The organism is Paenibacillus sp. H1-7, from assembly GCF_022354825.1.
Classification (GTDB): Bacteria; Bacillota; Bacilli; order Paenibacillales; family NBRC-103111; genus Paenibacillus_S.
Map to the genome: position 1 here is coordinate 3111880 of NZ_CP031168.1, position 57671 is coordinate 3169550.

The following is a 57671-nucleotide window of genomic DNA, read 5'->3' on the forward strand; positions in this document are numbered from 1 at the left end:
TGTGCGATCCGTTCGCGGACGCAGACCCGTTGACGAACGCGCAAATCGATTGGGACGGAACGCTTGCTTACCGCCGTCACTTGTGGTCGCTAGGCCTAGCCGTGGCGGAGGCCATGGATACGGCGCAGCGCGGTATGGGGCTGGATTGGATCCGGGCCCAGGAGCTGATCCGCCGTTCCATCGCCGAAGCGAAATCGGTCGGCGGAAAAATCGCATCCGGTGCAGGAACGGATCATCTGGCTCCCGGACCTCATGTGACACTGGAGCAAGTGGAGCAGGCCTACGAGGAGCAAGTATCCTTCGTGGAAGGCCATGGCGGCCAGGTCATCTTGATGGCGAGCCGCGCACTGGCTGCATGCGCCAAGGGACCCGAGGACTACGAACGGGTATACGGACGCATCTTGAGTCAAGTGTCGCAGCCGGTCATTCTGCATTGGCTCGGCGATATGTTCGATCCCGCTCTTGCCGGTTACTGGGGAGAAAAGGATTTGGATGCGGCAATGGATGTATGCCTCCGCGTAATCCGTAACCATGCGGACAAAGTGGACGGCATCAAAATATCGCTGCTCGATGACGAGAAGGAAATCAGGATGCGCCGTCTGCTGCCGGAATCGGTGAAAATGTACACCGGGGACGATTTCAACTATCCGTCCTTGATCCGAGGCGACGAGCAAGGATACAGCCACGCTCTGCTCGGTATTTTCGACGCTATCGCACCTGCGGCTGCTGCTGCGATTCATGCGTTGGATGCCGGAGACGAGGCTCGCTACAACGAGCTGCTGGAGCCGACCGTAGCCCTTTCGCGTCATATTTTCCAAAAGCCTACGTACGCCTATAAAACAGGGATCGTCTTCATGGCTTATTTGAACGGTCACCAAAATCATTTCCGCATGATCGGCGGGGCGGAAGGCTCCAGATCGATTGTCCACTTGTCCGAGCTGTTTGTGCTGGCGGACAAGGCGGGCTTGCTCGTCAATCCGGATTTGGCGGTACAACGGATGCGGCATGTTTTGACATTAGCCGGAGTTCAATAAAATGCAGCATGTTCTAAGAGCCTGACAGGCAACTGTTGGGCTTCTCTTTCAACTTGCAATATGAAAGTTTCCCAAAGCAAACTTTTAGGAGGATACGAATGGAAGCGCTGAAAAATATAGACCGGTTAAGCTTAAACCAAATTACTACGGACCGTTGGAGTCTGCGCGAAGCGGTGGAAGGCTGCGTGCGCGCGGAAATCCCTTGGATCGCACTATGGCGCCACAAAATCGCCGAAACGGGATTGGCGGAGAGCAAACGATTGGTTAAAGACGCCGGATTGCAAGTATCCAGCGTTTGCCGTGGCGGCATGTTTCCGGCGGCTACCGCAGCGGAGCGTCAAGTCCGAATCGACGATAACCGACGTGCCATCGAGGAAGCGGCGGAGCTTGGAGCCGATACGCTGGTGCTCGTATGCGGCCCGGCACCGGATAAGGATATTGCGGCAGCAAGACAAATGGTCGAAGACGGGATCGAGCAGCTGGTTCCTTATGCGCAGTCCTGCGGAGTGAAGCTTGGCATCGAGCCTCTGCACCCGATGTACGCTGCCGAGCGCTCGGTCATTAACACATTGGCGCAAGCGAATACGATCGCCGAGAAGTATACACCGGAGCAGGTAGGCGTCGTTGTCGATGTGTTCCACGTCTGGTGGGACCCGCAATTGTACGAACAAATTTCCCGCGCCAGCGGACGCATCCTGGGCTTCCACGTGTCGGACTGGATTGTTCCTACGCCTGACCTGCTGATGGGCCGGGGAATGATGGGGGACGGCGTCATCGATATGCGCCGCATTCGTTATGCGGTAGAAGCCGCCGGCTACAACGGGCCGATCGAAGTGGAAATTTTCAACCGGGCTATTTGGGATATGCAGGGTGACGATGCGCTCGCCTTAACGAAGGAGCGTTACTTGCAGCACGTATAATTTTCATTTGTTCCGCAAGGCAACCGGATTCTCATTTTTCCCTATCGAAGGCGGTGTCCTGACTGATGGATACGGATTTTGTATGCCAATATTATTGGCCCCATGATAGTGTGAAAGACGAAGGCGGCGACCGGAAGAAGCGGGAGCGTCCACCCCGCAGCTGGTTGTCCAAGCTGTTCAAGAGAAATGCACGGCCAAGCTTGAGAAGAGTGAAATAATAGAGTCGGATTGAGCCCTCTGCCGTTTCTTCGGTTAGGGGGATTTTTCTATGGGATCGTACGAGATGGAAAATTACCGGCTCGGCTTGTTGATGTTGGCCAAAAACGGTAAAATAGGAAGAACAAACGGCCGGGCCTGCGGGTTGCCGGTTGGTTGAATACGCTCTCAAGGCGGGCAGGACAATGAGTGGAATTCATTTATACGAAAGCAAACATCAAGAAAGCTATGAAGTGAAAATCCATCATCACTCCAATGTGCAAATTTTGTATGCGATTGAAGGGCACGGCACCGTGCTGCTGGAGGGGCAACAGTATGATTTCGAGCAGGATAACGCAGCCTTCATCGTGCCTTATTCCGAGCATGCGGTCTCGTCGGATTCGAACTTGACCTTGCTGGTGCTCGCTTTTGACGAATTTGCCGGGAGCAGGGATGTGCATCCGGACTGGAAGCCGTACTTGTTCACTAGCTCCGAGCTGTTGAAGCTGAATGCTTTCCAAGCGAGTGAAATGAGGCTGCTGCTCCGGAAGCTGCTCTTCGAGCAAAAGCAGTCCGATCCGCTAAGCGGATGGGCGATGCACAATTTGCTGCAGGATATTTATTTGCTCATGGTTAGGGCGCGGGAGACGAAGCCGGTTCAGGATGCCAATGGCCTGAGAGCCGAGCGGATACGCAATTATATAGATTTGCACTACTACGAGTCGATAACCTCGGAGGAGTTGTCGTCCAAGCTAGGCATCAGCATCCGGCAGATGAATAAAATTTTCAAAAAAGAATATCAAATGACTCCGATGCAATATTTGACGGAGGTACGGATGGGGCTCGCCCAGAAGCTGCTTGCCGAATCGGATAAAGATATCGTGTCGATCTGCTTTGAGGTCGGATATGAATCGCTGCCGACGTTTTACCGGACCTTCAAGCTGGTCTTGAATATGTCGCCGAACAAGTACAGGCAGCAGCATCAGGCAGTGGATCAGCCCTATTCCGGATAGGATCAAAAAAAAGACTTTACCGTTACCGCAGCATATGGTTATAATAATATCAGGAATGGAATCGCTTACAAAAAACACTTTTGGTACAAAATGGTTTTTCCCAGTCTTAAACAAAGTGTTGACGACATGTTAGAAGCGATGCTATAGTGTAAACAACAATTGAAAACTTTCATCACATAACGTGTTACCTTAAGAGGGCATTAGTTATGGGGAACGAGCATTTTCCCTGTAACTATGCCCTTTTTTGCTTGTCCGATGGAAGGTTTCGTTGCACATTTACCAAGAAAAAGGGAGCGAAGACGTCCATGAAATGGAAAAAATGGTTGAACATCGCACTGGTTAGTACATTTGCTTTATCTGCCGCAGGCTGTGGAGCACCCGCATCACAACAGGGGGGCACGGATGCCAAATCGGGAGCGGATTCCAAGCCGGCACCAGCAGCAGCGACCGGAACAACCTCATCAACGGGCGGCAAATTGACCGGCGAGCTGGAGGTGCAATACTTCGTAGGCGGTTACGGCGATGCCTGGTGGAAAGAGATGATCGGCGAGTTTCAGAAAAAGTACCCCGATTTGAAAATCAAAGAGTCGGCCGGCGCCAAAATCAACGACCAGATGAAGCCGCGATGGATTCAGGGCAATCCTCCTGACTTTGTATACATTGACGGAGCCGGGGCTAACGCCAGGCAGATGGTCAAGGACGACCAATTGATGGACATCACGGACTGGGTGAAGGATGCCAAGAACGCCGACGGGGAAAAAATTCTCGATCTGCTGATTTCCAAGCCGGAAGAATACGTTGCAGGTAAAAATCATACGCTTCCGCTCGTATTCGGTTCGTGGGGCACGTTCTACGACAAAGCCATGTTCACGAAAAATAATTGGGAGGAGCCTAAGGATTTCGCCGGGTTCCTTGCGGTCGCAGACAAAATCAAGGCTTCCGGCACCAGCCCTTATATTCACACGGGAGTATATCCTTACTACATCGCAGGAGGACTTCTGGACTCTGCAACGGTGTCCGCCAACAAGGACGACGCTTCAATTCTGAAAAAGGTAGCGGCTCTGGAGCCGGGTATTTTCAAAAGCGAGCCGGTTATGAAAGCGTTGGATAAAATCGTCCAGCTGAGAGATAAAGGATTCATCGATGCGGGCTCGGTATCCCTCAACCACACAGACTCCCAGTCGCTATGGCTGCAGCATAAGGCGGCGTTTATCCCGAACGGGCTGTGGCTGGAAAACGAAATGAAGAAGGACATTCCTCAAGGCTTCGATTTTGGTTTTGTTCCTTCCATCGCGCAGGATAAAGGCGGCAAATACGTAGCTATTCCTTACACAAGCACCATTGCCGTAGCCAAAAAGGCGAAAAACCCGGAAGCGGCCAAAGCGTTCATCCAATTCCTGTTCACCAAGCAGCACGCCGTTCGCTGGGCTGAACTCACTGGGGCATTGATGAATGTCAAAGCGGATCTGGAATCGTCCAAAGCAAGCAACGTCGTTAAATCGGCGATGAAATATTACAATTCGTCTAACACGGTAGTGGCTCCTGAGGTCGTACTGCCGGCAGATGTGGAGAAAGCGCGCAACGACGCCATCGTTGCACTGACGACAGGCAAGATCACTCCTGCGGAATGGGCGGATCGTATGGAGAAGGCGGCTGAAAAAGCCCGCGGCAGCAAGTAATCATTATTGCCCCACAACATGGTGAAGGCGGGGAGCGGAAGCTTCGCTGCCTTCCCATCCGCTTAATCCGAAGAAAAGGCGGGTTCAACCCATGAGCGCCAATATGAAACGGCTAATGTTCATCGTGTCTTTTATCGTTCCGACGTTCCTTCTGTTCTGCTTGTTTACGGTCTATCCGATCTTAAAAGGGATTTATATCAGTTTGTTCGATTGGTCCGGAAGCTCCGAGCATATGGACTTCATAGGCTTGCAAAATTTCCGCGAAATGATTAGCGATCCGGTAATCCGCACGGCGATCTACAACGACTATTTCCTTGTATTTTGGAAAGTAATCGGCATTATGCTGCTGGCAACGCTGTTTGCCGTAGCATTAACCCGCTTTCATATGAAGAAAGCCGCGTTTTTCCGCGTCGTCTTTTTCTTCCCGAATGTCATTTCCGTTGTCGTCATCGGGGTGCTGTGGCGTTACGTTTACAACCCTAATTTGGGGTTCTTGAATTCATTCCTCTCTTTATTCACTGACGAACCGGTCAAGACGCCATGGCTTGGAGACGAAAAGCTGGCGATGTGGTCCTTGCTTCCGCCGTCCATTTGGGCCGGCATCGGCTTTTATATGATCTTGCTTATTGCGGCCATATTAAGCATCTCCGATTCGCTGTACGAAGCGGCTGAAATCGACGGCGCAACGCAATGGAAGCAGTTCTGGCAAATTACGCTTCCGCTCATTTGGGAGCAGATGAAGGTGTCCATTTTGTCGATCGTTATGACCACCCTGAACGGTTCCTTCATTATTGTTACGATTATGACGGAGGGCGGGCCGGACAACGCCACGCAGGTTATGGGCTCCTATTTGTACCAAATGGGATTCAAGCAATTCCATATGGGGTATGCCGCCGCAATCGGCGTGCTCATACTGGTCTTATCTCTCATCACTACAGCGGCATTGCAGCGATTAATGAAGCGGGAAGTCATTGAAATTTCTTAAGAGAAAGGGGAGGGGGGCAACATGAAAACCGGTATAGCCAATCCGTTTCTGGGCTTTTGCATAAGACTTCTATTGCTGCTCTGGACCCTGTGCGTGCTGTATCCGCTGGTTTGGACGGTTCTCGGGGCGGTTAAGGACAATGCGCAGTTTATGCAGGGAAAGCCTTGGGATCTCCCGCAGATACCCTTATTATGGTCCAACTATTCTTATGTATGGGATAAATATCATATCGGAGGCTATTTTCTGAACTCGTTGACCGTAACGGTTGTCAGCACAGCGCTGGCGGCGTTATTGTCCGCTACGTCGGCTTATGTTTTGGCTCGATTTACTTTCAGAGGCAGCGGTCTGCTCTATACGATCTACATCGCATCCATGATGATTCCGATGATCTTAGGGTTAATTCCTCTGTTCTTTCTATTAAATGATATGCATTTGATCAACAGCCATTTCGGGCTGAGCCTAGTTTACGGAATCGGGGCCTTGCCATTCGGTGTGTTCGTGCTGGTCGGCTTTTTCAAGTCGCTGCCCAAAGAAATGGAAGAAGCCGCATCGATGGACGGAGCAAGCCATTACCGGACTTTTTTTCAAATTATGCTCCCGCTCGCGCGTCCCGGTATTGTTTCGGTCAGTATCATGAACGTACTGAATATATGGAATGAATATATTATGGGGACCGTGTTCCTGAACGATCCATCCAAGTATACCGTGCCTGTAGGCATCGCGATTATGCAGGGGGAGATGCAATACCGTACGGAGTGGGGGCCGTTGTTTGCGGCGCTGCTTATCTCGATGGTTCCGGTGCTGTTGTTTTATGTACTATTTCAAAAGCAAATTGCAGGGGGAATTACTGCCGGCGCGGTAAAATGACATTGTATATCTATAGTGAAGGAGCGGGACATGAGTCCCGTCTTTTTCCTTTCAACCCGTACATACATAAATAAACCGGGGAGGAGAACAATAAAGCGTGCATATTAGGCAAAGGATGAGATCTCATTGAAACGTGTATCGTTTGCTGTTCTTTTGGCGATTTGTGTTCTCTTTAGCGGTTTTGGACCGCTGTTTACCGTATTGGCCGCTCCGGACAATCCCCCTATCGAAGCTTTGCAGGAAGAAGGGGTATACATCGTAATAAATAAGCGGAGCAACTCCCTTATCGTGTACGTCAACGGACGGGCCCAGTATTATTTTCCCGTAGCTACCGGCAGAAGAAAGGATTTGACTCCGGTTGGCGAGTTTCAGATCGTAACGAAAATCGTCAAGCCCTTTTATGTCAGAAAACAAATTGCAGGCGGTCATCCCAAAAATCCGCTGGGTAGCCGTTGGCTAGGGTTGAGCGTTCCCGGGACAGGCGGATATACGTACGGGATTCATGGGACGAATCGCCCGTACTCGATAGGCAGTCATGCCTCATCAGGATGCGTTCGAATGCACAACAAGGATATCGAATGGCTGCACCGTCACATCCCAATCGGAACAAAAGTAATAATTCGAGAAAACTGATGTATAGAAAAAAGCAATGCGGACATAATACATTTAGCGGTGAAAAGAGAGGTGTGGTTCCGTTGAACGATTCAACGAAACAAACCGGGAATATTGTGGTAGACTCCAGATAGAAGCGAGGGGATGTGCCAAAGACACATTAATGTAGTACACGTACTGCAATAAGTGAACGAGGTAGTCGCTAGCTTTTGGAAGGTTTCGAGGCAAGTCCAAAAATCAATTCACCGCGAAAGGGATCCCGAAAGGGGTCCTTTTTCTCATTCGGGGCTCCCCGCAAAGTATCTGATTGACTTCGAAGCCAAAGCTCCACTTTGTGGGGCTATTTTGTTTGCTGCCAAGAGGCAAAAATACCAAATTTTTTACACTTTTTTCACATTTACGTCATAGTTTTATCATGAATATGCGCTAAGTTGGTGATAAGATGGTGCATCGTTTCTCGGGAGCCTGGGTTCGTTGGCCACAGTGCCGCGGCATAGGGTTACGGCATTTCCCGATTAAGGAAGATGGACAAGTATACATGGAGGTATGGGAATGATCAGGTGGATCCAAAACGTATCCAAAAAGTGGGTGGTTGCTGCGATTGCGGTGATTGCGATCGTTGCCGTCGTAGGAACCATGTTCATGAACGGGGCAGCGCCGAAGCAAGGACAGTCGGCGGCACCGAACGCGCAGCAAAGGGGAGGCCCGAGACAGTTTCCGGTAGAAACGCAAATCGTGAAGAAATCGGATGTGGGCGGAGGACAAGTGTTCACCGGATCGGTGACGCCGCTGTATACGACCAACATCTCGTCCAGAGTGGCCGGCAGAGTGGTGGAGCTCATGGTGAAGCCGGGGGATCGGGTCAAAGCGGGCGACGCGCTGGCCAAGATCGACACGACGCAGCTGCAGCAGCAAATTGCGCAGTCCCAGAGCGCCCTCGCGGTCAGCGAAGCTCAGCTTCAACGGACGACGAACGATCGGGCGAACAGCGAGGCGACAGCGGAAAAGCAGCTGGCTGTTCAGCGGGCGAATCTGGAAAAAGCGATAGCCGATCAGCAAAATGCCGTTACGTCGGCGAAGCAGCAGGTCGCGATTTCGCAGGCGAGCTACAACAGGGCGCTTAACGATCAGCAAAACTCGATTGCTTCGGCGAAGCAGCAGGTAGCGATCTCGCAGCAAAACTTGAATAACGCCATTACTACATATAATACGAATCTTACGAATGCTCAAAATACATTAAACGCTCAGCAGGACAGTATCCAAACGTCGCAGGTCAATTCCAGCAACTCGTTGGAGACGCTTCAATTAAAGCTCCAGCAGGCGATTATCAACTATCAGAATGTCAAGGAAGCGAGCGGCAACAAGCCGACGGATGTAGAGAATGCTTTGCAAAAATTGCAGCAGGCCCAGCTGGATCTCGACCAGGCGCAGCAGACGACGCCAAGCTCGCTAGTATCTGCGACAAGTGCATTGTTGAAAGCGCAGTCAGATCTGGTTGCAGCCCAAAACTCCCAAACCGTTCAAATCTCACAAGAGCAATTGACACGGGATTCTATAACTCTTGCCAATGCGCAGAACACGCTGTCGGTCATTATGGATTCCCAAGAGCAGTCGCTGCAAAAAGATCAGCTCGCTCTGGCTAATGCGGTCTCGAACCAGCAGCTCAGCCTTAATGTGTCGAAAGCACAAGTCGCTCAATCAGAGCAGGCCTACCAAACGTCGCAATCGACGGACAGCGTAGCCGTGAGCCAAGCCCAATTCGAGCAAGCGCAGACGAATCTGAAGGTGTTGACCGAGCAGCTGCAGGACGGCGTGCTGCTGTCGCCGGTAGACGGCGTTGTCACCACAATCAATACGCCGATCGGACAAAATGCGGGGAACAACGGCAATATCGTCTCGGTAGCTGCGCTGAATCCGACCCAGGTTACAGTGAATATCCCCGAATCGGGCATCGGTAAAATTAAAGTCGGAATGGAAATGAAAGTCAACGTTCCGACGTTGAACAAAACGTTCGATGGGACGGTAGCGGCCATCCGCCCTACATTGGATGCGGTAACGAAGGCTTATGGAGTCGATATTCGCGTCAACGATACGAAGGGTGAGCTGCTGCCCGGCATGTTCGCAACGTCCAGCCTGAAGAGCGAGGGGCGCCAGGCGATCATGGTTCCGGCGGATGCCGTGCTCAGCCAGCCGAACGGTACGGCTGCTTTCGTCGTGAAGGACGGCAAGGCGAAGAAAGTAACGGTCAAAATCGGCACGATGACCAGCTCGCTCTTCGAAGTGACGAGCGGCTTGGCCGAAGGGGACGAGCTCGTCGTCAAAGGACAGGAGTTGCTGTCCGACAAAGCGGCGGTACAGATCGTACAGCCGGGACAAGACGGCGCCCAAAAGCCGCAGGGACAGCAAGGGGCTCCGGCAGGCGGCCAGCGACCGCAGGGACAACAAGGCCAGCAAGGCCAGCAACAAGGGCAGGGACAGCAAGGCCAGCAAGGTCAGCGTCCTGCAAGCGGCGGCGCAGCGCCCGCACAGGGCGAGAAAGCGACGACGCAGCCGGCTCAAGGGGAGAAGCCTGCCCAAAGCGATAAGCCTGCTCAAGGCGACAAGCCGCAGGATAAGGCTGAGAAGAAGAACGAGAAGGATCAAACCGATAAAGCCGAAAAAGCCGAAAAATCGGATAAATCGCAGGATGCCAAAGCAAAGCCGCAGGAGGGGCAGGGCCAGCAGCCGCAAGGCAACCGTCCGGCTAACCAAGGCGGCGGCGCCAACGGCCAAGCGGGAGCAGGTGGAGGACAGTGAACTTAGCGAATTTCTCCGTCAACCGTCCTGTCACGATCTTGATGATCATGATAGCGATAACGATTCTCGGCTCCATAGCGGCTCCGCTGCTTCCGGTCGATCTGTATCCGAACATGGAAATACCGACCGCATCGGTATCCGTCAGCTGGTCCGGCGCATCTCCGGGGCAAGTCGAGAATCAGGTGACCAAACGGGTCGAGGCGTCAATGGCCACGTTAGCCAACGTCACGTCGGTGACCTCCGTCTCACGAACGGGAAGCAGTAACGTCACGGTCCAGTTTAACTTCGGGACCGATATCAGTGAAGCGACGCTGGCGATGCGTGACCGGCTGGACCGCGTGCGCAGGCAGCTTCCGACCGACGCGGAGGCGCCCGTCGTATCGAAGGCGGACCCGAACAGCCAGCCGATCATGAGCTTGTCGCTGTACGGCAATGACGTTGACCTGATTACGCTACGTGATCTGGCGGACAACATTGTCAGCCCCGCCGTTCAGCGCGTCGAGGGCGTAGCGTCCGTCGGCGTTACCGGCGGCCGGGTACGGCAAATTCAGCTGTTGGTCGATCAGAACAAGCTGACTCAATACGGCATCACATTCAACCAGGTTACCCAGGCATTGGGCAACGACAACCAGTCGATGGATGCCGGTCTCGTCTACAAGGGCGAGCAGCTGGTACCGCTTCGCATAAGCGGCGAGTTCAAATCGGCGACGGAAATATCGAAGGTCAGAGTTCAGCTGGCAAGAGGCCAGACGGTCGAGATCGGAGAACTCGGACAAATTATCGATACATACCAGGACGTAACGTTCGAGTCCCGGCGTAACGGTGAGCAGAGCGTTGGTTTGTCGGTGCAAAAGCAGTCCGACGGCAATACCGTCGCTGTTGCGGACAACATCCGTGAAGCGATGGAGGACATTCAGAGCAAGCTCCCTGAAGGAGTGAAGCTCGCCATTCTTAACGATTCGTCCAAATTTATCAAAAGCTCCATTAATACGGTTATTGAACATACATTGCTCGGTGCGGTCTTCTCGATTATTATTCTGATGCTGTTCCTGAACAGTATCCGCGCGACCTTAATCATCGGGGTCGTTATCCCGATTTCCGTTATCGGAACGTTCAGCATGATGTATTTCTCCAACCAGACGATCAATACGATTACGCTAGGCGGCTTGGCGCTCGGTCTGGGCTCGCTTGTCGACTTTGCAGTCGTCGTGCTGGAGAGCATTTACCGGAAGAAAGAAGAGGGGCTGTCGCCGATCGAAGCAGCCAAGCAGGGTACTACCGAGGTAGGGACCGCCGTATTGGCGTCCGCACTCGCGCAAATCGCCGTATTTGCTCCGACCCTGTTTATTGACGGCATGATCAAAAACTTCTTCGTGCCGATGGCGCTCACGGTCAGCTTCTCCCATATCGCGGCGTTGTTCGCGGCTATTACGCTCGTTCCGATGCTGGCAGCCAAAATACTGACCAAGCATCACGATGAATCGCTTCCTGAGGGGCGCTCATACAACCCTGCCGTATGGTTCGGCCGCGGAATGAACCGTTTCACGCAGAGCTATGTCCGTTTGCTCCGCTGGTCGCTCGGCCATCGCTGGATCATCATCCTGATTACGGTCGGCATGCTGGGAGGCAGCGTCTATTTGGCCAAATTCGTCGGGCAGGAAATGATGCCACGATCCGATGAAGGCCAATTGAACATTAACATCAGCCTGGCGCAAGGCACCAAATTTGAAATTACGAACGCACTTGCGACCAAAGTGGAAGATTTGATCAAAGACATTCCGGATATCGACACGATCTTTACGACAGTCGGCAGCGCAGGAGGCGGCGCTTTCCAGAGCGCGTCAACCAACTCGGCCAACATAAGCGTTACGCTTAAGCCGTTGGATGAGCGGCAGCTGAAGACGGAGCAGGTCGTCGAGCAAATCCGTAACCTGACGCAAGGCAACCCGGGTGCGCAAATTTCGGTTAACAGCCGTTCGTCCGTAAGATTGCCGGGTTTGGGCGGCGGAGGAGGCGGAGCCGACATTACCGTCAATCTGAACGGTCCGGACATGCAGGTGTTGAGCAAGCTCGGCGATATGGTAGCTGAAGAGCTGCGCACGCTTCCGACGCTGCGCAACGTACAAAATACGCTGGAGCGGAGTATCCCGGCTTACGATTTGACGGTCGACCGCGATGCAGCAGCCTACTACGGCATATCCGTGCGGGAAGTAATGACGGCGGTGCGGACAGCCTACCAAGGCTCCGTTGCCACTAACTTCAAAACCGGGGATGCGCAAATTTCCGTTCTCGTCAAATATCCGAAGGAATTTACCAATAATCTGGAAAATCTGAATCAGGTCGTGCTGAATACGAATTCCGGCGCGCAAATTCCATTGAGCGCCATTGCCAAAGTGGCTCCGGGTTCGAGTCCGGTGCAAATCCGGCATACGAACCAGCAGCGGTTGACCACCGTTCAGGCCGCCATAACCGGTGCGGCGCAGGGAGAGGTGGAGAAGCAGGTTCAGGAGCGTCTTGATACGATCCAGGCTCCGGACGGCTATTCCATTTCGCTCGGATCGAAGGCGGAGTCCAACGATACGTTTAAAAGCTTGTACATCATGCTGGGCCTATCCGTTGTACTTGTATATATGGTTATGGCCAGCCAATTCGAATCGCTGTACGGGCCGTTCATTATCATGTTCTCGCTTCCGCCTACGTTCATCGGCGCGATTCTCGGTTTGTACTTGACGAACCGGACGATCAACATGAACTCGGTCATGGGGATGATCATGCTGATGGGGGTCGTCGTGAATAACGCGATCGTACTGATCGACTATACGAACCAGCTGCGCAAGCGGGGCTATACGCTGTCCGAGGCATTGCTGGAGGCGGGGAAAATCAGGCTGCGGCCGATATTGATGACTACGGCTACGACGGTATTGGCGATGCTTCCGCTCGTCATCGGCTTCGGGGAAGGAGCGGAGGCGCAAGCTTCCATGGCTACGGTAGTGGCCTTCGGTCTAACCTTGTCCACCATGGTCACGCTCCTGCTGGTTCCTGTCGTTTACACGCTGATGGATGGCATGATGGAGGCGATCCGTTCCAAATGGAAGCGCCCAACCCCTCCAGCCCTGTCTGCCGATCATGATTCGAACCTGTAATTTGGCAGGGTGCTTTTAAATGGAACGTACATTGGAGGAGAGAAAGAACATGATTCGAAACCTTCGTAACAATACGCGATCCCGTATCGTATCGTGCGTGATGGCAGCCGCACTAGCGATGTCCGGATTGCTTGGAGCCGGCTCCGCCAAGGCGGAGGAGACGCCCTCGGAGGCGTCCTCCTCTCCGGCTTCACCGGTGCCGAGCGCAATTCCTTCCCTTGGCATAGTGCAAATAACGGGCGGGCTAAGCCATACGGTTGCTTTGAAAAGCGACGGCTCGGTATGGACGTGGGGAGACGGCTTCCACGGAAAGCTCGGGACCGGACCCAACGTGAACCGTTACACCCCTTCACGGGTGAAGGAGCTGTTCGATGTGACGGCGATTGCCGCCGGGATGAATCATACATTGGCATTGCGCAAGGACGGCACCGTATGGTCCTGGGGCCAAAATACAAAAGGCCAGCTGGGTGACGGAACAAGGGAAGACCGCACGGCTCCCTTTGAAATTCCGTATTTGAGCAATGTTGTAGCGATAGCGGCAGGCAACAACCATTCTATGGCGCTAAAAAGCGACGGAACGATCGTCACCTGGGGAGATAATTCCAAAGGCCAGCTTGGTGACGGAACGTTCGAGGACAAGCTGGAGCCACGTCAGCTTTCTTATCCGAGAGATGTGAAGGCGATAGCGGCGGGTGGCAACCATTCGCTGGCGCTGCTCGACGATCAATTCGTCGCTGCCTGGGGAGACAATGCGTACGGCCAGCTGGGCGATGCCGTCACGCAGGAGAAAGCGAATACGCCGACGCGGGTCAACTTTACGAATGAAACCAAAGCCATCGCAGCCGGAGGCAATTTCTCCGCAGCCTTGAAGGACAATGGCGAGGTATGGACCTGGGGCTACAATTCATCGGGCCAGCTAGGCAACGGGGGTGGCTTTAAAGACCGGAATTTTGCGGCGAGAGCTACCGGAGTGAACGATGCCGTCAGCATAGCGGCCGGCAATTCGCATATTATTGTTCTGCACAAGGATGGGACCGTCAGCGGCTGGGGTTTGAACAATTACGGCCAGCTGGGCACGGGGGATCTCAAGGAAGCCATTGTGAACACGAATATTGACAGCTTGAAACAAATCGCTGTTATTGGAACAGGTTTGTTCCATTCCATGGCAGTGAAGCCGGACGGAACGGTTTACGCTTGGGGCAACAGTACCTTGGGGCAATTGGGAGACGGGGAAGCCAAGAACCGGATTATTCCATCTGTCGTTCCAAGGTTCAGCTTGCTGGTAGCGCCGCCGGACATGTCAGTAGACGGCAAATACAGCTACACGAATACACTCGTACCCGAAGCGCTTGCGGCGGGAGACAGCTATACGATGGTTTGGAAGGCCGGCTCACTGTGGACGTGGGGCGAGAACGTTTATGGCCAACTGGGTCGAGACGGAATTATGGGTAAAAACAAACCCGGCGCAGTGAATGGTATTACCGATGCGGCGTCTGTAGCAAGCGGCAGCGGTCATGCGGCGGTGCTTCACCCGGATGGCACCCTATCCGGCTGGGGGCTGAATTTGGGCGGGCAGCTGGGCGAGGAGCCGTCCATTGGACGCAAGACGCCTCAGGCACTACTGGGCGGATGGAAGGATATGACCGCGGTTGCGGCGGGCAACGCCTTCACTATAGCGCTCAGGAAGGACGGAACTGTCTGGGCTTTGGGCGACAACGCCTTCGGCCAGCAAGGCGACGGGACGATGGACCGTCACACCAGCCCCGTGCAAATACCCGGATTAATGCGCATCAAAGCGATTGCGGCCGGGTATAACCATGCATTGGCACTGGCCGACGATGGCACGGTCTGGTCATGGGGCGACAACAGCAACGGCCAGCTGGGCGACGGATCGACGATGCTGAAGCGCTCCGCTCAGCAAATCGTCGGCCTGGAGGGCATCATTGCCATCGCCGCCGGCAAAAACCATTCCATCGCCCTTAAATCCGACGGTACCGTATGGACCTGGGGCTATAACGGTTACGGTCAGCTGGGCGATGAATCGACGACGAACCACTCGTATCCGGGCCGGGTGGCGGGGATCTCCAACGTGACCGCCATTGCCGGCGGCGCGTTCCATACGCTCGCCGTGCGTTCCGACGGCACGGTATGGGGTTGGGGCTATAACGCCTTCGGCCAGCTAGGCGATAACACCACTGAGAACCGGAAGCGCCCGGTTCAAGCCCAAGGCATCCGCGGCGCAGCGCAGATCGCCGCGGGGAGCAGCCATTCCGCCGCGATGTCGGCGGATGGTACCGTGTGGACATGGGGCGGCAACATGTCCGGCCAGCTGGGCGACGGTACGTTCAAGAACCGTACCGTGCCCGCGGCGGTGACCGGCTTCGTTCGCTCGATGAGCGATACGGCCGGTCACTGGGCGGAGGAGACGATCGCTTCCGCCTTGGAGAAGGGCTATGCCGACGGATACCCCGACGGCAGGTTCCAGCCCGACGGCACGGTGACTCGTGCCGAATTCGCCAAGCTGGCGGCATCCGCCGTCAAGCTGACGATTCCTGCCGCCGAAGCGGGGCAGGAATGGTACGCGCCGTACGCCGCCGCTTTGGCTAATGCAGGCTACTACGGGCCGGAGGATACCGGAGCGGCGTGGAACGAGCCGATTACCCGCGGCGAGATCGCGGCCATCGCCGTTCGCGCTGCAGACAAAGAGCTGCAGAAGCCGAACACGGTCATGACGAAGGAGTACGCGATGCAGACCGCCGTGCAAAAAGGCATCCTGCAAGGGCTGGACAACGGCCGTCTCGCACCGGAGGAAACGACGACCCGCGCCCAAGCGGTCACGATAATCGAACGGATGCTGACACTGCTCGGCGGCGGAAAGCTGCCGGTAGACGAGGCGGCGCTCCGTCTGGCAGCATCCTGATGGAGCTGCCCGTTCAGAAGAAGCAAAGGACTTGAAGCCTTTGCTTCTTCTTTTTTCATCTGAGCAGTAAGAAACACAGAAAGTAACGATTGACAGAATAAGCGCCTAGGCATAAAATAAACAAAAAACAACAACAAACATCAATAATCAACATCGAGTAAGGTAAAGGAAACCTTCCTTTTTTATGGACTCATGAAGGTAATTTAATGAGGGGGACGATGACAGTGAAGCAACATTTGACATTCCGTGAAGACGGTACTTTTACCATTGTGCAATTTACCGATGTGCATATGAAAGCGGGAGGAGAAGCCGATGATCGGACGCTGGCTCTTATGAGCGCCGTACTGGAGCAAGAAAAGCCCGATCTTGTTGTCTTTACGGGCGATGTTATCGAAGCGAACCGGTGCGACGATCCGCTGCATCGGTTTCATTTGGCCGCTTCCGTTGTCGAAACCAGCGGGACTCCTTGGGCTGTTGTATTCGGCAATCACGATACGGAAGCGAAGATTACGAGACGTCAGCTGATGGACCAAGCCTGCAGTTATTCGCATTGCCTCGCGGAGCCGGGTCTTGAGGCGCTGAACGGTGAGGGGAATTACGTGCTTTCCGTGAAGGATAGCAGCGGCCGGCCATCGACGGCGTTGTACTTTTTCGACTCCGGAAGCGTGTCGACGATACCTCATGTGAAAGGGTACGGCTGGATTCAAAGAGATCAAATTGCATGGTACGAGGAGCAATCCCTCGGATTAACGGCAAGCAACGGCGGTGTGCCGCTGCCAGCCTTGGCATTCTTTCATATCCCGCTGCCGGAATACGCCGAGGTATGGAATCGCGAAGTATGCTACGGGAATCAGTTCGAAAAGGTGTGCTGCCCGATGCTTAACACCGGCTTATTCGCTTCCATGGTCGAAATGGGTGATGTGATGGGCACGTTCGCCGGGCACGACCATGCCAACGACTACTGGGGAGCCCTGCACGGGATTCGTCTATGCTACGGAAGAGCGACCGGCTACAATACGTACGGACGCGAAGGCTTCCCTCGCGGGGCGAGAATGATCCGCTTGCGTTCCGGCGAGCGGCAATTCGATACGTGGCTCCGGCTCGATGACGGATCGCTAGTGCTGAACCAGCAGGAGCATCAGCCCGAAACGGTTGCGAAATAATCATTTCTGATCATTGATTTTGGCAGTTGCAGTTATAATGTGAATCATATATAAGAATGGTAAGCTTTACCTGAAAATCGCCCGGCTATCGATAACCTGAGTGCGACGGCTTATATCCCTGCAGATTTTCCGAATTTATGGGTATCTCGACCAGCTTGGCACCTTTTACAGTCGTCCCATTATCATTCGGGCTTTCCAGTTTACTGGCATAGCCTATTATTTTTTGTTGTTTAGGAATACTAGAACGGGCCTCTGACGAGGATTGTAAAATTGCTTGCGGACCGTAGATCCGTTATTTTACCAAAAACGGTACTTTTTATATAGTGATCGGACCGTAGATCCGTTATTTCATCAAAATCAGCTATTTTCTCATGAAAAATTAGCAAATAGCGGATCCTATGTCCGATCGCCTTTTAACAGATGCGTAAATTTAAGGAATAGCGGATTCGGTGTCCGATAGGCTGGCTGCTCTCAAGTTGGTGGGCAGCCGCCGTTGTTTTCAGAAAATGCATTTTAGCGCGTAATTTTCTGAAAACAAAGCCGGACGCTTGAGATAGGAAAACTGCATCATAAGCAGCAGTCCCCCTTGGCATTTCAACCCGCTTTCTTCAAAAACAAAGGCGACCTTTATGATAAGGTCGCCTTCTTCTTGATTATCGGGTTACCGCAGGATCAGGTTTACCAAGGAACTTCCAGAACGTGCCGCCGAGCAGGTCTTCCACGTCACGGCGGATTTCTTCTTCCTCCAGACGCCAGCCGGCATCCAGCAAGTCGCTGTATTTATCGCACAGCACCTTCGCAATAATGCCTCGGGAATGATCCCATTTATACAGCAATTGATCGAGGATGCGGCAATCGGAATGCTGCGGAATGATGCTTCCGCCCAGCAGCTCCAGGCGCATGCGTGTAATTTCTTCGATAAGGCTTGGGTTATTCAGGAACCACCAGCAGCCGAATACAAGCAGGTTGCGGTTTTTGCGCGCCGTAACGGCAAGCTCGTGCTGATTTTCCCGTGACAGCATCGTTACGAGGAATTTTACGTCCTGGTATTTGCTGACGATGCGCTCAACGGCTCCGATATCGCTCTTGCCAAGGCTGTCGCCTGCATCCTTAAGTGACGGATTGACTTTGCGCTTGACACCGATCATCATGGCGAACGGAATACCTGCTTCGCGGGCTACCGGTACGATACATTCGTCGATAATTTTGACGCGCACGGAATCTTCCGGATAAGCAAAATCGTTAGGCAGGGAAACGGCCATATAAAGCGGGTTCATGCGGCCGATCCAATCCTTCAGAAAACGGCGGATTTCCGCCAGCGTTTCGCCGGACAAATCCTGCTTCACCTCATAGCCTTGCTCTACCAGCTTGCTCCAGCTTGTATCCCACAAGTTCAGCAGCGGATCGATGCGCAGCGCAGCAAGGAAACGGGAGTCGGTGCTGCCTCCTTCGGCCCATTTGGAACGCTCGTAAGCATCGAACGGATCGTTGGTCATCACGACCGTCTTGACTTTGGCCAGCTCAAGAATGCGATCGATGTAGTCCGAAGCGCTGACCGAACGGAAATATTCGCGGTATGAATTCAGGTCGCGGCTCGACAGATCGAAACCAAGGCGGTTCAAAACCGTAACGACACCGCGGCAAGCCTCGCTGTATGGAGAGTGTTCGATGAACAGCGTTTGCCAGATCAGATCGGCCTGCTCCTGCTTGCTCATAGCCCAGAACGATTCATAGGACAGGTCGCTGCGGAAACGGAATGTTTCGGCAATGAGATAATGGTACGTAAGCAGCTCATCTACACCCCACAAAAGCAAGTCGCCGAACGATTCGGCAAATAAGTGCGTATGTATGTCGGTGACTTGAGTGTTTTTCACTGTTTCTTGTACGAAGGATAAGAGCTGCTCTTTACTTTGAATCGCCATGAATGAGGTAGCCTCCCGCAAAATAAGTTTATGTTAACGTGAACAATGATCTTATTATATCATTATTTTCGAAATAGGCATATACACATTCCAAGTGTTTTCGCCCGGCATACTTTATTAGGAGCTTTAAGGAAGTAAAATGTGTTTGTGGATTGGAGCCGACATGTATGAATAATAAAACGCCCCTCGTGATCATTCTCGTGCTCTTCATCTTGCTGGTCCTGCTGCTTATTGCCTTTTTGTAGACGCTTATGGATAAACGGTCTTGTGCCTTAGGAGCACAAGGCTGTTTTTATGAAAGTTGCGGTTTTCTGCGGCAATAAAAAGCCTTGCACATCACGCGAGGATATGCAAGGCTGGGGCTTCTAAAGCTCATTAGAAAATTAGAAGCCCTTGTATTGAGGCTCTTCATTTTCCAGCTGTTGTACGCGGCCGCTAATTTGATCCACAACGGATTGGGTCGTCTTAGCCGCTTGCTCAAACACTTGCTTTGCCTCTTGATTTTGCGTGCTTAGAGCAAAGGTTTCCAAGCTTGCTTGAGCGCTTTTCAACGAAGCAAGCGTTGTTTTTACGTTAGATGCAACTGTCATTGTTTTCACCTCCCTTACAAGTCCTATACTAATGTGTGCAGGGTCAAAACATATGATTACTGGAATAAGTTGGGGGCCAGCTGGAAAAAAGTGAACGGCTCGACCTTTTATAACGATCCCGCCAGTGGTAAATAATTTACTTGTGAAACATTTCGTTATCGGAAAGGAGAGGACGGAATGGACTGGCCTCATATAGTGCTCCGATCGCTCAGCGCTATCGCGATGCTCTATATATTGACGAGAATTTTAGGAAAAAAGCAAATTTCCCAGCTTACTTTTTTCGAGTATATTACCGGGATTACGCTGGGCGAGCTTGCAGGCTTCATTTCCACCGACGTTGAGGCTCATTACGCTCACGGCATCGCCGCGTTGCTTACCTGGTTTCTGGTGCCATTGACCATTGAACTGATTACATTAAAAAGCATTAAGCTTAGGCATCTGTTAGAGGGTAAAGGAACCGTTATGATTCAGGAAGGCAAGGTAATGGGAAAAAACCTGAAGAAGGAGCGGTACACCATTAACGAGCTGCTCGAGCAGCTGCGTACAAAAAATGTGTTCAACGTGGCCGATGTGGAATTTGCCGTTCTGGAGCCGAGCGGGGATTTAAGCGTGCTGCTGAAAAAAGAAAATCAGCCTCTCACAGCCAAGGACATCGGGCTTCAGGTCCGGCACGAGAAGGAGCCGCAAGCCGTTATTCTAGACGGTCGTATTATGAATGAATCGCTGGCGATCGCTGGCTTCAGCCGCGAATGGTTACATACCGAATTGGAGAAACTAGGGGTTACTTCCGACAATGTATTTTTAGGGCAGGTCGATTCATACGGTTCTTTATATGTCGATTTGTATGACGATAAGCTGCAGGTGCCGCAAAATAACGAGAGACAGCTGCTGATGGCGAATTTGAAAAAATGCGAGGCCGATCTGGTCTTGTACAGCCTGTCCACCGAGAGTAAAGAGGCCAGAGTCATGTACGAGAACGCCGCCGCCCAAATTCGGTCGGAAATAGAGAAGCTCGCACCAATGTTGAAAAGTTAACGGAAGGGATGGTCTCGATGGCTACAAAGGCAAAGCAAAAGCAAAAACTCACTTGGACACAGCAGGAATATCAAGCTTTGGCCAAAGCAAAGGAACCGCCAAGACCGGTTTTTAAAAATTGCGTTCGCGCATTTCTAGTCGGCGGGTTGATCTGTGTCATCGGACAAGCCTTTAGCGAGATGTTCATTCGCTATTTCGGATTTACGGAACGGACTGCGGGCAATCCTACCGTGGCCGTAATGATTTTTATTTCCGTCGTCCTTACCTGCTTTGGGGTGTACGACAAAATCGCGCAGTGGGCCGGTGCCGGCTCGGCCGTGCCTGTAACAGGATTTGCCAACTCGATGTGTTCTGCCGCCCTGGAGCACAAAAGCGAGGGCATTGTCCTCGGGGTAGGAGCCAATATGTTCAAGCTGGCGGGCTCCGTCATTGTATTCGGGACTGTCGCCGCTTTTGTCATCGGGATTATTCATCTTATCTTTGGGATGGGGAGGTAATCTGGCATGCTGCAGGGACATCAAAGCTGGATTTTTCGCGAAAAGCCGGTGATTCAGTCTACGGCGACCGTCGTAGGGCCGGATGAAAGCGAAGGGCCGCTGGTCAACGACTTTGATATTGTGCACGGTGATCTGACGCTGGGACAAGACAGCTGGGAGAAGGCGGAGCGGGCATTGATGGAGGAAGCGGGCAAGCTGGCGGTGGAGAATGCGGGCTTGACCAAAGAGCAAGTGCAGTTCTATGTCGGCGGCGACTTGATGAATCAAATCATAAGCAACACCTTCGCGGCAAGAACCTGGTCTATTCCTTACATCGGCATCTTCGGCGCCTGCTCGACGTCCATGGAAGGGCTCGCCCTGGCCTCGCTGATCATCGATTCCGGCTCCGCCAAATATGCGATGACCGGTACTTGCAGCCATAACTGCACCTCGGAGAAGCAGTTCCGCTATCCGACCGAATACGGCTCGCAGAAGCCGCCGACGGCCCAATATACCGTAACCGGAGCAGGAGCGGCCGTGCTGGCCCGCAAAGGGGACGGTCCCGTTGTTACCGGGGCGACGATAGGCAAAGTGACGGATATGGGGATCAAGGATCCTTTCAACATGGGAGCCGCCATGGCTCCGGCTGCCGTGGATACGATTCAAGCCCACTTCCGCGATTTCAAGCGGGAGCCCGGATATTACGATCTGATCGTCACCGGTGACTTAGCTAAGGTGGGATACGATATTGCCTGCGAGCTGTTCGAAAAGCATAAGGTGCCAATGAACCAAACGACCTATAAGGATTGCGGCATGATGGTCTATGATATTGAAAACCAAGCGGTCATGGCCGGAGGAAGCGGCTGCGGGTGCTCCGCCGTCGTGACGTACGGGCATATTATGAAAAAGCTTCGCAAAGGCGAGCTGAAGCGGGTGTTGGTTGTAGCGACCGGTGCGCTGCTGTCCCCGCTATCGTTTCAGCAGGGAGAGAATATCCCTTGTATCGCTCATGCCGTAGCAATAGAAAGCGGGGCGCAGTAAATTATGTTCATGCAGTTTGTATGGGCTTTTGTCATTGGAGGAGCTATTTGCGTCATTGGTCAGCTGCTGATGGACGTTGCGAAGCTGACGCCGGCTCACACGATGAGCACGCTCGTCGTAGCGGGTGCGGTGCTGGACGGAGTCGGTTTGTACGAGCCGTTCATCGATTTCGCTGGGGCTGGGGCTACGGTCCCGATTACGAGCTTCGGCAATTCGCTTGTTCATGGGGCGATGGCAGAGCTGAAGCAGAACGGAGCGATAGGGATCATTACGGGTATTTTCGAAGTGACGAGCGCCGGTATATCCGCCGCGATTATTTTCTCTTTCCTGGCTGCGCTGGTGTGCAGACCGAGAGGTTAAATTTGAAAAAATAAGCAACTTATCCAGGGTTACATGCGTAATAATAGTAAGAGCGCTCGCTTGACGCTTCAAGGATTTTTCCTTGGGGCGTTTTCTTTATTTCGGATGCTTGAAAGTGGTTCTGAAAGGAAGCAGGAGCGCGGAATGGAGGGACAAGCTGGCGAAAAGGTGCCAAAATGTGTAATTATACAAACAATTTTAGCATTATTGCATGTATACGGCTTTTTTTGAATCTTGTAAAATAGAATTAGGGCTTTTGCCGTATATCTAATTTCACCCACATATCATAAGGAGGATCAGGATCATGGAGCCTATCGTAAAAGAAGATATACAAATTGTTAAGCGCATACAAGCAAATTTGGAATCTTGCATCCTCGGCAAATCGGAAGAGATTATGCTGTTGCTGACAGCCATGCTGGCGGGAGGACACGTTCTGCTGGAAGATGTTCCCGGAACCGGGAAAACCGTATTGATCAAGTCATTGGCCAAGTCGATTCGAGGACAGTTTCGCCGGATCCAGTGTAATCCTGATTTACTCCCTACGGATATTACGGGAGTTTCCATATATCATCCCAAGGACGAAGTATTTATTTTCCGTCCAGGCCCTATTATGACACATATATTGCTTGCCGACGAGATTAACCGCGCTACGACCAAAACGCAATCCGCTCTGCTCGAAGCGATGGAAGAACGCCATATTACGGTGGACGGGGAGACGCATGAGCTTCCGCATCCATTCCTGCTGCTGGCGACGCAAAATCCGATCGATTTTGAAGGCACCTACATGCTTCCCGAGGCTCAGCTTGACCGTTTCATGATGAAATTCAGTCTTGGCTACCCGGATGAAGCGACCGAGACCAAGATGATCCTCTCCCAAAGCGTCGTGCATCCGATCGAGCTGCTGCAGCCTGTGGCGGATGTGGAGCAAATCGGCGCCATCCAGCAGCGGGTCAAGCAAGTGCATATGGACGATGCGGTGGCAGGGTATCTCGTTGCCATCACCCGCTTGACCCGCGAGCATCCGGCGATTTTCCTCGGAGCAAGTCCGCGCGCTACGCTGGCGCTTGTTCAGGCGGCCAAAGCTTACGCGCTGATCCAGGAGAGGGATTACGTCATCCCGGATGACATAAAGGTTCTTGCGCCGTTCGTCCTGGGCCACCGCATTCTGCTTCATGCTGAAGCGAGAATGGACGGGGCTACGGTACAGTCCGTGCTGCAATCGGTGTTCCAGCAGGTTAGAGTGCCTATCCGATTGGAGAAATGACTATGATGAGGGAAACTTTCGTGCAGAAATGGACCGAACGACAGCGGGCAAGCAAGCAATTTTGGGCTGTTCTGGCGAGCTTCCTCGGGAGTTTGTGCTTCCTCCTGTTTCAAGGCGGCAAGCTGGCATTGATGCTTTTTGTCATTATGAGCATTTTAAGTATATATTTGCTGCTCGGCCAATGGAGCGGCATCAAGCGCACCCAAGGGGCGCGTACGCTATATAATGTTGATCACGGCGGCACTTTGGAGGCCGGGAGCTCCCTAGGCATAGCGATTCAGCTGCAAATACCGGGCTTTTGGCCCATGCCCTATATTTTCGTGAAAGACCGGCTGTATCATAAGAACGGAAGCGAGCTCGTCTTCGAAGCGACTATCGTTCCCGATTGGCGCCGGAGAGGGGAGTGGGAGTACCGGACACCCGCTCTGAGAAGAGGCTCGTATTCGTTTGGTACGACCGAATGCGTGACGGAGGATATATTCGGCTTGTTCGAGCATAGCGGCTCGCTGGATTTGCCGCACAGCATTGTCGTTCTGCCGCAAACGATTCAAATCCGGGAGTGGCAGCAGTTCCATCAGATGATGAAAGGTACGAACCATCACTCGACCACGACGCGGGCGGTCCGTGAGACCACCCAAATCAACGGGGTTCGCGAATATATTTACGGCGACAGGCTATCCCGGATTCATTGGAACGCTACGGCGAAGACGGGAACGTGGAAGTCGAAGGAATTCGAGCGGGAATCGCTTCCCAAAACGTATCTTGTGCTTGACCGGGAGCGGAAGGCTTACCCCGATCCGGAGCTGTTCGAGCTGGCGGTATCCGTAGCCGCTTCGTTGTTTCAGTACGGTCACAGCCGGGCGCTTGCGCTCGGATTGCTGTCCACCGGTGCCGATGACACCTATTTCGAGCCGAAGCTTGGCCAAAACCAGCAAAAGACGGTTCAGCAGCATTTTATCCAGGTAGAGCCTGACGGTGCATATTCGCTGCGGCAGGTGCTCCGCGAGAAGGTGCAGACTTTGGTTCCCGGCAGCTTTATCGCCATCATTTCTCCGATTCATGGCGAGCCGATGCTGCAAATTATTAGCTGGCTGAAGCAGCTGCAGCTGAACCCTTGCCACCTGTGGCTTTGCACGGACACGGACGCCAAGGAGCGCTGGATCAAGCAGCTGCGTTCCTCCGGCGTTACCGGCTACGCGATATCGTCCCTGCATGAGCTGCCTGTCGTGTTGGGAGGTCGAAGCGGATGAGTACAGCCATTTCTACGGTACGGCGGGTGTTTTTGAGCAATTGGCCGCACCGCTTGAGCGTATTGCTGGTCGGTCTGTTCCTGCTTCAATTCGTGCTATGGTTTACGAAGGAAGATCATTTGTGGCTTCCGGAGACGGTTTTGATCGTTGAGCTTTGTTTGCTTGCCACTTTTATCGTAGAGCATTTTCCAAGAGTTCATTGGCTTGCAAGATGCTTGCTCCAGCTGCTGCTGGTGGTTGTCATCAACGTGCAGGTGCTTGAGCATTTCGAGGCTATCGAGGAGATGGAGCTGAAGAGCTTCTTCTCATCCCAATTGTTTCTGAACTTATATCAATTAACGCCTTACCTGTGGTTCGGCCTGGCTGCATGGGCCGCATATTTAACCGTCATTTGGTGGGTTGAAGTCAAATGGCGCGTCTATGTGCTAATGATTGTCAGCGTAATCGCCATGTGCGTACGGGATTCCTTTTCCAGCATTTATTTGTGGCCGCAAGTGGCCATGGCGGTCTGCTGCGGTTTGTTTCTGCTCATCCTGAGCCATTTTCAGCAGCTGCGCAAAAACGATCCGACGGCCTGGAGCTATATGGCCGACTACCCGGCATCCATTGCCGTGCCGGTCATCTCCTTGATCAGCCTCACGGTGCTGGTCGGCTCGTTCATGCCGGAGGTAGGTCCTCTTGTAACGGACCCGTATACCGCCTGGAGAACGTACCGTGGTGAAGCCGTAAATTTCACAACGGGCAAAGGCGTCGAGGTTGCGACGGCCGCCGGCGATACGTCGTCCGGTTACAGCCGCAGCGACGCGGCGCTAGGCAGCGGATTTCAGTTCGATTTCACACCGGTCATGACGGTGGATACGTCCCACCGCAGCTATTGGAGGGGCGAAACCCGCGCCCTTTATACCGGTAGAGGGTGGGACAGCTCGGAATCCGACCGGAGAGCGTCGCTATCCAGCGTAAGGCCGGATACGGTTCTGGCTGAGGACCCGCGCAGCGCCGGAAGCAAAATGAAGACCATCGAAGTGAAGCAGACGGTCAACATTTTGTCCGAAGATAAGTATCCCGTATTGTTCGGAGCTTACGATATCGAGAAAATTGTCGATATTAACGGCGAACGCGCCGGATTCGAGCCGCTGCGGTGGGCCGCTTCACAGTCGGAGCTGCGTGTAAGCCCGCAGTCCAGTCTGCCTTATCCGAAGGCGTATACGCTCATATCGCAAATGCCTATCATCGATGAAGAAGGGCTGCGGACAGCTCCGGATGCAGTCAGTCGCGGGGACATGAACGAGTTTCTGCAGCTTCCAGAGCAATTGCCGGGCCGGGTTCGCCAGCTGGCGGCCGAGATCACAAAAAGCGCGGCCAATCCTTACGATAAGGCGAAAGCCATCGAGAAATATTTGCGCGAGAATTACCCTTACACGAACAAACCCGATTTAACGAAGGGTCGGAGCCGCGATTTCGTAGACCGGTTCCTGTTTGAAATCAAGGAAGGATACTGCGACTACTATTCGTCCGCAATGGCGGTGTTGTCCAGATCCGTCGGCTTGCCGACGCGATGGGTCAAGGGCTACGCCTCCGGACAATCGGTGACGATGGATGAAATGTTCGGAATGTTCGGCGATCAGGAGCTGGTGGATCCGGATGCGGGCGGCGTTTACACGGTCCGCAACGCCGATGCCCATTCTTGGGTAGAGGTGTATTTCAGCGGCTGGGGATGGGTGCCGTTCGAGCCTACTTCCGGCTTTGCATTGCCTCGTGCCGTACAAGTGGAGGAGCTGTCGCTGGAAACCTCGACCGTTCCTGAAGCAGCACCGGCCGTTCCGGAAGAAACGGGTATGGCGCGTCATGGTCGAACCGCTGCTATCGCTGCTGCGTTAGCTGTGGCTGCCGCGGCAGTAGCATTTGCCGTGTGGAAGCTTCAACTGATCGAGCTGCTTCAGGAGAAGCTGGAGCGCCGCCGCGCTTCGCTGCTGAAGCAGAAGGTCATTATCGAATGCGAGCGATTGCTCCGCATCTGCCGCCGCAACGGCTATACCCGCCACGAGCATGAGACGATGCGCGAGACGGTTCGCAGATGGTCGCAGGAGAGCAAATGGATGAGAGCCGATCTGGAGCACATATTAACGGTGTTCGAGAAGGCCAAGTACAGTAAAGAGGAAATAACCGAAGAAGACTGGCAAAGCACCGCTTCCATTGTGGAAAAGCTGCGTTCCCAGTTTTAAACGGGAAAGAGGTACACGCTATCGCCGTGTATCTCTTTTTTTTCATGGTAATCCTGTATCCTGCGGGTGTGGTAAAAGATGTCGTTCATATAGCCATTTCGTTCTACAAATAATTTAGATAAGAAGGAAGTTCAAGCCTGAGAATGCGGAGGGACCTGAAACATGCCTGATTGGATAGAGGTTGCAATAAGAACCTTGTTGGCTGTTGCCGTTTTATTTATGATGACCAAGCTCCTTGGGAAACGGCAAGTATCCCAGCTGTCGTTATTCGAGTATATCACCGGGATTACCATCGGCAGCTTGGCGGGCTACATATCGCTGGATACGGAAGCGGAGTGGCATCTTGGCGTAGTGGCGTTGCTCGTCTGGGTAGCGGTCTCTCTGTTAATCGAGTTTCTGCAGATCAAGAGCAAGCGGATGAGGGATTTTATTGACGGCACACCCACCATACTCATTAAGGATGGCAAGCTGCTCGAAGATAATTTGAAGAAAGAAAGGCTTACCACGGATGAGCTGTTGGGAGTCTTACGCCAAAAAAACGTGTTTAGGGTCGCCGACGTCGAATTTGCGATCATGGAGCCGAGCGGCGATGTGAATGTGCTTCTTACCCGCGAGAATCAGCCGTTGACGCCTAAGCATCTGGGTGTTAAGGTTGCCCCCGAGCAGGAGACGCAGACGGTCATTATGGACGGCAAAAGGCTGGACGAGCCGCTGGCTACGATCGGACTCAGTCCCGGATGGCTGCATACGGAGCTGGAGAAGATCGGGGTGACGGTCGAGAACGTCTTCTTAGGTCAGGTTGACACCTACGGACAGCTCTATGTCGATTTGTACGACGATATGCTGCAGGTGGCCGCGCCGCAGCAAAAAGCGGCGCTGCTTGCAACTATGAAGAAATGTGAGGCGGATATCGAAATGTTCAGCTTGAGCACCGACAATCCGGAAGCGAAAAGCATGTACGAGCAATGCTCGAAACAGCTCGACGCGGTCATTCAGGAGCTCAAGCCGCTGTTAACTCGCTAGATCAGCCACTCAGATTGGAACTGCCATCTCTTTCGTTAAAGGGGTGGTTTTTTTGCGTAATACTGGAAATTTCTTGGACTTGCAGCATATATATATAGACATGCTGTAGTAGGAGCTGATTCGCCTTGATTCCACTCCCCCGGAAAATAGCTGCGATCCTTATCGGGAGCCTGTTGATTTCCATAGGCATTAATTTTTATTTGATTCCGTTTATCGTCTTGGATGGAGGGGTTATCGGAATCGCTCTTATCATCAGCTATTTGTATGAACTGAAGGTAGGACTCGTGATGATATTGGCGAGTATTCCGATATTTCTGATCGCCTGGTTCCGGTACAGAGCTTTATTTTACAATAGCCTGCACGGCATGCTGGTCTCATCGTTTTTCGTTGATTTATTGGAGCCGTATCAATATCATTTTCTATATTACATTGAGCTGTCACCTATCAGCAGCTCCATAATCGGCGGACTCTTTATCGGGAGCGGTATCGGGATTATGCTTCGGTATGAGACGAGCACGGGCGGAACCGATTTGCTGGCGGTCTTTATCTCAAGATGGATTCGTGTTAATGTAGGCGTCATCATTTTTGTTATCGACGGCATTATCATATCTCTCGGCGGGCTGCTGCTTTCTGCGGAAACGATGGTCTTGTCCCTGCTGACGATAACAGCCGGGGGGCTCGCCACGAGCCTGTTCACCTTGCATACCCGGCATTCTTAGGCCGTGCTTCCCTTAATGGCTGACATAGGTACAAACTCGCCGCGCATACATTCCTATTAAATGCAGCGTTTGGGAGTCTATGAACGGGGAGAAGGGATGCATGTGCAGATTAATGCGGTATTCGAGGGCGGCGGGGTAAAAGGAATCGCGCTGGCCGGTGCGGTGGGCGCGGCGGAGCGGAGAGGCCTGAAGTTTCACCAGGTTGCCGGAACCTCTTCCGGCGCGATCGTGGCCTCTTTGGTGGCGGCAGGCTATAATTCGGAAGAAATGAAACGATTGATCATGGCTACGCCTTTCAGTTCGTTCCTGAAACGGGCTCCGATATTCAATACGAAAATCATCGGGCCGGTCACCCGGCTGTTTCTCAAGAAGGGACTCTATTCGGGAGAGGCGTTGGAGCACTGGATTCACCAGCTGCTGCTGGCCAAAGGAATAAGGACGTTCGGCGACCTCAAATTCAATCAGCTTCGGATTATTGCATCGGATATATCGGACCGCAAATTGCTTGTTCTGCCGGAAGATATCGCCCAATACGGCATCGATCCCAAACAGCTGCTCGTATCCAAGGCCGTTCGGATGAGCACCAGCATCCCTTATTTTTTCGATCCCGTAATTGTACGTAAAGCTGCAAGCAAGAAACTCCCGAAGCAGTCCTTCGCAGATCAATTCGCTTATATCGTGGACGGCGGCCTGCTAAGCAACTTCCCGCTTTGGGTATTTGACCAGGAAAACAGCCCGAATTTCGAAGTGGAGCAAATGGTTCCCACGATCGGGTTCCAGCTGGTAGGGAGAGGTTCCGGACAGCCGAATACCATTGCAGGTCCCGTTTCTATGCTGAAGGCGCTGTTCTCTACAATGATGGATGCGCACGACGAGCGGTATATCGAAGACGCCAACCGGTTCAGAACGATCAAAATTCCAACGCTGGGCGTTAGCGTGACGGATTTTGACATCTCCAACGAGAAGAGCAAGGAGCTGTACGAGGCAGGTTCCTTGGCCGGAGAGCATTTCTTCAATAAATGGAAAATGGCCGATTACAAGCAGGGCTACATGGAGCATGTGCTGCGTAAAAAGAAGTGAAACGCAAAAAAAAAACGGCGAGCAATCGCCGTTTTAATGATATTTGGGAGGCTCGTCAGCATTCCCTTTATTTCCGTCTATAACGCGAAAGGTTGCGTTCCGTGTTCGTTTTTCTTTGGTTCTGCCGCCGCTGCCTTTAGCTGTAAAAGTAGGTTTGCGCCAACGGTTGGGCGGAAATTTGTACAGCAGGAAGATGATGCCGAATACAATGATCGGAATAATCAGCTTCAGCGCAACGGAAGCGACTCCGATCAGCGCTAGCCCCAATATGATATAGGTGGCAATGGAATACCGGTTCTTCATCGCTGCTTCCCCCTTTAATCCATATTATGCTCTTGCTTTATCGTCTAATTCCCTCATACGGTTAAATGAAGCAATCGATACTTCAACTTGCGAATCGTCGGGCTGCTTGGTCGTCAGCATTTGCAGCCAAAGCCCGGGATAACCGAGATAGCGGAGCACGGGAACTTCGCGAAGGCTGTTGGTGAAGCGCAGCACCTCATAGGACACCCCGATAACTACCGGCAATAAAATCAAACGCTGCACGATGCGCTCGATGAAGGAATCATATTGGAAAAAGGAGTAAATGATTACTCCTACAAGAACCGTAAACACGATAAAACTGCTGCCGCAGCGGTAATGGAGCGTGCTGAACTTTTGCACGTTCTCGACGGTCAGCTCAACTCCGGCTTCATACGCGCTGATCACTTTGTGCTCGGCCCCGTGATACTGGAACAGACGCTTGATCATGGGAGTCAAGGAGATGAAATAAATGTAGCCGACAAGCAAGATGATCTTGATCAGGCCTTCCACCAGATTGTGTCCGATCTGATTCTCGAACATATTGGAGAACAACAGCTGCTCAATAGCCGTCGGTACCAGCGTGAAGACGAACTTGCCGAACAGGAAGGACAAGACCCCTACGACCGCTACTCCCAAAATCATGGACAGGCGTCCCGACGCGCTTTCCTTCTTCTCTTCCTTAGGGGTCCCGTCGTCCTCCTCCTCAGCGAAGGCTTCCGCCGAAAAGTTAAGATGCTGCGCTCCTTTGGCGCTTGCTTCTACAATACCCACAATGCCCCGGATAAAAGGGATTTTCTTCAAGGGCCGTACCCAGCCGATTTCGGTCTTGGGCACTTCGAGAAAATCGATGGAATTATCTTTACGGCGAACGGCCGTTACGTTAGTAGTCTGGCCTCCGAACATGACTCCTTCGATTACGGCTTGACCGCCGTAAATAGCGCATGGCTTATCATTTTGCGACAACGATTGCACCTTCTTTTGCTAAGATGAGAAACGCGTCTTACCGACGCATTTCAGATAATGTGAGATGTTATATATCGGGTTCACCTATTATTGTATCGGATTCAAAGGGAGAATGCTACCGTTTAGGGTACAAATATTTGTATATACTAACGGTATTCAGCGCAAATGTTCGTACGTTTGCCACGGGTATTGTGCCGTAATATAACGAATGAGGAGGAGTCCGCAATGCAAGCCGAACATAACAAAAAGCCCCGCACGAATCGATGGAATTTTTCCTTATATATCGGCTTTTATGCCGGGGTCATATGGGGAGCTGTGAAAATGCTGGAGCATTATTTGCATTTTACGTCCCTGCCGCCCGGATTTTTGGTGGAGCCCTTCTTTCTCAAGTCGTTCTTGCTCAGCGCTCAAGGCTATATCGTAGGCTGGATTTTCTTTATTCTCTTCTCGATTCTGGCTGCGCTGCTGTATGTCGCGATGCTGCCTAAGGCCATCGGCCCATGGCCCGGGATTGCTTATGGAGCCGCCTGGTGGGCGCTCATATTCCTGCTGGTCGGACCGATTACGGGAATGATGAACTGGATCGCGTATCTTGATTGGAACACGATCATTACCGATTGCTGCCTGTTTCTGGTGTGGGGATTGTTTATCGGCTACAGCATCTCGATGGAATTTAACGACGAGAGCAAGCGGGAGCCATTCCCCAATGCAAGGAGGAGGCCTCAGCCGGAATAGGCGGATTGGGCGAATTGATGCAAAAAACAGTTCTCAAACGGAAGAAAGTTATGGTAAAATAGTCGGGTGTGAATTTAGCCTATGCAAAGAAACACCGATGGAGGGACCGGTTTGAAAAAAATATTGGTTTTAAACGGTCCGAATTTGAACATGCTGGGTGTGCGTGAGCCCGGCGTATACGGCACTTTATCGCTGCAGGCTATTGAACAGCGTTTGCGTAAGCTGGCTGACGAGCTGTCCGTGGATTTGGAATGCTTCCAGTCCAATCATGAGGGAGCGCTGATCGACAAGATTCATGAAGCCTACTCGGCGGTTGACGGCATTATCATGAATCCGGGTGCTTTCACCCATTACAGCTACGCCATTCGCGATGCTATCAGCACCGTTCAGATTCCGACTATTGAAGTGCATATATCAAACATTCATAAAAGGGAAGCGTTTCGTCACGTGTCGGTAATCGCCCCTGTCGCTCTCGGGCAAATCGCAGGACTCGGCGCGGAAGGCTACGAGCTGGGTTTGCGTGCCATAGTAAGCCATCTCAATAGTTTGGAGGGATGACCATGCAGCAAGCGAGATTGGAACGTCTTCGCACAGTTATGCAAGGGCAGCAACTGAAGGCATTGTTGATTACCAATGCGACGAACCGACTGTATATGACGGGCTTTACAGGATCTTCCGGCGTCGTTCTCGTTACGGAAGGCAAGGCGTATCTTTTGACCGACTTCCGCTATATGACGCAAGCGCCTGCGCAAGCGATCGGCTATGAGGTTGTGGAGCACGCTCCTAATCCAATGGAAACCGTTAAGGATTTGCTTGTGAAGAACGGCATTACCAAGCTTGGATTCGAGCAAAGCGATATGACCTACGGTGCGTATCAAGCTGCAGCCAAATCGTTGACCGGCATCGAAATGACGGCTACCGAAGGATTGGTCGAGCAGCTTCGGATGATCAAGGATGAGTCCGAAATTGCCGTCATGCAGGAAGCCTGTGACTTGGCTGACCGCACGTTTACTCATATTTTGAACTTTCTGAAGCCCGGAGCCAAGGAATCGGACATTGCGCTTGAAATCGAGATGTTCGTCCGCAAGAACGGCGCGGCTTCGACCTCATTCGAAACGATCGTCGCCTCCGGCGAGCGTTCCGCACTGCCTCACGGTAAAGCCAGCGATAGAATTCTCCAAACCGACGAATTTGTCAAACTGGATTACGGCGCTTATTATAAAAGATACTGCTCCGATATTACCCGTACGGTTGTATTGGGCAAACCGGCGGATAAACACAAAGAGATTTACAACATCGTTCTGGAAGCGCAGCTGGAAGCATTGGACAAGATCCGTCCCGACATGACAGGCAAAGAAGCGGACGGCATCGCCCGAAGCGTCATTGCGCGTTATGGGTATGGAGACCATTTCGGTCACGGTACCGGCCATGGTCTTGGAATGGAAATCCATGAAGCGCCGCGGCTATCCAGGACGGGAGACACGGTTTTAACACCCGGCATGACTGTGACGGTGGAACCGGGCATTTATTTGCCGGGCTTCGGCGGGGTTCGCATCGAAGACGATATCGTCATTACAGAAACCGGAATTAAAATATTGACGCATTCAAGCAAAGACTTGATTGTGCTTGATTAACATTACAACCTGGCGGACGCACGGTCATGGAGGATTAATCCGGCCGGCGGTCTGCTCACATTTTTAGGGAGGTTTATCTCAGTGGTATCAGTAAACGATTTTAAAACAGGCTTGACGATCGAAGTTGAAGGCGATTTGTTCACCGTAATTGACTTTCAACACGTAAAACCGGGCAAAGGCGCTGCATTCGTGCGCTCCAAGCTGAAAAACCTGCGCAACGGCAACACCGTAGAGCGCACATTCCGTGCCGGCGAGAACGTTGGCCGCGCTCATATCGAGAACCGCGAAATGCAATACTTGTACGCTAGCGGCACAGAGCACACGTTCATGGATACAGAAACGTATGACCAGTTCAGCCTGCCGGCTAAACAGCTGGAATGGGAATTGAACTTCCTGAAAGAAAACATGATGATCCACATCATGAGCTACCAAGGCGAAATTTTGGGTATCAACCTGCCTAACAGCATTGAGCTGAAGGTCGTTGAAACCGAGCCTGGCATTAAGGGCAACACGGCTACAGGAGCAACGAAAAGCGCCAAATTGGAAACAGGCTTGAACGTTCAAGTTCCTCTGTTTATCAACGAAGGCGACGTTCTTCTGATCGACTGCCGCGACGGTAAGTACATCTCCCGCGCGTAGTCGTTATCCACAGGTATAACAGACACACCTCCTCCGGGATTCATCTCTCGGCCGGGGGGTGTTTTTTTGTTGAAAAGAAGCTGTAATAGACATGAAAATGTCCGTTTACAAACCGGAAATGTCAGTGATATATTTGGGAAATAAAGTTAAGAAAGGTAAATGTCACAAGGATGATAACGACCCTATACTTAACCCGGCACGGAGAAACGGAATGGAATGTGGAGAAGCGGCTGCAGGGCCATAAAGATTCCTCGCTGACGCCCCGCGGCGTGCTGCAGGCTGCCTGGCTGGGCGAGATGCTGTATCCGGTTTCTTTTCACTGCATTTACTCAAGTTCGAGCGAAAGAGCCAGAAGAACGGCGGAAATCATCCGCGGCAAAAAGACCGCACCGGTCCTAATCTGCGATCAGCTAAGGGAAATTCATATGGGCGACTGGGAAGGAATGACGGGAAGCCGTATCCAAGACCGGGTCCCGGACGAATATTACTCGTTCTGGAACACGCCTCATCTCTACCAACCTACTAATGGGGGAGAGACTTTTTTTGAGCTGTATGATAGAGTGGTTCCGTGGCTCAACGGAAAGCTCTCGGAGCATCAGGGCCAGTGTCTCTTAATCGTCACTCATGCGATAACATTAAAGCTGATCATGGGTTGTTTGCAGAGCCGTCCGCTGAACGAGCTATGGGCGCCTCCCTTGCTGCCTCCCGCCTCGTTGTGCAAGGTCGTCATTGAGGACGGGGATGTAAAGGTGATGCTGTACGGAGACACTTCCCATTTCCGTGAGATCAAAATGTGAGCGGCCGCGTCAGCTGCCGTCAAGCCTATGAAGATTAAACCTAGACGCCACCAGGTTAATAGTAAGAAAAGGTGCTGATTCTGATTTTGAAATCCCTGCTTCGTTCCAAGCTGCTGACCAGAATAGCCTGGGTTATTTTCCTATCGTACGGCGTTTTTATGGTTTATTTGCTGTTTTTCGGGTTTTCCCGATCGTCGCGGACCGAGCGCATGTATAACCTGGTGCCCTTTAAGACGATATGGAGCTATATCGATCATTTCCGTTACTTTAATTTCGATATTTGGATCATTAATTTGTTCGGGAATGTCGCCGCATTTGTCCCTTTCGGTTTTTTGATTCCGTGGCTGTTCCCATTTTATGCCCGCTTGTCCGCTATTGTGAAGCTGTTTGTCGCGGCGCTGCTGGTAGTGGAATCGATGCAATTCATATTTAAAGTAGGCAGCTTCGACATCGACGATATTCTGTTGAATGTACTCGGAGGACTCTTGGGATTTGCGCTCTACGTTGGAATGATCAGATGTAAGACGGGCAGCAGCCGCATACACTGATACAACAACAAGACGCGAGGTGACGCGGATGGAAATCGTTTTTGTTCGACATGGTGAAGGTGAGCACACGTTGTCAATCCCCCACAGCTATCATGTGGCGGATCCCGGTTTGACCGAATTAGGGATGAAGCAGGCGGGAAAGCTGCGAGAGGAGCTGCCGCTCTCGGAGAACGATGCCGTTATCGTAAGTCCGACACGCCGGACTCTTCAGACGGCGCAAATCTGGTGCGAAGGCTCCAATGCCATCCGTTTCGTGCATCCAACGATCGGTCCCCGTCAAAATCCGCTGAGGTACGATTTTACAACCCTGCGCTGTGACGAGACAATGGAGCTGAGACGGATTGCCGAGCTGTACAGCGAGTTTTTAACGCCGGCCGATGTGCCGGATTATATATGGATCCAAGGGATCAATACGGTGCCAGTCCTGCTGTTCGAGAAGTTCGCGGGACAATTCCTGGCTTGGATTCGGCAGCTGGGAAAACATAAGGTGTACATAGTGACTCACGACGGCACGATTGCCTCGTATTTGCAATATTTGAACGGGTCGGGGCAATCCCGTCACCCTGTGCCAGGAGAAGCGGGATGGATCCCTTTGTCGGTATAATCCGACAATTTTCTACTTCTACGTTGGGTCCTCTTATGGTATAATGATACATTGTTATGCAAAAGTTTCGGTAGGGAGTGAACAGCTTTGTCTCTTATTGTGATGAAATTCGGCGGCAGTTCCGTTGGTGACGCGGAGCGGATGAAACGCGTGGCCAATCGTGTAGTAGAGAGACAGCGGGAAGGCAACCGATGCGTTGTTGTCGTTTCTGCGATGGGTGATACAACGGACGACTTGATTGACTTGTCCAAGCAAATATGCACGGTGACGCCTCCTGCACGGGAAATGGATATGCTGCTGACTACCGGGGAGCAGGTTTCGGTAGCGCTGCTTTCTATGGCTGTCCAAAGCCTCGGCCAACCGGCGGTATCGTTCACCGGCTGGCAAGCGGGAATGTACACGGAAGCCGTTCACGGCAAAGCTAGAATTACGGATATTCAGCCTGAGCGCGTATTGAAGGCGCTGGATCAAGGGAACGTAGTTATTGTTGCCGGGTTCCAAGGCATGACGACGGATGGGGAAATCACCACGTTGGGCCGCGGCGGATCCGATACGACAGCCGTTGCTTTGGCAGCTGCCATTCAGGCGGACGTATGTGAAATTTTCACGGACGTTGACGGGATTTATTCGACCGACCCGCGTGTGGTCAAATGCGCGCGCAAGCTTCCTGAAATTACGTACGACGAAATGCTGGAGCTTGCCAATCTGGGTGCGGCCGTACTGCATCCGAGAGCCGTTGAGTATGCCAAAAATTACAATGTGCCGCTGGTCGTGAGATCCAGCTTTAACCATAATGCAGGTACGAATGTGAAGGAGGAAGCAGCGATGGAGCAAGGAATCGTTGTTCGCGGAATTGCAAGCGATAAGAATGTGGCAAGAATCAGTATTCTTGGAGTGGAAGAAAAGCCGGGGCAGCTGGCGAAGGTATTCACCGCTCTGGCGAATGAGCAAATCGATGTTGATATTATCGTGCAAAGCGGCGTGATGAACGGAGCGGCAGACTTCTCCTTCACCGTAGCTTTGACGGATAAGGATAAAGCTCTTGAGGTCATTCAATCGATCCGCTCCGAAGTAGGCTTCCGCGAGGTGTCTTCCCAGGAAAACCTGGTTAAAGTATCCATCGTAGGAGCGGGCATGGTAAGCACTCCAGGCGTCGCTGCCAAGATGTTCGAAGTGATCTCCAACCTTGGTCTTAGCATCAACATGGTCAGCACTTCGGAAATTAAAACCTCCTGCGTGATCGACAACAGCCGTCTGAACGAAGTGATCCAGGCTCTTCATACGGCATACGGCTTGGACACCGATCAGCAAGCCTTTGTCGGCGGTCCTGCCGATAGACGCTAACCGGTAACCGGGATTATTTGATTTTATCCGCAATCAGCGTAAACAGCTTGAATAAAAATGCGGTAATTCCTGCGGCCATCAGCGGGCCGACAGGAATCCCTTTCAAGAAGATAATGCCAAAGATCGAACCGATAACAAGGCCCACAATTAATTGTGGGTCTATTTTTAATAGCTCAAGGCCTTTACCGTTCATATACGTAGCTATCGCACCGCCTAGGAGCGCCAATATCCCGGGCCAAGTCGTGAACATGCTGGTAACGTCTTTAAAGGAAATTCGTTCGCTGGCGAACGGAACCAGAACCCCCATAGTCAGGAACAAGAGGCCGAGCTCAAGTCCGCGGCGTTCGATTGTAGGCAAAAACCGGTCCAGGTGGATCAGCTTCACGATAAGCAGGACACAAGCTGCGGTGGTAATGATGTGGGAGCGGCCAATCAGTCCAATAATAATGAGTACTACCAGCAAAATGTCACCGTTCATCGTAAGACCCCTTGTCTCATGGATTTCTCTCTAATTGTATGAGAAGGAGCTAGATTTAGAACTACTTGTCTTAGGGCTAGGAGAGCTGAGTCACGGCGGAAGAGACCAGCTTGCCGTCACGGATGACAGGCACGATAGGGATCAGGTTCATACGAGAGCAGTAAACGACGTCGTCTTGGTACCCGATCTTGCTTAATCTTTTGCCGTTAGAGCAGTTGAGCAGGGCCTTGGTCATGTCGGATTGAACATATCGGAACGCGTGCAGCATGCTGAGGCCGAAGTCATTGATGTTGATCTCCTGGGCAGTCGGATCAAGCAGCTGTTGAAGCTCTTCTATTAACAGGCCTGCGCATAATCCGTCCTCCAACGAATATTCATCCTGTGTGCCGGAGCAGACAATGACAATATCCTTCTTGGAAGCGGCGGCTTCCATGGCGCACGCTTTACCGTTGAGCAGCGAGGCGGCAATAATCGTGCTGGCTTTGTTGGCTTTCTGGATGGCCCTGGTGCCGTTAGTCGTTGTTATGACAAGCGTTTTACCGGCAATATGGTCATCCATATATTCGAAAGGAGAGTTGCCGAGATCGAAGCCGGGAATTTTTTTGCAATAACGTTCTCCGCCCAACACGAACCCGGGCTGCTGCAATTGCTTGGCCTGCAGTACGGTTTCGACAGGATATACAGCCTGGCACCCGTGGGCCAAAGCCGTCAGCATCGTACTTGTCGCGCGAAGAACGTCGATGACAAGAACCGTCTTATTGATAAGCTCATCCGAACGCGCATCATTGACGCTGGGTACTACGGTAATATCCACACTTTATGTCCTCCTAAGAGTTTTTGCGTCAGCAAAAACTGACGTCGAAAGCATAGGCTTCCTCAAATCTCCCAATTGCCGATATCTTCGGCTTCCTTCCCGAGATGCAGCGTATCCGAGCGCAATCCGCGACGTAAAGCTTCCAAAGAAATCATATCCGCAGGCGCAATATTTCCCAGATGAATGTCGGAGCCGAGTGTATTGATCAGATGAACCTGCTGATCTTTGTTAGGAGCTTCCCACAAGAGCAGATGTTTGCTTGGTACCTGGTCCAGCACTTGAGCTATTTCCGCGTCTTTACAGCCCCCGTTCTCATCGTAAATACCGACGCCCTTGCCTGATTCCCGCCCTTCAATGGTAATGAGGCTCGCTCCCATCTCCGCGTCGATTATGACGGTTTCAATAAGCTGTTCGACCTCGATGGAAGATCCCCAACATTTTTTGCCGTATTCCGTTATTACCGTGAGTCCTTCGTCGACCGCTCTGCGAATCAGCTCGCTGCGCAAGGTCCGTTCTATCTCGATGGTGCCGTCCGATATTTCCAGCGCGTTAAATCCGAGAAAGCTTACCATATCGAAGAAGGAGTCGACCGCTCCTTGCATGATGGCAACCTCCAGGAACGTGCCTCCAGGATAGATCGAAATGTTATGCTCCTTGGCCATTTCGATTTTTTTTCTAAGCAGCTGTGTTGTATAGAGCGGAGAGGTACCAAAGCCGAATTTCAGCATATCCACATAATCGCCGGCGGTTTGCAGCAAATCCTCAAGCGCATGAATCCCCATGCCTTTATCAATGACCATCGTCTTGCCGAGAGTTCTCGGTTTATCCGTACGCTTTCCCGTCGGATCGCTAAGCAGGGGATGCCACTTGACGTGTGACGTAACCTCCATGTCCTATCGCCTCGCTGTCAACATTTTGTTTGAATTTCTGAAAACATCATATGCAGATGGAAATAGGGGTGTGCCCATGAAGCCTAAAATGAGACAAGCATGCATAGATTGATAGAGAGACGGGGGAGAGCTCCCGAGAAAACTGGATTCAAGGAGCGGTGGAAGAGAATGTTAAACAAGATCGTATTAAGCATGGCGTCTTTACGGATATTTTCCGGCTGTCTGGAGATTATAGCGGCGCTCATTATGCTCAGGCTAAACCAGATCGACAAGGCGCTGATGGTCAACACCGGACTGGCAATGGTAGGTCCGCTCGTTCTGTTGACAACGACGACACTCGGATTGGTCGGTTTGGCTGACAAGCTATCATTTGGAAAAATGATCTGGGTGCTAGTAGGAGTCAGCTGCATCTTTATAGGGATTTTGAAAAAGTAAATGGTCATAATCCAATAGTCCAAGCATACATATGAGTATGAAAGATGGACAGCTTGGGGGGATGAATCACGATGCAATCACTTCTCCGGCTTTTTTCTGTCCCCTTGCGGCAAAGACTAGCAACTCTACCAAACGAGGTCATTGCGCAAATACAAGAAATCAGGGTTCGCGAAGGGCGGCCGCTCGAGATTGTATGGGGGCAGCGATACAGTTTTATAGCCCAAGCCTCCGGAATCTGTGACGATCCTGACGATGCGTACCGCCCAACCCGCGACGATTGCTCGACACTATTGGAAATGCTCACTCAGCATTCGCTGTACACATTCGATGAAGAGCTAAGGCGCGGTTACATCACGGTCAAAGGCGGGCATCGGATCGGACTTGCCGGCAGAGCGGTACTGGAGCAGGGAAAGATCAAGCATCTGAAAGAAATCAGCAGCTTCAACATTCGGATTGCGAGTGAGCGGAAAGGGACGGGAGCCCGGGTGCTTCCGTACTTGGTCGATCAGCAGTCGGGAGGATTGCACCACACGCTCGTCGTATCGCCGCCTCAGTTCGGCAAGACCACGCTCATTCGCGATTTGGCGCGGCTAATCAGCACCGGATCTGCCGACAGGACGAACCGATGGTTAAACCGGGGCTACAAGGTTGGCATCGTCGACGAACGATCCGAGATAGCCGCTTGCGAGAAGGGGGTGCCGACCTTCGATCTGGGGCCCCGTACCGATGTGTTGGATGCCTGTCCGAAAGCCGAAGGAATGATGATGATGATCCGCTCCATGTCGCCGGAGGTTCTGGTTGTGGACGAGATAGGAAGGCCTGAGGACGCAGAAGCGATTCATGAAGCGCTGCATGCGGGAATCCGGGTTGTGGCTACCGCTCACGGCTATGATCTCGACGATGTTCGCCGGCGTCCCGTCATGAAGCAGCTGCTGAACGAGGAAGTGTTCTCCAGAGTCGTTGTCCTGGGCAACCAAGAGGGGGTTGGGACGCTTCAAGGGGTTTTTGATGCGAAGGGTCAGGTTGTGCACGGCGTACAGCAAATCGGCAGCAGAAAGCCATCCTCACCAACGGCGTCAGGAACGCATGCCGATTCGCCTCTAAACCGTAATCCGGGTGCTTCCCTGGATTGGACCGCGAGTCTCGGGTCCTTGCCTGCCGGCGGCGGACGTGAGAGAAAGGGGAGGATCTGATGTTGAAGCTGATCGGAGCGATGATGATCTTGCTCTCCGCCACCTTGTTCGGCTTCTACCAGGCACAGCAGTACTCCAGGAGACCGAAGCAAATCGCGGATCTGATCCGCTCGATGCAAAGGCTGGAGACGGAAATCGTCTACGGCTACACCCCGCTCAAGGAAGCGCTGGAGAAGGTCGCCAAAGCTTGCGCCCAGCCGGTAAACGCCATCTTCCGTTATTCGGCAGAGGCGCTAGATCAGTCGGATGCCCGATCCGTACAGAGCATCTGGCATCAAGCGGTCGACGAGCATTGGAAGCATACCTCGCTAAAAGCCGGGGAACAGGACATCATCCGACAGTTAGGCTTCACGCTCGGCTTGTCGGACAGCACGGATCAGGTAAAGCACCTCCGGTTGGCGATACAGCAGCTGCAAGGCGAGCTGGAAGGGGCTCAGGAGGAACGCAAACGGTATGAGAGCATGTGGAGAAGCTTGGGCTTGTTGATGGGAGCGCTGATAGTCATTCTGATGTATTGAAGGGACACGATGCTGAACGGTTGAGCAAGCTAATTGAACTACAAGCCATGCCAAGGGGATGAATGAAGTCGCAGGGATGTTTCAGGTCAGAGGTGAGGGGTGCCAGGAATGAACGTAGATGTAAACGCGATATTTCAGATTGCCGGAATCGGAATTATTATCGCGATGATTCATACCGTGCTCAAGCAAATGGGAAAAGAGGATATGGCTCATTGGGTAACGGTCATCGGTTTTGTAGTCGTTTTGTTCATGGTAGTCAGCCTTCTTGACAATCTTTTCAAGGAAATCAAGACGATTTTCTTATTCCAGTAGGTGCAGGTGAAGCAATGTGGAGATTGTGCAAATCGTGGGACTGGGCTTAATCGCCACCATACTGGTTCTGATCATCAAAGAGCAAAAGCCGATGTTCGCCTTCCTGCTTACCGCTTTTACCGGGATCGTGATCTTCCTCTTTCTGATCGGCAAGATCGCCTCCGTCATTGACATGCTGGAGGAGCTCGCGAATGATGCGAACATCAACATGATTTTTCTAAAAACGATACTGAAAATTATCGGCATCGCTTACATCGCCGAATTCGGAGCGCAAATCGTCCGAGACGCGGGGCAGGAATCGATAGCTTCGAAGATTGAGCTTTCCGGCAAAATTTTAATTATGGTCATGGCCATACCGATCGTATCCGTCATAATCGAAACGGTAGTAAAGCTGCTGCCCGCCTAAAGTTATAGTGCCAGGAGTTGAAGCAGATGATGCGGCAAAAAGGGACATACACTCTAACATGGCGGCATCGCCGCCGCTTCTACCAGACGATCGTGTGCTTGCTGATCTGGATCGGTATCGTCTTAGCTGCCGACATATCCGGCTTGGTTCACGCAGAGGCGACTACTCCGGTCGAGCAGATCATCAAGGAGCAGGCGGAGCGGTTGAATACGGATCAGGTGGAGCAATATTGGAACCAGCTGATGAAGAAATACGGAGGGTACTTTCCCGACGGCAAAACGCCTTCGTTCATGGATTTGCTCACGGGAGCCAAACAGTTCAGTGTAGGGACGATTTTTTCCGGAGTGCTCCGCTATTTGTTCCACGAGCTGCTGTATAACGGCAAATTACTGGCCTCCATCGTCATATTGACCATTTTTAGCATGCTGCTGGAAACGCTGCAAAGCTCATTTGAAAAAAATACGGTAAGTAAAGTCGCTTACGCTATCACCTTCATGGTGCTCATGATAATGGCTATCAACAGCTTCAGCGTTGCCATAGGCTATGCAAAGGCAGCGATAACGGACATGATTCACTTCATGGTGGCGGTTATTCCGCTGCTGCTAACTCTGCTGGCGTCGATGGGAAACGTCGTCTCGGTGTCCGTCATGCATCCGTTGATCGTGTTTATGATTCATGCCGTTGGAACCGCCATTTATCTGATCGTCTTCCCGCTGCTGTTCTTCTCGGCGGTGCTGCACATCGTAAGCTCGCTGACGGATAAATACAAGGTGACTCAGCTGGCGAATCTGCTAAGAAATATAAGCGTCGGGTGTCTCGGCGTATTCGTAACGGTATTTCTCGGGGTCATTTCCGTAAGAGGCGCAACCTCCGCGGTAGCCGATGGGGTCACGATTCGGACGGCCAAATATATCGCAGGCAACTTCGTTCCGGTTGTAGGGCGGATGTTCTCCGACGCTTCGGAAACGGTGATCGGGGCATCGCTGCTGGTGAAGAACGCGGTTGGATTGGCCGGCGTCGTAGTGATTTTGATCCTTTGCGCATTTCCGGCTTTGAAAATAATGGCTCTGGCCTTGATATACAACTTGTGTGCGGCGGTACTTCAGCCGCTCGGGGACAACCCGATGATCGCCTGCCTAGAAACGATCGGCAAAAGCCTGATCTACGTATTTGCGGCTTTGGCCGTAGTAGGACTGATGTTTTTTCTGGCAATTACCATATTAATAACGGCAGGCAACATATCCGTCATGATGCGCTAGCTGCGGGAGAGGAGAGGAGCGCTTGGAATGGTTAGGAAATTGGCTGAAATCCATCGTACTCGTCATTTTGCTTGCCACATTCGTGGACATCCTGCTGCCCAGCCAAACGATGCAGCGGTACGTCAAAACGGTGCTGAGCCTGTTCATCCTGTTAACGCTGCTATCGCCGCTGCTGTCGATTTTCCAAAAGCAGATCTCCCTCGAGCAATTGCTGAGCAATGCGATGTTTACCAAAAGCGGCGCGCTGTTCGCTTCAAGCTCGAAGCAAGGAGAAGCGGAGCAGATGCAATCGCTCGGGAGTATTCAGCAGCAGGCGGAGCAGCTTAAAACAGCACAAGAGCAGCAATCCCAGCGGATGATGCAGCAGCAGATCGAGGGCCTGATGAAGAAAGGCATCGAACAAGCCGGACCCGGCTCCGTCAAGGTGCAAAGCGTCAAGGTGGAGACCGGAAAAGACAGCAAGGGGCAAGTGCAGATCGTACAGGTCCATGTGCAGGTCGCTCCAGGCTCAACAGAAAGCAAGGGAGAGAGCAATTCGGGACGCGAGCCGATGAAGCCTGTGTACATAGAGCCGGTAACGATCGGCATCGGTCAGCAATCGAAACCGGCTGCTCAAGAAACGCCGGATAACGGTGGGCAGGCTGGAGGCTACGAGCAGGAGAGAACGCAAATCCGAATGAGCCTGAGCAAAGAATGGCAAATTCCGATGGACCGAATCGCCGTCGATGTCGCCGGAGACAAAACGAAGTCTTGATCGGGTCAGCCAGAAGGAGGTGAACCAATGGGTGGTTTTATGAAATGGATGGAATCGTGGTTAGGCGGTGGTCCGAGCGGGACGAAGCGGGTGAAGACGTTTCGCTGGCTGGTGCTGTTGGGACTTGCCGGAGCAGCGTTTATGATACTCAACTCCTTTATTACGGTTAAGGATGTTGACCCCATTAGTGAAGGCAGAGCATCTCCGGAGGCGCCGGCCCAATCGGCTTTTGCAGGCGGCGCGTCAAGCAAGGAACGCACCGCATTCCGGGATTATGAGAGTGCTTACGAATCGCAGCTGAAGGAAATTTTGTCCAAGATCGTAGGCGTAGGCGATGTGGAAGTGATGGTGACGATCGAGTCGACTGAGGAGGTCGTCGTCGAACGCAATTCCAAGGATACGCAGCAGGTGACGAACGAGAAAGACCAGCATGGGGCCACACGCCATGTAACGGATGTAACGCGAAGCGGCGAGGTCGTCCTCTATGAGGTATCCAACGGCAAACAGCCGCTCGTGACGAAATATATTAAGCCGAATATAAGGGGAGTTCTTGTTGTCGCCCGCGGCGCGGAAAACCTGACCGTCAAAAAGATGGTCACGGAAGCAGTGGAACGGGGGTTGGGCGTACCGGCCAACCGGATTTCCATCCTGCCACGCAAGCAATAATAAAAATAATAAACAACCCCAATTTAAGGAGGATTTTACATGAACTCGAAAAGACAAACAATTTGGCTCGTCTCCATGCTCAGCTTGATGGTCGTTTTGTCCGCTTATTATTTGTTTACCGAAGATGTGAACAAGCTGGATTTCAATGCAACAGGCACTGCGGAGCCCACTGCAAAGGAAATCGTAGTGAACACTAACGATCTGAACGCCGCCAAGCAAGCTCCTGCTGCAGACGCACAAGGCAGCGCTCAAACGGGCACAGCTGCCCCTGATGCCAAGCAGGCTCCTGCAGCAGCCAAGCCGGAGCAAAAAGAGAGCAGCGTCAAGACCGATACGCCATCCGATGCCAAAGCCAAGCAAGATACGCAAGCGAAGGATCAAGCCACTTCCAAGGCTAACGACCAAATCAGCCCGGCGGACGCCAAAGTGCTTCAGCAAGTATCGGCGCAAGCCACATCCGGTACAGACTACTTCATCAATCTCGGCCTCAAACGCAATGAAGAGATGGCTAAGCAAACGGAACAATGGATGACGATCCTGTCCGATACGAAGCAAACTCCGGAAGCGGCCGCCAATGCCGCGGCGGAGCTTAAGAAAATCCAGGACAACGAAGCCAAGGTGACTAACCTGGAGGACATCCTGCTGAAGGACTTCCCCCAAGCGGTTGTAACGCAGGAAGCAAGCAAATGGAGAGTTACCGTTCAAAGCAACAAGCTGGAAAAAAGCCAGGCTGTAACCATCGTAGAGAAAGTGATGGAAGAAATGAATATCGGACCGGACAAAATCATCGTCCAATATATTCCATAATAGAGGACTTCATGACGCTTACCGTGAGAGAGCCTGGATTGATCCGGGCTCTTTTTCCGTTGTTTTTCCTAGTAAAAATGCAGGCCGAACACGGCTGGAAATTGTCGAGAAACCGCGTACATGCACGATGTTCCAAGAAACTCTTTTCTTGGACAAAGATTATGATATAATAACAACGTCGTGTTTCACCATCGTTGAAGGAGTGAATCTTGTGTTTAAACTTAGCGAAATAAAGGAATTGATCAAATTAATCGATCAAACCTCTTTACAAGAATTGGAAATCGAGAGTGAAGGCTCGCGCCTTTTGATTCGTAAACCTAATAAAACGGAGTCGGTGGTTGTAGCTGCAGCACCGGTTCAACAAACCTTTACGCCTGTAATTGGACAGCCTGCCGTACAGCAGACGACTGCACAAGTATCGGCAGCTGCCCCTGCCCCTGCCGCAGCAGCTCAAGCAGCAGATGCCGGACTACATACTATCGTATCGCCTATGGTAGGTACATTCTATGAAGCTCCGTCTCCCGGTGCGGCTTCTTTCGTATCGAAAGGCAGCTCCGTTAAGGAGAAAACCGTAGTATGCATTATCGAGGCTATGAAGCTGATGAACGAGATCGAAGCGGAAATCAAGGGAGAGATCGTTGAGGTTCTGGTTGAGAACGGCCAGCTTGTTGAGTACGGCCAGCCGTTGTTCAGAGTAAGACCGGAGTAACAAAGATGAAGCTTTGCCCTTTGCAAAGCATAAGCCAATGCTTGCGACGCCAGTTTTGCTTACAGCAAAACTCAAAGTAACGCTTTCGAAGAAAGCTTTGCCTATGCAAAGCTCAGCCTATGCTTACGACGCCAGTTTTGCGTTCCGCAAAACTCAAAGTAACGCTTTCGAAGAAAGCTTTGCCTACGCAAAGCTCTCAGGAGGAGAAAATAAATTGAAGTTTCAAAAAATATTGATCGCCAACCGAGGCGAAATAGCCGTAAGAATCATTCGAGCATGCCAGGAACTGGGCATCTCTACGGTTGCCGTCTATTCCGAGGCCGACCGTGACGCACTGCATGTCCGATTGGCAGACGAAGCCTATTGTATCGGACCGACGCTTTCCAAAGACAGCTACCTTAATTTGACGAACATATTAAGCGTAGCGACCTTGACCGAGACGGATGCGATCCATCCGGGGTACGGCTTTTTGGCTGAGAACGCCGATTTCGCCGATATTTGCGAAAGCTGCAACATTACGTTCATCGGGCCGTCGGCCGATGCGATCAGCCGCATGGGTGACAAGTCCGTGGCTAAGCAGACGATGAAAGAAGCTAACGTTCCTGTAATTCCGGGATCGGACGGCCTGGTGGAGGATATGGAGGAAGCGATCCGCCTTGGTCGTGAGATCGGCTATCCTGTCATTATCAAAGCAACCGCCGGAGGCGGAGGCAAAGGAATCCGCATCGCCGAGAACGAAGAAATGCTCATTCAGCAAATTACGACCGCGCAGCAGGAAGCGCAAAAAGCTTTCGGCAATTCGGGCGTTTATTTAGAGAAATATTTGACCGGCATGAAGCATGTTGAAATTCAGATTTTGGCGGACAAGCACGGCAATGTCGTTCATCTCGGAGAGAGAGATTGCTCCGTACAGCGCCGGCGCCAAAAGCTGGTCGAAGAAGCGCCTTGCCCTATTCTGACGCCGGAAATTCGTCAGGCCATGGGCGAAGCCGCTGTTCGCGCCGCGCTGGCAGTCAATTATTCAGGAGCGGGTACGCTTGAGTTTCTTCTCGGACCTGACGGAAAGTTCTACTTCATGGAGATGAATACGCGTATCCAGGTCGAGCATCCGGTAACCGAGTTGATTACAGGTATCGACATCATCAAGGAAATGATTCACGTAGCCGAAGGGGAGCCGCTGTCGTTCACCCAGGACGAAGTGCAGATCAACGGCTGGGCTATCGAGTGCCGGATCAATGCGGAGGATTCTACGCGCAATTTCATGCCGTCCGCTGGTCAAATCCAGTTTTATTTGCCGCCAGGCGGTTTTGGCGTCCGTGTCGACAGTGCTGCGTATCCGGGATATACGATTTCGCCGCATTACGATTCAATGATCGCCAAGCTGATCGTATGGGGGAAAGACCGGGACGAAGCGATTCTTCGGATGAAGCGCGCTCTGTCGGAGTTTACCATCGAAGGCATACACTCTACGATCCCGTTCCATCTGAAGCTGATGGAGCATAAGAAATTTATCGCGGGCGACTTCGATATCAAGTTTTTGGAAGAGCACGATGTGAACGATCCTGAATCGTAAAACGTGGATAAATTCGGTTTTCCATATCGCGAGGTTGCGGGCGAGAAACCTTAATTTGTCATCTTTTTACGATAATGGTATAGTATTCGATAAGACAAGTTTTGCAAAAATGATGCATATGCATTAAGTAAGCACTGTTACTCGTCTCGCATCAAGCGAATTAGGATGGCTGGGACGAGCCGGTGTCCAACTAAGCATGTTTTGCAATTGCAAAACTTCCAAGGAGGTTCCCGTAATGACTATGATTGCTGCCGATTATGAGAAGACCGACATAGGCACAATTCAAATTGCGCCGGAGGTTATTGAAATCATTGCCGGCATGGCGACGATTGAGGTGCCTGGCGTAGCCGGTATGAGCGGTGGATTTGCAGGCGGTATTGCTGAGCTGTTAGGCCGCAAGAACATGTCCAAAGGAGTTAAGGTGGATGTGGGCCAACGAGAAGCCGCAATTGATGTATCCATAGTCATCGAATTCGGCACGAGAATTCCGGAGGTCGCTTCCGGCGTTCAGCAAAATGTTAAGCATGCTATTGAGTCTATGACCGGGTTGAGCGTAGTACAGGTCAATGTGCATATTCACGACGTCATCTTCAAAGGAACTGACAAAGTGGAAGAGCCGGAAGTAACGCCTAATCGCGTCAAGTAGACACGTAAATACGCACTTGGCAAACCCCCTTCAAGAAGTAAGGGGGTTTGCTCTATCGGAAGGAGTCCGGGTTTGTGATTAAAGTCATCGACAAGTTGCTACTTTTCATTTTTAGTCTGGCTGTTCTGATTGGCTGTATCATAATGCTTGTATGTTCATTTGGCTGGATTTCTTTGGAAAGCGTAGGCAACTTCATTCACGACGTTTACTACGACATGGATACGGCAATTGTGTTCATCCCCGTTACGATCGTAATGGCCCTGATCAGCATCCGCTTCTTGGTTGTCGCGCTTCGCAGAGGGAAGGCTAACGTTCCTTCCATTGACCAACGGACGGATTTCGGCGACATTCGCATTTCGATGGAAACGGTCGAGAACCTCGCTTTGAAAGCAGCGAAACGTTCACGAGGCGTCAAAGACTTGAAGGCTCGGGTCAAAGTCAGCCCTGCCGGACTTGAGATCATTATTAGAGCCATCGTCGACGGCGAAAGCTCCATCCCCCAGCTAACAGAGGAGATGCAGGCCGGCATCAAAACCCACATTGAAGAAATTACCGGTATTCCCGTTGCGGTAGTATCCGTTTTTATCGCGAATATTCAACAAGCATCCCCCACTTTTAAAAGTAGAGTGGAATAGAGGTGAGCTCCCTGATGTGGAAACAACTATGGGAACAGCTTTGGGAAAAACACAGAGGCAAAACCATCTATTCTGTGCTCGGTTTGCTGCTCGGATTGATCTATTTGATTTGCGGCTTGTGGGATATGTTAATTTTTGTCCTAATCGTATATACTTGTTATCATATAGGGAGAAGAGTCGATCGTGGTCAACCGGCGTTTCCCGTAGAAGAAACGTTTCGTTGGTTAATGGACAAATGGAGATTGTTTAGATGAAATCCCTGGTTCTATCCAAGGATTTTTTTGTTTGATAACCGGATTTTTTGCTCAGTTTAAGCTTATGATCCGAGCTTACGAAGAAGGCTTTTCTACGAAAAGCCCAGCCTATGCTTACGATGTATGCTTTCCTTTCAGGAAAGCCCAGCCTATGCTTACGATGTATGCTTTCCTTTCAGGAAAGCCCAGCCTATGCTTACGATGCAGGCTTCCTTTCAGGAAAGCCCTTAGGAGGAAACAAAACGAATGAGAAGAAGATTGGCAAGGGAACTAGCCCTCCAAAGCCTGTACCAAATGGAAATGAACGAAGTGAACGCACAGCAAGCGATTGCCCATGTGGTTGAAGAAGCTCAAACCGATGACGAAGCGAACTTGACCAAGGAGAAGGACAGCATCGCGACTCAAGACATCTTGGAGCTCGTAGCGGGAACGGCGACCAACAAAGCACAAATCGACGCGCTGCTCACGGATTACCTGAAAGGCTACCAAATGGACAGGCTGTCGAAGGTGGACCGCGAAATTTTAAGGCTCGCTACGTTCGAAATGATCTACCGCGACGATGTTCCGCCGAAGGTTGTCGTCAACGAGGCTATTGAATTGGCCAAGCATTTCGGTACGGAGGAATCGGGCAAATTCGTTAACGGAGTGCTCGGTAAAATGATCAGGGAACTCGAGCAAATCAAGTCGAAAAGCAAGTAGCACCACTCATAATGGAAAGGGGAACATCCAATGCCAGCGCAAGTTATTAACGGAAAAGAAATCGTCAGTACATACCGGGCCCAGATCAAGGAAGAAGTCGCAAAATTGACTCAGGCAGGCGTTCAGCCGGGCTTGGCGGTCGTTATCGTCGGAGACGATCCGGCATCCCACGTATATGTACGCAATAAAGCAAAGGCATGTGAGGAAGCGGGGATTTACTCCGAGGTTCACAAGTTGCCGGAGCAGACGCCGGAAGCGGAAGTGCTCGCGCTCATCGAGAAGCTGAACCGCAGCGGGAACATTCACGGAATTCTTGTTCAATCGCCGCTTCCGAAGCATATTTCCGAGGAAAAGGTTGTTGAAGCGATCGCGGTTGAAAAAGACGCGGATTGCTTTCATCCGGTTAACGTCGGCAATCTGATGATTGGCAAGGAAGGACCTGCTCCATGTACTCCCGCGGGTGTCATCGATATTTTGAAGCATGTTGGTGTGGACATCGCCGGCAAGCATGCCGTAGTCATCGGAAGAAGCAATATCGTCGGCAAGCCGATGGCCATTTTATTGCTGAGAGAGAATGCAACGGTGACGGTTGTTCATTCCAGAACTCAAAATATGGCTGAAATTACGCGGCAAGCCGATATTTTGATAGCGGCTGTAGGCAAAGCGAAAATGATCAAGAAAGAGCACGTCAAACCGGGCGCGGTCGTTGTTGACGTTGGCATTAACCGTCTAGACACCGGCAAATTGGCGGGCGACGTCGATTTTGACGATGTGCTTGATACGGCAAGCTACATTACGCCTGTTCCGGGCTGCGTTGGACCGATGACGATCACCGTCCTGTTAAAAAATACGCTGGAAGCGGCTAAACGGGCAGCGGCTCAGTCGCAGTCCCATGCATAAGCTATGAGTCAAAAAACGGTATTTTCGATCAAGGAATTAAACCGGTATATCAAAATGCGGCTGGAAAGCGACAATGTGCTGCAAAACGTATGGGTTCGCGGAGAAATCTCGAACTTCACGCATCATTCGAGCGGCCATATGTATTTCACATTGAAGGATTCCGACAGCCGCCTGAAAAGTATCATGTTCGCCTCGCATAACCAAAGGCTGGGCTTTATTCCGCGGGAAGGCACCAAGGTGCTTGCCTGCGGAAATATTTCCGTCTATGAACGGGACGGACAATATCAGTTCTATGTAACACAGATGCAGCCTGACGGAATTGGCAGCCTATATTTGGCTTTTGAGCAGCTGAAAAAAAAGCTGGATTCCGAAGGGCTATTTGCCGTCTCCAGGAAAAAAACGATTCCCCGGTTTCCGCGGGCGATCGGAGTTATAACTTCGCCGACCGGCGCAGCCGTGCGCGACATTATGATCACGCTGCAGCGCCGTCATCCGAACGTTCCGGTGCTGCTCTACCCTGTGCTGGTTCAAGGGACGCAGGCGGCGCCCTCAATCGTCAAGGCGATTCAAGCCATGAACGAGAGGAACGAAGTGGATGTTCTTATAGTGGGCCGCGGCGGCGGTTCCTTGGAGGAGCTGTGGGCGTTTAACGAGGAAGCGGTAGCGCGGGCCATGTTCGCGTCGGCGATTCCGATTATTTCGGCGGTCGGGCATGAGACCGACTTTACGATCGCCGATTTCGTCGCCGATCTCCGGGCGGCGACACCTACGGCAGCAGCGGAGCTGGCGGTTCCGCACCATCTGGAGCTGAAGCAGCAGCTGTCCTATTTGAGGCAGCAGCTGCAGGCCGGCTTGACGAATCAGCTGCAGCGCAGCCGCGACAGATTGAAGCGCACACAGCGCTCACCGGTGCTGTTAAATCCGCGAAGGCAGCTGCTAGTGCAACCGATGGAGCGTCTCGACCGTACTAAGGAGCAGCTGGCTTTCCAGTTGCGCCGCAAAGTCGCGAAGCTCCAGGAGAAACGGATGAGGCTCGACAAGCATTTATCGGCCTTCAATCCGAAGGAGCAGACGATCTATGCGAGGAAGCGTCTCGACGCGGCCGGCCGTCAGCTTCAGCAGGCGATGCAGCAGCAGCGGAGGAGCAAGCAGCAGCAGCTGGCTTCGATGATCCGGCATTTGGATGCGCTTAGTCCGCTCAAGATTATGCAGCGAGGCTACAGCCTCGTGTACGATGAAACGGAGCGCCAACTCATCAAATCCATTCATCAGATACAAATTGGGGATGTTGTAAAAGTAAGGCTGGCAGATGGTCAAGTGGATTGTCATGTGTGGTCAATGGAGGAGAAGCAAAATGACAAAACCGGAAACGACGCCTAGCTTCGAGCAGGCTATGGATAAGCTGGAGCAGATCGTTGCGCAGCTGGAAAGCGGGGACGTGCCCTTGGAGCAAGCGATCGAGCTGTTCCAGGAAGGCATGAATTTGTCCAGGCTATGCGGTCAAAAGCTGGAGCAGATTGAACGCAAAATCGAGATTTTGATGGAAGAAGAGGGTGGACTGGTCAAAAAGCCCTTCAACCCTTCAACCGACGAGAAAGGTGATATGAAATGATCACAGGCCCTTCCATAAAGGAATACCTGGAACAAAAAGCGGTATTGATCGAAGAGGAGCTGGCTGAATCTTTTCCCGGCATCTGGAATATTCCGGATCCGCTGCGGGAATCGATGATGTACTCATTACTAGCCGGCGGCAAAAGGCTGCGTCCTATTATGGTGCTTGCGACTGTCGAAGCATTGAACGGCAGCACGGAGAACGCTCTTCCCGTCGCTTGCGCGGTAGAGATGATTCACACGTACTCGCTGATTCATGACGACCTTCCGGCGATGGATAACGACGATTACCGCCGCGGCAAGCTGACGAACCATAAAGTATACGGCGAAGCGATGGCTATTTTGGCAGGAGACGGATTGCTCACGCATGCGTTTTATTCCATCGTGCAGGCGTACCGCTCGTATGATGTTCCTGCGGAAAGAATCGTCGAGATCGTAGAAGATCTTTCCAGACTGGCAGGAGCGACCGGGATGGTAGGCGGCCAGGCGGCGGATATGCTGGGAGAGCAAGGGATTACAGGTCTGGAGCAGCTCGAATATATTCATCTGCACAAGACTAGCGATTTGATCGTGTTCTCTTTAAAAGCAGGCGGGCATATTGCCGGCGCAACGCCGAAGCAGCTGGAAGCGCTGGAGCGGTTTGGAACGCAGATCGGCCTGGCATTTCAAATTCAGGACGATATTCTGGATCTGATCGGCGACGAAGAGAAGCTGGGCAAGCCGGTGAAGAGCGACGAGAAGCAGCAGAAGGTCACTTACCCTTACTTCGTCGGCATCGACGCTTCGAGAGAGAAAGTAAGTCAATTGACGGAACAAGGCAAGCAGGCGATTTTGGATGCGAAATTCCCTAATCCGGATCGGCTCCTTCAAATTGCCGATTTCATGATGAAGCGCGATCACTAATTGAAGCAAGCGAGTGACTAGGCTTCATGTGAATTTGTCATATCCTATGGGCCGTAAGGTTTCTGTTTGAGCGTTTCTTTGCGGGTATGTTATAATGGGTTCAATATTATGAGACGATCCGCCCATTGACTGCAATACCTATGGGAACGGTTAATAAGGAGTAAGGTCCGGGATATGAAAGGTTCCGCAAGAAGTGCAACGGCAAGCTTTATATTATCATTTGAGCAATGTTTCGGGGGTCCCATGGCATCAGCTACAGACAAAATCTATCAAGGAAAGCGAGGGAACAAGCATGCTGCTCGAACAAATCAATCAGCCTAAAGACTTGAAGCAACTGTCAATTGAGCAACTGGAACAGTTGGCTGCGGAAACAAGGCAGTTTCTTGTTGAGAAGCTATCCGTTACTGGCGGTCACCTCTCGTCTAACCTTGGTGTCGTTGAGCTTACAATTGCATTGCATTATTTGTTTAACAGTCCCGAGGATAAATTCATTTTTGACGTGGGGCATCAATCGTATGTGCACAAAATGTTTACGGGGCGCATGGACAAGTTCGATACGCTGCGTAAATATAAGGGAATGTGCGGCTTTGTCAAGCGTTCCGAGAGCGAGCATGACGTATGGGAAGCGGGTCACAGCAGCACATCGTTATCCGCAGCGATGGGGATGGCGATTGCGCGCGATATGAAGGGTGAAACGAACCGTGTCATTGCCATTATCGGCGACGGCGCTTTGACCGGCGGTATGGCTTTGGAAGCTATGAATCACATTGGCCATGAGAAGAAGAATCTGATGGTTATTTTGAATGACAACGAAATGTCCATCGCTCCTAATGTAGGGGCGCTTCATAACTACTTGGGCAAAATTCGCTCCGACCGGAACTATGTGAAAGTGAAGGAAGAAGTCGAATATTTGATTAAAAAGATTCCGGCGATCGGAGGCACTCTGGCGAAAACACTGGAGAAGCTCAAAGATTCGCTGAAATATATGGTGGTGTCCGGCGTACTGTTCGAAGAGCTGGGCTTTACTTACCTTGGTCCTGTGGACGGCAATAATTTGCCTGTACTGATGGAGACGCTTAAGCAGGCGGAAAAGGTGGAAGGCCCCGTGATGGTTCACGTGCTTACCCTCAAGGGTAAGGGCTATTCTCCAGCTGAAGAAGACTCCCATGCTTGGCATGGCGCAAGTCCATACAAGATCGAGTCGGGCAAAATGGTGAAATCGGCGGGACCGCCTATGTACACAGATGTGTTCAGTAACTCGATCATCGAGCTGGCCAAGGAAGATCAGCGTGTGATCGCCGTAACGCCTGCCATGCCGGGCGGCTCCGGCTTGATGAAGTTTGCCAAGGAATTCCCGAACCGGATGTTCGACGTAGGCATAGCCGAACAACATGCGGCCACCTTGTGCGCTGCGCTGGCAAGCGAAGGCATGAAGCCGGTGTTTGCAGTCTATTCCACGTTCCTTCAAAGAGCTTATGATCAAGTGGTCCACGATATTTGCCGAGCCGATCTGAATGTGATTTTCGCTATCGACCGTGCCGGCTTTGTCGGACCCGACGGCGAGACGCATCAAGGCGTTTACGATATAGCCTTCCTGCGCAGCATTCCTAACATGACTTTGATGATGCCAAAGGATGAGAACGAGCTTCGACATATGCTCAAGACAGCTGTCGAGTTCAACGACGGGCCGATTGCGGTTCGCTATCCGCGCATTAGCGGTCGCGGCGTATCGATGGATGAGCCGATGAAGGTGATTCCTATCGGGTCGTGGGAAGTATTGAGAAACGGTGACAGCGCCGTCGTACTGGCGGTTGGACCGATGATTCCTGTCGCTATGGAGGCAGCCGAGCTGCTAAGCAAAGATGGCTTCCAGCTTCGGGTTGTCAACGCGAGGTTCATCAAGCCTATGGATGAAGCGATGCTGCTTCAGCTGGCGAAGGAGAACATTCCAATCATCACATTGGAGGAAGGGGCCCAGGCAGGCGGCTTCGGCAGCGGTGTGCTTGAGTTCTATTCCCATCATAACCTTCATGGAATGCGTGTCAAAATTATCGGTATTCCCGATTATTTCGTAGAGCATGGCTCTGTACCGGAGCAGCGTGCGGAGGTCGGACTTACCGTAGAACGTGTCGTGACCGAGGTTCAAGCGCTTGTACCGCGCAAACGGCAGCGTGCCTGACGGACGGAAAGTGAGATCAACAACTAATGGCGGCAGATAAAGAACGTTTGGATATATTGCTTGTAGAGCAAGGCTTTTTCGAATCGCGGGAGAAAGCCAAAGCATCCATCATGGCGGGGCTTGTGCTGGTAGACGATGAGCCCATGGATAAGGCGGGGACGAAGATTCCAAGAACGGCGAAGCTCGTCGTTAAAGGAGCCGTTCACCCGTATGTCAGCCGTGGCGGATTGAAGCTGGAGAAGGCGCTCAAGCTGTTCGAGATTGATTTGACCGGTGTGACGATGCTCGATATCGGGGCGTCTACCGGCGGGTTTACCGATTGCGCGCTGCAAAACGGGGCTTCCTATGTGTATGCGATTGACGTAGGATACAACCAGCTGGACTGGTCGCTGCGCAGCGACTCGCGTGTCAATGTAATGGAGCGGACGAACTTTCGGTTTATGCAGCCGTCCGATTTGAAGGGGCCGCAGCCATCTTTTGCTTCCATCGACGTGTCGTTCATTTCGTTGAAGCTGATTTTGCCTCCGCTCAAGAATATTCTTGTAGAGAACGGAGAAGTGGTGGCATTAATCAAGCCGCAATTCGAAGCAGGGCGGGAGAAGGTTCCCAAAACAGGCGTTGTGCGGGAGCCTGCCGTTCATAAGGAAGTGCTGCAAACGATCTTAACGTTCGCAACCGACAACGGCTACGTGCTGAAAGGTCTTACCTTTTCTCCTATCAAGGGCGGGGAAGGCAACGTCGAGTTTCTCGCTTACTTCCGCTGCAATACCGATGAAACGCCCATTTCGGCGCAGGAGATGGAACGCTGGATCGACCAAGCGGTGGCGGAAGCGCAAAAGCTGCAAAACTCATCAGGATGATGAGTTTTTTTCTTTTATTTGGAGGATATCGGCGCGGTTTTCTCGAATACTAAGGCTGAGGTGAGGGTGCCATGCAGAACGGGGATGGAATCGTTGTCTTTCTCATTTTATTGGTATTGGGAACCTGGCTTTTTATATACGTACGCACGCGTTTGAAGGAAACGGTACAGCAAGGAATACACCCGCTGCCGGAATACACCGAAGTTCCAGAAGATGATGCAACCCGTCTGTTGGAGGCGGAAGGCTATACCGTTACCGGAAGCAAGCAGCGAGTACCCTTGCATATTACCGTCG

59 protein-coding genes (2 of these 59 only partly in view) are annotated in these 57671 nt (G+C 52.0%); 52 read left to right on the forward strand and 7 right to left on the reverse strand.

Annotated elements, in window-relative coordinates; all coding sequences use genetic code 11:
• From DVH26_RS13695 to DVH26_RS13750, 12 genes are all read left to right on the forward strand, one after another.
• A protein-coding gene (locus tag DVH26_RS13695) for a dihydrodipicolinate synthase family protein (protein WP_239634239.1) crosses the window boundary here: on the forward strand, positions 1 to 1034 show its 3' portion. The gene continues 130 nt to the left of window position 1, outside the view; the window shows 1034 of its 1164 coding nt (coding positions 131–1164); its start codon lies off the left edge, out of view; the stop codon is at positions 1032 to 1034.
• 98 nt (positions 1035 to 1132) lie between these two features.
• Positions 1133 to 1954, forward strand: coding sequence for a sugar phosphate isomerase/epimerase family protein (locus DVH26_RS13700; RefSeq protein ID WP_239634240.1), 822 nt, complete (start codon positions 1133 to 1135; stop codon positions 1952 to 1954).
• Positions 1955 to 2019: 65 nt separating this feature from the next.
• Positions 2020 to 2172, forward strand: coding sequence for a hypothetical protein (locus DVH26_RS13705; RefSeq protein ID WP_239634241.1), 153 nt, complete (start codon positions 2020 to 2022; stop codon positions 2170 to 2172).
• Positions 2173 to 2355: 183 nt separating this feature from the next.
• Positions 2356 to 3162 carry a helix-turn-helix transcriptional regulator gene (locus DVH26_RS13710; protein WP_239634242.1) on the forward strand — a complete coding sequence of 269 codons (807 nt, stop codon included), beginning with the start codon at positions 2356 to 2358 and terminating at the stop codon, positions 3160 to 3162.
• Between the two features lie 305 nt (positions 3163 to 3467).
• On the forward strand, positions 3468 to 4841 hold the full coding sequence (locus DVH26_RS13715; RefSeq protein ID WP_239634243.1) for an extracellular solute-binding protein: 1374 nt from the start codon (positions 3468 to 3470) through the stop codon (positions 4839 to 4841).
• A 91-nt stretch (positions 4842 to 4932) separates the two neighbouring features.
• Complete coding sequence (locus DVH26_RS13720) at positions 4933 to 5826, forward strand: carbohydrate ABC transporter permease (protein WP_239634244.1); 894 nt, start codon at positions 4933 to 4935, stop codon at positions 5824 to 5826.
• Between the two features lie 21 nt (positions 5827 to 5847).
• A complete protein-coding gene (locus tag DVH26_RS13725) occupies positions 5848 to 6693 on the forward strand; it encodes a carbohydrate ABC transporter permease (RefSeq protein ID WP_239634245.1) in 846 nt (281 codons plus the stop codon).
• Positions 6694 to 6819: 126 nt separating this feature from the next.
• Positions 6820 to 7326, forward strand: coding sequence for a L,D-transpeptidase (locus tag DVH26_RS13730; protein ID WP_239634246.1), 507 nt, complete (start codon positions 6820 to 6822; stop codon positions 7324 to 7326).
• Between the two features lie 531 nt (positions 7327 to 7857).
• Positions 7858 to 10101: an efflux RND transporter periplasmic adaptor subunit gene (locus DVH26_RS13735; RefSeq protein WP_239634247.1), complete on the forward strand. Its 2244-nt coding sequence runs from the start codon at positions 7858 to 7860 to the stop codon at positions 10099 to 10101.
• Positions 10098 to 13244, forward strand: coding sequence for an efflux RND transporter permease subunit (locus tag DVH26_RS13740; RefSeq protein WP_239634248.1), 3147 nt, complete (start codon positions 10098 to 10100; stop codon positions 13242 to 13244). The genes DVH26_RS13735 and DVH26_RS13740 overlap by 4 nt, the downstream gene beginning before the upstream one ends.
• Before the next feature lie 49 nt (positions 13245 to 13293).
• Positions 13294 to 16164 carry an RCC1 domain-containing protein gene (locus DVH26_RS13745; RefSeq protein WP_239634249.1) on the forward strand — a complete coding sequence of 957 codons (2871 nt, stop codon included), beginning with the start codon at positions 13294 to 13296 and terminating at the stop codon, positions 16162 to 16164.
• Positions 16165 to 16388: 224 nt separating this feature from the next.
• Positions 16389 to 17327 (forward strand): metallophosphoesterase family protein, encoded by a 939-nt coding sequence (locus tag DVH26_RS13750; protein WP_239634250.1) that lies wholly within the window; start codon positions 16389 to 16391, stop codon positions 17325 to 17327.
• Positions 17328 to 17980: 653 nt separating this feature from the next.
• Here the strand turns inward: DVH26_RS13750 and DVH26_RS13755 are convergent.
• Positions 17981 to 19249, reverse strand: a complete 1269-nt coding sequence (locus tag DVH26_RS13755; protein WP_239634251.1) for a glucuronate isomerase — start codon at positions 19247 to 19249, stop codon at positions 17981 to 17983.
• Between the two features lie 383 nt (positions 19250 to 19632).
• Positions 19633 to 19839 (reverse strand): DUF1657 domain-containing protein, encoded by a 207-nt coding sequence (locus DVH26_RS13760; protein WP_239634252.1) that lies wholly within the window; start codon positions 19837 to 19839, stop codon positions 19633 to 19635.
• A 177-nt stretch (positions 19840 to 20016) separates the two neighbouring features.
• On the opposite strand from DVH26_RS13760, the gene DVH26_RS13765 reads away from it, so the two are divergent.
• From DVH26_RS13765 to DVH26_RS13810, 10 genes are all read left to right on the forward strand, one after another.
• Complete coding sequence (locus tag DVH26_RS13765) at positions 20017 to 20874, forward strand: DUF421 domain-containing protein (protein ID WP_239634253.1); 858 nt, start codon at positions 20017 to 20019, stop codon at positions 20872 to 20874.
• 17 nt (positions 20875 to 20891) lie between these two features.
• Positions 20892 to 21371 carry a stage V sporulation protein AC gene (gene spoVAC, locus DVH26_RS13770; RefSeq protein ID WP_239634254.1) on the forward strand — a complete coding sequence of 160 codons (480 nt, stop codon included), beginning with the start codon at positions 20892 to 20894 and terminating at the stop codon, positions 21369 to 21371.
• 6 nt (positions 21372 to 21377) lie between these two features.
• The gene (spoVAD, locus tag DVH26_RS13775) at positions 21378 to 22391 is read left to right on the forward strand and encodes a stage V sporulation protein AD (RefSeq protein WP_239634255.1); all 1014 of its coding nucleotides are present in this window, start codon (positions 21378 to 21380) and stop codon (positions 22389 to 22391) included.
• Between the two features lie 9 nt (positions 22392 to 22400).
• Positions 22401 to 22751 carry a stage V sporulation protein AE gene (gene spoVAE, locus DVH26_RS13780; protein WP_239635360.1) on the forward strand — a complete coding sequence of 117 codons (351 nt, stop codon included), beginning with the start codon at positions 22401 to 22403 and terminating at the stop codon, positions 22749 to 22751.
• 304 nt (positions 22752 to 23055) lie between these two features.
• A complete protein-coding gene (locus DVH26_RS13785) occupies positions 23056 to 24015 on the forward strand; it encodes an AAA family ATPase (protein ID WP_239634256.1) in 960 nt (319 codons plus the stop codon).
• A 2-nt stretch (positions 24016 to 24017) separates the two neighbouring features.
• Positions 24018 to 25265, forward strand: coding sequence for a DUF58 domain-containing protein (locus DVH26_RS13790; RefSeq protein WP_239634257.1), 1248 nt, complete (start codon positions 24018 to 24020; stop codon positions 25263 to 25265).
• Positions 25262 to 27487 carry a transglutaminase TgpA family protein gene (locus tag DVH26_RS13795; RefSeq protein WP_239634258.1) on the forward strand — a complete coding sequence of 742 codons (2226 nt, stop codon included), beginning with the start codon at positions 25262 to 25264 and terminating at the stop codon, positions 27485 to 27487. The genes DVH26_RS13790 and DVH26_RS13795 overlap by 4 nt, the downstream gene beginning before the upstream one ends.
• A gap of 162 nt (positions 27488 to 27649) precedes the next feature.
• Positions 27650 to 28510 (forward strand): DUF421 domain-containing protein, encoded by an 861-nt coding sequence (locus DVH26_RS13800; protein ID WP_239634259.1) that lies wholly within the window; start codon positions 27650 to 27652, stop codon positions 28508 to 28510.
• Between the two features lie 125 nt (positions 28511 to 28635).
• Positions 28636 to 29229, forward strand: a complete 594-nt coding sequence (locus DVH26_RS13805; protein WP_345774054.1) for a YitT family protein — start codon at positions 28636 to 28638, stop codon at positions 29227 to 29229.
• A 102-nt stretch (positions 29230 to 29331) separates the two neighbouring features.
• Complete coding sequence (locus DVH26_RS13810) at positions 29332 to 30309, forward strand: patatin-like phospholipase family protein (protein WP_239634260.1); 978 nt, start codon at positions 29332 to 29334, stop codon at positions 30307 to 30309.
• 33 nt (positions 30310 to 30342) lie between these two features.
• Here DVH26_RS13810 and DVH26_RS13815 read toward each other — a convergent pair whose 3' ends face one another.
• Complete coding sequence (locus DVH26_RS13815) at positions 30343 to 30612, reverse strand: hypothetical protein (protein ID WP_239634261.1); 270 nt, start codon at positions 30610 to 30612, stop codon at positions 30343 to 30345.
• Positions 30613 to 30636: 24 nt separating this feature from the next.
• Positions 30637 to 31515, reverse strand: coding sequence for a DUF1385 domain-containing protein (locus DVH26_RS13820; RefSeq protein WP_379460459.1), 879 nt, complete (start codon positions 31513 to 31515; stop codon positions 30637 to 30639).
• Positions 31516 to 31800: 285 nt separating this feature from the next.
• Between DVH26_RS13820 and DVH26_RS13825 the strand changes: the two genes are divergently transcribed.
• The 8 genes from DVH26_RS13825 to DVH26_RS13860 all read left to right on the forward strand — a co-directional run bounded on the left by DVH26_RS13825 (position 31801) and on the right by DVH26_RS13860 (position 37876).
• Positions 31801 to 32310 (forward strand): YqhR family membrane protein, encoded by a 510-nt coding sequence (locus tag DVH26_RS13825; protein ID WP_239634263.1) that lies wholly within the window; start codon positions 31801 to 31803, stop codon positions 32308 to 32310.
• Positions 32311 to 32421: 111 nt separating this feature from the next.
• The gene (gene aroQ, locus DVH26_RS13830; protein WP_239634264.1) at positions 32422 to 32868 is read left to right on the forward strand and encodes a type II 3-dehydroquinate dehydratase; all 447 of its coding nucleotides are present in this window, start codon (positions 32422 to 32424) and stop codon (positions 32866 to 32868) included.
• Between the two features lie 2 nt (positions 32869 to 32870).
• A complete protein-coding gene (locus tag DVH26_RS13835; protein ID WP_239634265.1) occupies positions 32871 to 33944 on the forward strand; it encodes a M24 family metallopeptidase in 1074 nt (357 codons plus the stop codon).
• 81 nt (positions 33945 to 34025) lie between these two features.
• The gene (efp, locus tag DVH26_RS13840) at positions 34026 to 34583 is read left to right on the forward strand and encodes an elongation factor P (RefSeq protein ID WP_239634266.1); all 558 of its coding nucleotides are present in this window, start codon (positions 34026 to 34028) and stop codon (positions 34581 to 34583) included.
• A 170-nt stretch (positions 34584 to 34753) separates the two neighbouring features.
• Positions 34754 to 35380, forward strand: a complete 627-nt coding sequence (locus tag DVH26_RS13845; protein ID WP_239634267.1) for a histidine phosphatase family protein — start codon at positions 34754 to 34756, stop codon at positions 35378 to 35380.
• Between the two features lie 86 nt (positions 35381 to 35466).
• Positions 35467 to 35928 (forward strand): VanZ family protein, encoded by a 462-nt coding sequence (locus DVH26_RS13850; RefSeq protein ID WP_239634268.1) that lies wholly within the window; start codon positions 35467 to 35469, stop codon positions 35926 to 35928.
• Positions 35929 to 35956: 28 nt separating this feature from the next.
• A complete protein-coding gene (locus DVH26_RS13855) occupies positions 35957 to 36532 on the forward strand; it encodes a histidine phosphatase family protein (protein ID WP_239634269.1) in 576 nt (191 codons plus the stop codon).
• 87 nt (positions 36533 to 36619) lie between these two features.
• Positions 36620 to 37876, forward strand: coding sequence for an aspartate kinase (locus DVH26_RS13860; protein ID WP_239634270.1), 1257 nt, complete (start codon positions 36620 to 36622; stop codon positions 37874 to 37876).
• A gap of 13 nt (positions 37877 to 37889) precedes the next feature.
• On the opposite strand, the gene DVH26_RS13865 is transcribed toward DVH26_RS13860, so the two are convergent.
• The 3 genes from DVH26_RS13865 to comA all read right to left on the reverse strand — a co-directional run bounded on the left by DVH26_RS13865 (position 37890) and on the right by comA (position 40058).
• On the reverse strand, positions 37890 to 38354 hold the full coding sequence (locus DVH26_RS13865) for a DUF441 domain-containing protein (protein WP_239634271.1): 465 nt from the start codon (positions 38352 to 38354) through the stop codon (positions 37890 to 37892).
• Positions 38355 to 38430: 76 nt separating this feature from the next.
• Positions 38431 to 39168 (reverse strand): 2-phosphosulfolactate phosphatase, encoded by a 738-nt coding sequence (locus DVH26_RS13870; protein WP_239634272.1) that lies wholly within the window; start codon positions 39166 to 39168, stop codon positions 38431 to 38433.
• A 62-nt stretch (positions 39169 to 39230) separates the two neighbouring features.
• The gene (gene comA / locus DVH26_RS13875; protein ID WP_239634273.1) at positions 39231 to 40058 is read right to left on the reverse strand and encodes a phosphosulfolactate synthase; all 828 of its coding nucleotides are present in this window, start codon (positions 40056 to 40058) and stop codon (positions 39231 to 39233) included.
• Positions 40059 to 40226: 168 nt separating this feature from the next.
• On the opposite strand from comA, the gene DVH26_RS13880 reads away from it, so the two are divergent.
• From DVH26_RS13880 to DVH26_RS13985, 22 genes are all read left to right on the forward strand, one after another.
• A complete protein-coding gene (locus DVH26_RS13880; RefSeq protein ID WP_239634274.1) occupies positions 40227 to 40493 on the forward strand; it encodes a YqhV family protein in 267 nt (88 codons plus the stop codon).
• 71 nt (positions 40494 to 40564) lie between these two features.
• The gene (gene spoIIIAA, locus DVH26_RS13885; RefSeq protein ID WP_239634275.1) at positions 40565 to 41686 is read left to right on the forward strand and encodes a stage III sporulation protein AA; all 1122 of its coding nucleotides are present in this window, start codon (positions 40565 to 40567) and stop codon (positions 41684 to 41686) included.
• On the forward strand, positions 41686 to 42204 hold the full coding sequence (spoIIIAB, locus tag DVH26_RS13890) for a stage III sporulation protein SpoIIIAB (protein ID WP_239634276.1): 519 nt from the start codon (positions 41686 to 41688) through the stop codon (positions 42202 to 42204). Before spoIIIAA ends, spoIIIAB begins: the two co-directional genes overlap by 1 nt.
• Positions 42205 to 42312: 108 nt before the next feature.
• Positions 42313 to 42516, forward strand: coding sequence for a stage III sporulation protein AC (spoIIIAC, locus tag DVH26_RS13895; protein WP_127605509.1), 204 nt, complete (start codon positions 42313 to 42315; stop codon positions 42514 to 42516).
• A 16-nt stretch (positions 42517 to 42532) separates the two neighbouring features.
• The gene (gene spoIIIAD, locus DVH26_RS13900; RefSeq protein ID WP_239634277.1) at positions 42533 to 42922 is read left to right on the forward strand and encodes a stage III sporulation protein AD; all 390 of its coding nucleotides are present in this window, start codon (positions 42533 to 42535) and stop codon (positions 42920 to 42922) included.
• 26 nt (positions 42923 to 42948) lie between these two features.
• A complete protein-coding gene (gene spoIIIAE, locus DVH26_RS13905; protein ID WP_481857591.1) occupies positions 42949 to 44181 on the forward strand; it encodes a stage III sporulation protein AE in 1233 nt (410 codons plus the stop codon).
• A gap of 22 nt (positions 44182 to 44203) precedes the next feature.
• On the forward strand, positions 44204 to 44935 hold the full coding sequence (gene spoIIIAF, locus DVH26_RS13910; protein WP_239634278.1) for a stage III sporulation protein AF: 732 nt from the start codon (positions 44204 to 44206) through the stop codon (positions 44933 to 44935).
• Positions 44936 to 44962: 27 nt separating this feature from the next.
• Positions 44963 to 45601, forward strand: a complete 639-nt coding sequence (gene spoIIIAG, locus DVH26_RS13915; protein WP_239634279.1) for a stage III sporulation protein AG — start codon at positions 44963 to 44965, stop codon at positions 45599 to 45601.
• A gap of 39 nt (positions 45602 to 45640) precedes the next feature.
• Positions 45641 to 46408 carry a SpoIIIAH-like family protein gene (locus DVH26_RS13920; RefSeq protein ID WP_239634280.1) on the forward strand — a complete coding sequence of 256 codons (768 nt, stop codon included), beginning with the start codon at positions 45641 to 45643 and terminating at the stop codon, positions 46406 to 46408.
• A gap of 211 nt (positions 46409 to 46619) precedes the next feature.
• Positions 46620 to 47117, forward strand: a complete 498-nt coding sequence (accB, locus tag DVH26_RS13925) for an acetyl-CoA carboxylase biotin carboxyl carrier protein (protein WP_239634281.1) — start codon at positions 46620 to 46622, stop codon at positions 47115 to 47117.
• 214 nt (positions 47118 to 47331) lie between these two features.
• Positions 47332 to 48690 carry an acetyl-CoA carboxylase biotin carboxylase subunit gene (gene accC, locus DVH26_RS13930; protein ID WP_239634282.1) on the forward strand — a complete coding sequence of 453 codons (1359 nt, stop codon included), beginning with the start codon at positions 47332 to 47334 and terminating at the stop codon, positions 48688 to 48690.
• A gap of 235 nt (positions 48691 to 48925) precedes the next feature.
• Positions 48926 to 49336 carry an Asp23/Gls24 family envelope stress response protein gene (locus DVH26_RS13935; protein WP_239634283.1) on the forward strand — a complete coding sequence of 137 codons (411 nt, stop codon included), beginning with the start codon at positions 48926 to 48928 and terminating at the stop codon, positions 49334 to 49336.
• Between the two features lie 74 nt (positions 49337 to 49410).
• Positions 49411 to 49971, forward strand: a complete 561-nt coding sequence (gene amaP, locus DVH26_RS13940) for an alkaline shock response membrane anchor protein AmaP (RefSeq protein ID WP_239634284.1) — start codon at positions 49411 to 49413, stop codon at positions 49969 to 49971.
• A gap of 14 nt (positions 49972 to 49985) precedes the next feature.
• Entirely contained in the window at positions 49986 to 50225 is a 240-nt protein-coding gene (locus DVH26_RS13945) for a DUF2273 domain-containing protein (RefSeq protein WP_239634285.1), read from the forward strand.
• A 246-nt stretch (positions 50226 to 50471) separates the two neighbouring features.
• On the forward strand, positions 50472 to 50924 hold the full coding sequence (nusB, locus tag DVH26_RS13950; protein WP_239634286.1) for a transcription antitermination factor NusB: 453 nt from the start codon (positions 50472 to 50474) through the stop codon (positions 50922 to 50924).
• Between the two features lie 30 nt (positions 50925 to 50954).
• Complete coding sequence (gene folD / locus DVH26_RS13955; RefSeq protein WP_239634287.1) at positions 50955 to 51824, forward strand: bifunctional methylenetetrahydrofolate dehydrogenase/methenyltetrahydrofolate cyclohydrolase FolD; 870 nt, start codon at positions 50955 to 50957, stop codon at positions 51822 to 51824.
• 3 nt (positions 51825 to 51827) lie between these two features.
• Positions 51828 to 53204 (forward strand): exodeoxyribonuclease VII large subunit, encoded by a 1377-nt coding sequence (xseA, locus tag DVH26_RS13960; protein ID WP_239634288.1) that lies wholly within the window; start codon positions 51828 to 51830, stop codon positions 53202 to 53204.
• The gene (xseB, locus tag DVH26_RS13965; protein WP_239634289.1) at positions 53179 to 53436 is read left to right on the forward strand and encodes an exodeoxyribonuclease VII small subunit; all 258 of its coding nucleotides are present in this window, start codon (positions 53179 to 53181) and stop codon (positions 53434 to 53436) included. Before xseA ends, xseB begins: the two co-directional genes overlap by 26 nt.
• A complete protein-coding gene (locus DVH26_RS13970; protein WP_239634290.1) occupies positions 53433 to 54338 on the forward strand; it encodes a polyprenyl synthetase family protein in 906 nt (301 codons plus the stop codon). Before xseB ends, DVH26_RS13970 begins: the two co-directional genes overlap by 4 nt.
• 292 nt (positions 54339 to 54630) lie before the next feature.
• The gene (gene dxs / locus DVH26_RS13975; protein WP_239634291.1) at positions 54631 to 56517 is read left to right on the forward strand and encodes a 1-deoxy-D-xylulose-5-phosphate synthase; all 1887 of its coding nucleotides are present in this window, start codon (positions 54631 to 54633) and stop codon (positions 56515 to 56517) included.
• A gap of 26 nt (positions 56518 to 56543) precedes the next feature.
• Positions 56544 to 57377 (forward strand): TlyA family RNA methyltransferase, encoded by an 834-nt coding sequence (locus DVH26_RS13980; protein ID WP_239634292.1) that lies wholly within the window; start codon positions 56544 to 56546, stop codon positions 57375 to 57377.
• 71 nt (positions 57378 to 57448) lie between these two features.
• On the forward strand, positions 57449 to 57671 hold the start of the coding sequence (locus DVH26_RS13985; protein WP_239634293.1) for a hypothetical protein. Its footprint extends 257 nt past the window's final position; the window shows 223 of its 480 coding nt (coding positions 1–223); the start codon lies at positions 57449 to 57451; its stop codon lies beyond the right edge, outside the window.

What these genes read in the sequence shown, in the direction of transcription:
- DVH26_RS13700 (WP_239634240.1), top strand. Translation starts at nt 1,133, where the DNA reads ATGGAAGCGCTGAAAAATATAGACCGGTTAAGCTTAAACCAAATTACT.
- DVH26_RS13705 (WP_239634241.1), top strand. Translation starts at nt 2,020, where the DNA reads ATGGATACGGATTTTGTATGCCAATATTATTGGCCCCATGATAGTGTG.
- DVH26_RS13710 (WP_239634242.1), top strand. Translation starts at nt 2,356, where the DNA reads ATGAGTGGAATTCATTTATACGAAAGCAAACATCAAGAAAGCTATGAA.
- DVH26_RS13715 (WP_239634243.1), top strand. Translation starts at nt 3,468, where the DNA reads ATGAAATGGAAAAAATGGTTGAACATCGCACTGGTTAGTACATTTGCT.
- DVH26_RS13720 (WP_239634244.1), top strand. Translation starts at nt 4,933, where the DNA reads ATGAGCGCCAATATGAAACGGCTAATGTTCATCGTGTCTTTTATCGTT.
- DVH26_RS13725 (WP_239634245.1), top strand. Translation starts at nt 5,848, where the DNA reads ATGAAAACCGGTATAGCCAATCCGTTTCTGGGCTTTTGCATAAGACTT.
- DVH26_RS13735 (WP_239634247.1), top strand. Translation starts at nt 7,858, where the DNA reads ATGATCAGGTGGATCCAAAACGTATCCAAAAAGTGGGTGGTTGCTGCG.
- DVH26_RS13745 (WP_239634249.1), top strand. Translation starts at nt 13,294, where the DNA reads ATGATTCGAAACCTTCGTAACAATACGCGATCCCGTATCGTATCGTGC.
- DVH26_RS13755 (WP_239634251.1), bottom strand. Translation starts at nt 19,249, where the DNA reads ATGGCGATTCAAAGTAAAGAGCAGCTCTTATCCTTCGTACAAGAAACA.
- DVH26_RS13760 (WP_239634252.1), bottom strand. Translation starts at nt 19,839, where the DNA reads ATGACAGTTGCATCTAACGTAAAAACAACGCTTGCTTCGTTGAAAAGC.
- DVH26_RS13765 (WP_239634253.1), top strand. Translation starts at nt 20,017, where the DNA reads ATGGACTGGCCTCATATAGTGCTCCGATCGCTCAGCGCTATCGCGATG.
- spoVAC (WP_239634254.1), top strand. Translation starts at nt 20,892, where the DNA reads ATGGCTACAAAGGCAAAGCAAAAGCAAAAACTCACTTGGACACAGCAG.
- spoVAD (WP_239634255.1), top strand. Translation starts at nt 21,378, where the DNA reads ATGCTGCAGGGACATCAAAGCTGGATTTTTCGCGAAAAGCCGGTGATT.
- spoVAE (WP_239635360.1), top strand. Translation starts at nt 22,401, where the DNA reads ATGCAGTTTGTATGGGCTTTTGTCATTGGAGGAGCTATTTGCGTCATT.
- DVH26_RS13785 (WP_239634256.1), top strand. Translation starts at nt 23,056, where the DNA reads ATGGAGCCTATCGTAAAAGAAGATATACAAATTGTTAAGCGCATACAA.
- DVH26_RS13790 (WP_239634257.1), top strand. Translation starts at nt 24,018, where the DNA reads ATGATGAGGGAAACTTTCGTGCAGAAATGGACCGAACGACAGCGGGCA.
- DVH26_RS13795 (WP_239634258.1), top strand. Translation starts at nt 25,262, where the DNA reads ATGAGTACAGCCATTTCTACGGTACGGCGGGTGTTTTTGAGCAATTGG.
- DVH26_RS13800 (WP_239634259.1), top strand. Translation starts at nt 27,650, where the DNA reads ATGCCTGATTGGATAGAGGTTGCAATAAGAACCTTGTTGGCTGTTGCC.
- DVH26_RS13815 (WP_239634261.1), bottom strand. Translation starts at nt 30,612, where the DNA reads ATGAAGAACCGGTATTCCATTGCCACCTATATCATATTGGGGCTAGCG.
- DVH26_RS13820 (WP_379460459.1), bottom strand. Translation starts at nt 31,515, where the DNA reads ATGTTCGGAGGCCAGACTACTAACGTAACGGCCGTTCGCCGTAAAGAT.
- DVH26_RS13825 (WP_239634263.1), top strand. Translation starts at nt 31,801, where the DNA reads ATGCAAGCCGAACATAACAAAAAGCCCCGCACGAATCGATGGAATTTT.
- DVH26_RS13835 (WP_239634265.1), top strand. Translation starts at nt 32,871, where the DNA reads ATGCAGCAAGCGAGATTGGAACGTCTTCGCACAGTTATGCAAGGGCAG.
- DVH26_RS13845 (WP_239634267.1), top strand. Translation starts at nt 34,754, where the DNA reads ATGATAACGACCCTATACTTAACCCGGCACGGAGAAACGGAATGGAAT.
- DVH26_RS13855 (WP_239634269.1), top strand. Translation starts at nt 35,957, where the DNA reads ATGGAAATCGTTTTTGTTCGACATGGTGAAGGTGAGCACACGTTGTCA.
- DVH26_RS13865 (WP_239634271.1), bottom strand. Translation starts at nt 38,354, where the DNA reads ATGAACGGTGACATTTTGCTGGTAGTACTCATTATTATTGGACTGATT.
- comA (WP_239634273.1), bottom strand. Translation starts at nt 40,058, where the DNA reads ATGGAGGTTACGTCACACGTCAAGTGGCATCCCCTGCTTAGCGATCCG.
- DVH26_RS13880 (WP_239634274.1), top strand. Translation starts at nt 40,227, where the DNA reads ATGTTAAACAAGATCGTATTAAGCATGGCGTCTTTACGGATATTTTCC.
- spoIIIAA (WP_239634275.1), top strand. Translation starts at nt 40,565, where the DNA reads ATGCAATCACTTCTCCGGCTTTTTTCTGTCCCCTTGCGGCAAAGACTA.
- spoIIIAB (WP_239634276.1), top strand. Translation starts at nt 41,686, where the DNA reads ATGTTGAAGCTGATCGGAGCGATGATGATCTTGCTCTCCGCCACCTTG.
- spoIIIAC (WP_127605509.1), top strand. Translation starts at nt 42,313, where the DNA reads ATGAACGTAGATGTAAACGCGATATTTCAGATTGCCGGAATCGGAATT.
- spoIIIAE (WP_481857591.1), top strand. Translation starts at nt 42,949, where the DNA reads ATGATGCGGCAAAAAGGGACATACACTCTAACATGGCGGCATCGCCGC.
- spoIIIAG (WP_239634279.1), top strand. Translation starts at nt 44,963, where the DNA reads ATGGGTGGTTTTATGAAATGGATGGAATCGTGGTTAGGCGGTGGTCCG.
- DVH26_RS13920 (WP_239634280.1), top strand. Translation starts at nt 45,641, where the DNA reads ATGAACTCGAAAAGACAAACAATTTGGCTCGTCTCCATGCTCAGCTTG.
- DVH26_RS13935 (WP_239634283.1), top strand. Translation starts at nt 48,926, where the DNA reads ATGACTATGATTGCTGCCGATTATGAGAAGACCGACATAGGCACAATT.
- DVH26_RS13945 (WP_239634285.1), top strand. Translation starts at nt 49,986, where the DNA reads ATGTGGAAACAACTATGGGAACAGCTTTGGGAAAAACACAGAGGCAAA.
- nusB (WP_239634286.1), top strand. Translation starts at nt 50,472, where the DNA reads ATGAGAAGAAGATTGGCAAGGGAACTAGCCCTCCAAAGCCTGTACCAA.
- folD (WP_239634287.1), top strand. Translation starts at nt 50,955, where the DNA reads ATGCCAGCGCAAGTTATTAACGGAAAAGAAATCGTCAGTACATACCGG.
- xseA (WP_239634288.1), top strand. Translation starts at nt 51,828, where the DNA reads ATGAGTCAAAAAACGGTATTTTCGATCAAGGAATTAAACCGGTATATC.
- xseB (WP_239634289.1), top strand. Translation starts at nt 53,179, where the DNA reads ATGACAAAACCGGAAACGACGCCTAGCTTCGAGCAGGCTATGGATAAG.
- DVH26_RS13970 (WP_239634290.1), top strand. Translation starts at nt 53,433, where the DNA reads ATGATCACAGGCCCTTCCATAAAGGAATACCTGGAACAAAAAGCGGTA.
- dxs (WP_239634291.1), top strand. Translation starts at nt 54,631, where the DNA reads ATGCTGCTCGAACAAATCAATCAGCCTAAAGACTTGAAGCAACTGTCA.
- DVH26_RS13980 (WP_239634292.1), top strand. Translation starts at nt 56,544, where the DNA reads ATGGCGGCAGATAAAGAACGTTTGGATATATTGCTTGTAGAGCAAGGC.